We start from the raw sequence: 57,133 nt of genomic DNA, 5'->3' as shown, positions 1-57,133 counted from the left end.
AACACAGAAGTTAAGCCTCTTAACGCCGATGGTACTACGATGGAAACGTCGTGGGAGAGTAGGTAGTCGCCAAACAATTAAGGTCTAACGTGATTTAATCCGTTAGATCTTTTTTTTATTTTAAACAAAAGACCTACGAGCCCACTTGTGGGAGAGCAAGACCTAACAGCAATCTTTGATTTCATCGTAGGTCTGGTGCAACCAGTTGCCACGAATCCTTGATTCGTAGGAACTGACGGCACGTAGGTAGTCGCCAAACAATTAAGATCTAGTGATGACAATGTCCGCTAGGTCTTTTTTTGTGCGTTCTTTTAGATAGAGTAACTTTGAAAATTATTCATAAATTTCGCTGGACAATAGATGCAAGATACACATAGGTTGAGACCATAGCAAACATCTTGCACGAATATCTAGACTACGAAAATAAATAAATTCTAAGCTTGTGAACCTAAAATCGCAAACTCGCTAACGCTCAAACAGTGCGATTTTTTAACGGTTCACTGCACTTGAATTTATGATTATTTTCTCCGTATGATATTCTTAGCTTCGATTGTTTGCTTGAAGCTTTCGTGAATTTGGAGATTGCAGGACAATGACAGAAAATGATTATAAGGTTTCGCTAGACGACGGTTGCAAGATACACATAGGTTGAGACCATAGCAAACATCTTGCACGAATATCTAGACTACGAAAATAAATAAATTCTAAGCTTGTGAACCTAAAATCGCAAACTCGCTAACGCTCAAACAGTGCGATTTTTTAACGGTTCACTGCACTTGAATTTATGATTATTTTCTCCGTATGATATTCTTAGCTTCGATTGTTTGCTCAAAGGTTTCGATGTGTATAGTATTGCAGGATAAACATAGGTAATGAAATAAGCAAACATCTCGCACTAATATCTTTGGTTAAAATTTAATGTTCTCATTCGCTCAGCCTCACTTCAGAAATCTCCTTTTTTAAAAAAGTGAAATGAAGATTTCTTCGTTCGAAGCGTCGCTCATAAGAAGCATTAAATTTTATATGGTGATATTCTTAGCTTCGATTGTTTGCTTTAACGTTTCGCAGTGCTGGGGATTGCAAGATGAGGATAGAAAATTGTAAAAAGAATTTCGATAGAGAACAGTTGTAAGACACACGTAGGTCAAAAAATATGTAAACATCTTGCACGAATATCTTGTGGAAAATTTAATGTTCTCACTCGCTCAGCCTCACAGCTAAAATCTTATATTATGAAAATGAATTGAGGTGTAAATAAGAACGCAAGTTTGATATAATAGTATAGTAAATCAATAGTAATTTGAATATATAATAGATCAGAATTAAAGAAAGGAAATGATTATGAAGAGTAATAAATCAAAATCAATTTTAGTTATTGCATTTATTGCGGTAGCTGTTTTGATTATGTTTTTTATAAAGAATAAACCAGTTATGCCAATTAATAATGATAATAGTGCTAAGCAAACTGAGACTGATGGAAATGTTAAAGAAGATAGTAGTTCTAGTAGTGAGAATACAAGTTCATCAAATTTAAATAATTTCAAGGAAGCTTACAAGGAAGTAGACAAGGAAGATGTTTTATTTGCTGGCAAGGATGCTGGTTTTGAAAAGTTTTTATCTTACGATAAGCCTGTTTTTGTAAATTTTACTTGGACTGAATGTGCTCCTTGTAAGGAAATGGCTCCATATATAGACAATACTTTCAATAAGTTCAAGGGGAAAGCCGTTGTTAAGGATGTTGAAGTTAATGTGAACAATGATTTCGCGTCACAAGCTGGTATTAGAGTTACTCCTACACAAATTTTTATTCCTTTAAAAGAAGATTTTAAATTTTCTGATAAGGCTCAAATCGTGATGGATGAGTATTTCCAAGAGGTTACTGTAAATGGTAAAAAGGGATACATTCACGAAGGTTTGTTGAAGGAAAACGAATTAGAAATATTGATTTCGGATATGATAAATGGATAGTTTATTAGAATTTTTGTCAAAATTAGTCAAGGATTATGTTTATTTGGCTCCTATTATTTCTTTGGTTGCGGGGATTTTGACTAGTTTTCTTCCCTGCTCATTGCCGATGATTCCGATTATAATTGGGTATTTGTCGGGGAATAATTACGATAAGAAAAAATCTTTCAAGGTGGCTTTGGTTTTTAGTTTAGGTAGTATTTTAGTTTTTACAATTTTTGGATTGACGGCTGCCTTAGTAGGAAAAATTTTAAATCAATTTAGTAGAGTTTTTTATATTGTTATTGGAATACTTTTAATTCTTATGGCGTTTCAAAATTGGCATGTTATTAAGATTATTAGCTTAAATAAGTCTAGCAAAATTACAAAAACTGGACTTTTGGGAGCTTTTATAGCTGGTGTTATTCAAGCGGTGTTTGCATCTCCATGTTCAACACCTGTTTTAGTTTCATTGATGGCTATAGCGGCTAATACTAGAAATATTTTATTTTCTATTATTTTGTTTGTATTTTATGGTATTGGGAATTGCTTTTTGGTATTTATGTCTGCTTTGTTGATGGGTAAAGTCGAAGAGATTATTCAAAATGATTCATATACTAAAGTTTCTAAAATAATAGAAATAGTTCTTGGTGCAGTATTGATGTTATTTGGATTATATTTCTTGTACCAAGGTATGTAGGAGGAAATTTATTGGAAAAAAATGTATTAGAATCTAAAAAATTACAAGATTTAAAGATTATTGCTAAAGCTGTAGGTGTTGCAGGTATTAGTAAATACAATAAGCAAGATTTGATAAAAGAGATTATTAGTCAAGTTAATATTAATGAGAGAAATAATTCTGAGGATGATTACGAAGATTCTTCTTCTAATGAAGAAAAAGATTTGAAGGATCCTTTGAAAGTGGAAGGAATCTTGGATTTACACGAAAACGGATATGGATTTTTGAGATCGGAAGGATACGATTCAGGAGATGATGATATTTACGTACCTCCTGTTCAAGTTAGAAGATTTAAACTAAAGACAGGGGATTTTGTAGAGGGATTATCTCGTGAGAAAAAGGATAAAGAAAAATTCAATGCTTTGATTTATGTGAATCGTGTAAATGGAGATACTGTTGAAAATCTTAGAAATAGATCTGATTTTGAGAATTTGACGCCGATTTATCCAAGAGAAAGATTGACTTTAGAAAGAGATTCAAAGAATGTTTCAATGAGAATTATGGATTTGATAAGTCCTGTTGGAAAAGGTCAAAGAGGCTTGATTGTGGCATCACCTAAAACAGGTAAGACGACTTTACTAAAAAATATAGCAAACTCTATAAGAAAAAATTATCCGGAAATTCATGTTATTGTTTTGTTAATTGATGAAAGACCGGAAGAAGTTACAGATATGAAGCGTTCTGTTTTGGGAGCAGATGTTGTAGCATCTACTTTTGATGAAATGCCTCAAAATCATATTAGGGTTGCTGAAATCGTAATAGAGAGGGCCAAGAGGCTTGTAGAACACAAAAAAGATGTCGTAATATTGGTCGATTCAATTACTAGATTATCTCGTGCATATAATGTTACTAGTCCTTATTCAGGTAAGACTTTGTCCGGCGGACTTGATCCTTTAGCATTGAATGGTCCTAAAAGATTTTTCGGTGCGGCAAGAAATATTGAAGAAGGCGGTTCATTGACTATATTGGCGACGGCTTTGATTGAAACAGGATCCAGAATGGATGATGTTATTTTCGAAGAATTCAAGGGAACTGGAAATATGGAAATCAAATTGGATAGGAGCCTGTCGGAACAGAGAGTGTTCCCTGCAATTGATTTGAACAAATCCGGAACTAGGAAAGATGAATTACTTCTTACAAAAGAAGAATTATCAGCAATTAATAAAATAAGAAAACAATTGAATTCACAAGAAAACAAAAATATTGCAGACCAAATTATAAAAATGATCAAAAACACAAAATCAAACCAAGAATTTGTAAAATCAATAAATAATTTGCAAAGTTTGTAAATAAATTTATACTGAAATATTCAAATTTTGTAGACAAGTTCATACTCATGTGTTATAATAGGTAAGTCGAAAATAATTTTGAGAAAAACGAGGTGATAATATGAAAAAAGATTTACATCCAGAATACCACGAAGCTACAGTAACTTGCGCTTCTTGTGGCAATACTTTTAAAGTAGGATCTACTAAAGAAAACATAAACGTCGAAGTTTGTAGTCAATGTCACCCATTTTATACAGGACGTCAAAGATTTGTAGAACATGGTGGTAGAGTAGAAAAATTCAAGAAAAAATACAACATGGATTAGCATTTTTGCCAGTACCTTTTTGGTGCTGGTATTTTTGTGTTAAAAAATAGATAATGAACGATGAAAAGGTAAATTGAAATGAAGAAAACTACAATTGGTGGACAAGCTTTAATCGAAGGAATTCTGATGAGAGGCCCTTCAAAGTACTCCATAGCGGTCAGAAAGCCTGATCAAGAAATTGATTTGGTTGTAAAAGACTTAGAAAACAATAAAATAAATTTGATGAAGATTCCTTTTATAAGAGGAGTTGTTAGTTTGTTTGATTCGATGAAGTTGGGAATGGATGCTTTGATGTATTCAGCAAGTTTTTACGAAGATGATAGCGAAAACTTCTTCGATAAGCATTTTAAAAACAATGCCAGAAAAGTAGAAAATGTGTTTTCTATAATTGCATCAGTGGCATTGGCGTTACTGTTTTTCTTCTTCATTCCAACTTTTCTTACATCATTTGTTAAGCTAAATCATTCATCTTTCAGTTTCAATTTAATCGAAGGATTGATACGAATTATAATATTTTTCACATATCTCTTTATAGTTTCTCATTCAAAAGATATGAAAAGAGTTTTTGAATATCATGGTGCTGAACACAAGAGTATTTATTGCTATGAGCAAGGACTGGATTTGACTGTTGAAAATGTTAGAAAACAAAGTAGACTTCATCCGAGATGTGGTACTAGTTTTTTGTTTACGGTTATGATAATTTCAATTTTGGTGTTAGGTTTAGTTGGATGGCCAAATCAGTTGATGAGAATGTTGTATCGTATAATATTACTTCCAGTGATTGTATCAATTTCGTATGAAATTAACAGATTAATCGGAAAATACGATAATACAATAACGGCACTACTTGTTAAACCTGGATTATGGGTTCAAAAGTATTTTACAGTAAGAGAGCCTGACGACAAGATGATAGAAGTTGCTATATTGGCACTTAAAAGTGTTATTCCAGAAAAAGAAGATGAAGATTTATGGTAATCAAGGATATTTACAGTTTATTCGATAAATCTGATTGTCTGATGATTTTGGAAAAATTATATAACTATAGTTTTTCTGATTCTATTATTCATTCGAATGATGAGATTAACGAGAGTGATGAGAAAATAATTTTAGAATACAAAAGACTTTACGATGAGGATATTCCAATCGAATATATACTTGGGTTTAAGTACTTTTACAATAGAAAGTTTTATACAGATCCTGATGTTTTAATTCCAAGATTTGATACTGAAATTTTAGTAGACGAAATAATCAAGATTAATCGTAAGTTTGACAATATACTTGAAATCGGGATTGGATCTGGAATAATATCCATTACTTTGAATTTGGAATTGAATTCAAATGTTTTGGGTGTGGATATAAACAAAAAGGCTATTGAACTTTCCAAGAAAAATGCAGAAACCTTAAATGCTACTAATGTTGAGTTTATTTATTCTGATCTGTATGAGAATGTGAATTCTAAGTATGATTTGATAGTTTCCAATCCGCCCTATATAGACAAAAAAGATTTCAATTCACTTGAAACAAAAATTTTAAAAGAACCACGATCTGCACTTTTTGGTGGAGATGATGGACTGTATTTTTATAGAAAGATAATAAATCAAGCTAGTGATTATTTAAATGAAGATGGTATGCTTGCTTTTGAAATAGGTTATAATCAAAGAGAGAGCATATTTGAGATTTTAGATGAAAACGGATTTGGAAATCACTATTGCATTAAAGATTTTAACGGTTTTGATAGAGTAATAATTGCGAGGAGGTAATTATGTTTGAAAATTTAGATAGTGTTGTTGATAAGTTCAAAGACTTAGAAGTAAAAGTCGCAGATCCTGAAGTTATCGCTGACATGGAAAATTGGACGAAATTAATGAAAGAACACGCTGATTTAGAACCAGTTGTTAATAAATATTTGTCATACAAAGATAATTTGAAAAATTTACAAGAAGATAAGGAGCTGTTGGGTACTACTGGAGATAGTGAAATGGAAGAACTATTGAAAGATGAAATCTCAACATTGGAAGAACAAATCGAAAACGATCAAGAAGAATTGAAAATTTTGTTGTTGCCAAAAGATCCTAACGATGAAAAGAACGTATTTATTGAAATAAGAGCAGGCGCTGGCGGTGATGAAGCAGGTTTATTTGCTGGTGAACTTTTGAGAATGTACCAAATGTATTCTGATAAAAAACGCTGGACAACTGAAGTTATGGATATTCAACAACAAGGTGTTGGCGGTGTTAAAGAAGCTGTTATGATGGTTAAAGGAAAAGGCGCTTATTCTAGATTAAAATACGAATCAGGAGTTCACAGAGTTCAAAGAGTTCCTCAAACTGAAAGTTCAGGAAGAATTCACACATCTACGGCAACTGTTGCTGTTTTACCGGAAGCCGAAGATGTTGATATTAAGATTGAACAAAAAGATTTGAGAATTGACGTGTTCAGAGCAAGTGGTAACGGTGGACAATGCGTAAACACTACTGACTCTGCTGTTAGAATAACGCACATTCCAACAGGCCTTGTAGTGACTTGTCAAGATGAAAAATCTCAAATAAAAAATAAAGACAAAGCTATGAAAGTTTTGAAATCTAGATTATATGATTTGATGGAAGAAGAAAAGAACAAAGATAGAGCAGATGCTCGTAAATCTCAAGTTGGTACAGGGGATCGTTCTGAAAGAATTAGAACTTACAACTTCCCACAAGGAAGAATAACTGATCACAGAATCAACAAAACTATATTCCAATTACAAAATTTCTTAGATGGAGATATTGAAGAAATGATCGATGATTTGACAAGTTACGATCAAGCTGAAAAATTAAAAATGATGAATTAAAAATTAACTCGAGTTTAAATGCTCGAGTTTTTTATATTATAGCAAGTAATGATATAATTAGATATATATTTAAATTTAGGAGATAAAAATGAATAGTGAATTAATTTATGAATATTTGGATAAAATTGGAAGAGATGGTTACAAGTTGGGACTTGATAGAATGCAAAAAACTTTGAAAATTCTAGGTAATCCCGAAAAAAGTTTTAAAATAATCCACGTTGCAGGAACTAATGGTAAGGGTTCTACATCAACTTTTATATATCAAACACTAAAAGAACATGGTTATAAAACTGGACTTTTTACATCACCTCACATTATTAATTTTTACGATAGAATAAAAATCGACAAAGAAATTTCAGAAGAAGATTTTATGAGAATTTTCGAAATTATCAAGGACACTATTGAAGAAAATGATATAAAGGTGTCTACATTTGAATTTATAACTTTGTGTGCAATTTATTATTTTGCAGAACAAAAATGCGAATATGTGGTTCTTGAAGTCGGAATGGGCGGAAGATTGGATGCTACCAACGCTACAGATGAAACTTTGTTATCTGTAATTACAAAAATTGGATTGGATCACCAAGAATATTTGGGAAATACTTTGGAAGAAATTGCATATGAAAAAGCTTGTATCATGAAACAAAACGGAAGATGTGTCGTTTACAATCAACAAGAAAGTGTATTGGATGTGTTCAGAGAAGTTGCAGAAGAAAGAGATAACAAACTATACATTTGCGATTTTGATGAGGCGAAAAATATTGAAATCAACGCTAATCATAATTCTTTTGATTGGAAAAATTTGCATATTGAAACTAGGTTGGTTGGAAGATATCAATTATTTAACGCACAATTAGCATTAAGTGCTATTGATGTATTAAGAGATGAACTCGATTTGTCTGATGAAGATATCATCAATGGTTTCAAAAACGCATATATTCCTGCAAGATTTGATGTGATTAGACACAACCCAACAGTAATATACGATGGCGGACACAATGCCGATGGGGTTAAAGCTTTGAAATCATCAATAGAATCTGTGTTTGGTGATAAGAAAATCGTATTTGTTTACGGTGTATTGAAAGACAAGGACTATAACGATGAAATAAAATTGATTCATGAAAATGCTAAGGCGTTTGTAACATTTACACCAGATTCTCCAAGAGCATTAAAAGCTGAGGATTTAAAAAAGCAAATCGAAGCTTACAGTGATAATGTTGTTGCAAAATCAAATGTAAATGACGCCGTGGATTATGCTATTGAACATTTCAAAGACGATGTAATTATAATTTTTGGAACGTTGTACAGTGCGGAGCAAGCTTATGAACATTTATAAAAAAGTTTTTGATGGTAAAAATATCGGAGAAATTTTATACGATGAACCAATGAAAAATCACACTACTTTCAAAATTGGAGGTAGTTGTGATGTTATGATATTTCCTCAAAATGAAGAACAAATAATAAATGCCATTCACTTAATAAAACAAAATGACTTTGCTTACAGAATTATAGGTAATGGATCGAATCTGTTAGTTAGCGATGAAGGCTTGAGAGAAGTTGTAATTAAATTGCACGATAATTTCAACGATATGAAAATTGAAGGTGATATTCTAACTGCAAAATCAGGGGCGTTATTGAGCGCTGTCAGTAAATTAGCTATTAATAACTCTTACGCTGGTTTTGAAGCTGTTAGCGGCATACCTGGAGACATTGGAGGAGCTATCACAATGAATGCAGGTGCATATGGAACAGAAATGAAAGATATTGTTCACAGAGTTAAGGTTATTGATACAGATTTGAATGTAAAATATTTTAACTGTGATGAGATGGATTTTTCCTACAGACATTCAAGAGTTCAAGATGAAAAATTAGTCGTTTTGGAAGTTGAATTTTTGCTAAAAAAAGGTGATCAACAAGAAATCCTGAATAATTTTCACGATTACACAGAAAGAAGAACATCAAAGCAACCATTGGAACTTCCTTCATGTGGCTCTGTATTCAAAAGGCCAGAAGGACATTTTGCGGGACAATTGATTGATGAAGCAGGGCTTAGAGGATACAGATACAATGATGCAATGATTAGTGAAAAACACTGTGGATTCATAGTCAATGTTGGAGATGCAAAATGCTCTGACGTTGTAGCGGTTATAGAACATGTGCAAAAAGTTGTGTTTGATAAGTTCAATGTGAAGTTAGAACCAGAAGTGAGAATTATCGGTGGAAGATAAAATAAAATTAACCAGAGAATATCACGTGCATTCAGTTTACAGTCGTAACAATCACGGGAAAAGTACAATCGAAGAAATTGTACAAGAAGCGAGAGCAAAAAAGTTGAAGACTATAAGCATAACTGATCACGGTCCTGGACACTTAATGTACGGAATAAAAAGAAAATTAATTCCTGTACAACGTGAAGAAATTGATAGGCTCAAAGAAAAGTACGACGATATTGAAATTCTGATGGGAGTTGAAGCCAACGTAATTGGCTACGACGGAGAGATAGATATTAGAGAAGAAGAGAAAAAGTATTTTGATTTTATTAATCTTGGATTTCATGATGGAGTTAGATTTGTAGACAACAAATCTTTTTATAATTATCATGTTTTAAAAAGATTGAGCTGGATGGGACAATCGGTCAGGGGAAAAATGATTGATTTGAATACAAATACAATGGTAAAAGCATTGGAGAACAACGATATTTTTATAATAACTCATCCAGGAGATAAAATAGATGTTGATATCGAAAAAATCGCACAAACATGCGAAAAAACAAACACAGTTATGGAGATTAACAACCATCATCCGCACTTATCTGTAGAAGAAATCAAAATTTCTTCACATTATAATGTTAAATTTAGTTTAGGGAGTGATGCTCATCACAGAAAAAATATTGCAAATGTGAATGACAGCATCAAAAGAGTAATTGAATCAGGGTTGGATATTAGTAGAATTATAAACATCGATTAGGAGATTTCATGGAAGTTGTAATTATTACAGGAATGAGTGGAGCTGGCAAAAGTGCCAGTAGCGATATTTTTGAAGATTTAGGTTATTATACATTGGATAATATGCCGCCATCTCTTTTATTAAGTTTTATCGATTTGACTACAAAAAGCAAGAAAAAAATCAACAAAATAGCTTGCGTAGTGGATATTAGAGGTGGAGAATTCTTCGCTGATTTGATGAAGTCCATAACACTTTTGAAAAATCAAAGTATTGATGTTAAAATTTTGTATTTGGATGCATCAGATGAAATTCTAATCAGAAGATACAAAGAACATAGAAGGCCACATCCGTTGGCAGTCAATGGAAATATTTCAGAAGGCATAGCTAATGAAAGAGAACTTCTAAGTGAAGTCAGAAATTCAGCAGATTCAATCATCAACACTTCTAATTTGACACTGGGAGAATTGAGAAGAAAAATATTATCTGCATTTTCACTTAAAGATGTAGACACTAAACTAGCAATATCTGTAGTATCATTTGGATTTAAGCATGGAATTTTGCTGGATGCAGATTTGATATTTGATGTCAGATTTCTTCCGAATCCCTACTATATAGAAGAATTAAAAAAATCTTCTGGATTAAATACAGATATAAAAGAGTATGTATTTGGATTTGAAGAAGCAAATGAATTCTTGGATAAATTGGTGGATATGATGGAATTTTTGATTCCTAAATATTCAAAAGAAGGAAAAACAAACTTGGTTATAGGAATAGGATGCACCGGCGGAAAGCACAGGTCCGTTGCAATAGCACAAGCTTTGACAACAAGGCTTGAGGGAAATGGAGAAAAAGTTTATGTATCCCACAGAGACCAAAAATTTTGGTAAAAAAATAGTAACTATAGGCGGAGGAACAGGCAATTCTATATTGCTAAGAGGCGTCAAAAATTTCACATCAAACATAACGACTATTGTAACTGTAGCTGATGATGGTGGAGGAAGTGGGGTTCTCAGGGAAGATTTGGGAATGTTACCTCCCGGTGATATTAGAAACTGTCTTGTGGCACTTGCTAATACTGAACCTATAATGGAAAAATTAATAAATTATAGATTTTCAAATGGTCAATTAAAAGGTCAGAGCTTAGGGAATTTATTGATAGCTGCGATGAATGATATATGTGGCGATTTCAACGAGGCAATAAAAGAAATAAGTAACGTACTTGCGATTACAGGAAAAGTACTGCCAATGACTTTGGATAATGTCAAATTATTTGCTGAATTAGAAGATGGATCTACTATTGAAGGTGAATCGAACATCACGTTTTTGAATAGAAAAAACGGAGGTAAAATCAAACGAGTATTCACATCACCTAAACTGCTTTTGCCATTAAAAGAATCCATAGATAGCATAATGGATGCAGATATTGTTCTATTAGGACCAGGATCATTATACACATCTATAATTCCCAATCTTTTAGTAACAGACATATCACAAGCACTAAAAGAAACAAAGGCAGAAGTTGTGTACATATTGAATATAATGACACAACCTGGAGAAACTAATGGCTACAGCGTTACAGATCATGTAGTTGCCATTATTGATCACGCAAATTCAAACGTTATCGACAAAATCGTCGTTAATTCCAAGGAAGTAGACAAATACGCGAAATACAGATACAAATCAATTGAAAACTCTACGCCGATTTATATTACAGATGAAGATCGTGAAAATATGGAAAAATTAGGCATAGAAATCATAGAAGCTGATATATGTGATATTAGCTATGATTATATTGTGCATGATTCGAATAAATTGATGAAAACTATATTAGAAAGATATTAGTATGAATACGATTATTGAAAAATTAGACGGACAAAACAAAATACATGCACTTGAAAAAGCTGCAGATTTAATAAAAAATGGAAGTGTAGTTGCATTTCCAACAGAAACAGTATACGGATTAGGAGCAAATGGATTAGATGAAGAAGCTTGCAAAAAAATATTCGATGTCAAGAGAAGAAAAAGAGACAATCCACTAATCTTGCACGTAACTAACGATGAAATGGTCAGAAATTTATCGTCAGAAATCACTGAAGATCAAAAAAAATTGATGGATAATTTGTGGCCAGGTCCATTGACTATAATTTTCAAAAAAAGTGACAAGGTTAATGACGTTGTAAGTTGTGGAGGAAATACAGTTGCAATTAGAAATCCATCGGATGAAATCGCAAGATTTTTGATAGATAAATCAAATTGTCCAATAGCAGCTCCATCTGCTAATAAATCAGGAAGACCATCACCAACTAATGCACAAGATGTGTATAGTGATATGAAAGGTGAGATTGAAATGATTTTGGATGGAGGAAGTTGCAATATTGGAATTGAATCTACCGTTGTTGATTTGACAGAGAAACCTTACACCATACTTAGACCTGGTTTCTACACAAAAGAAGATTTGGAAGAGTATTTGGATGAGGTAGTTTATGATAAATCTTTAATTGATTCTAACACTATTCCAAAATCCCCAGGGCAAAAATACAAGCACTACGCACCTAAAACAAAACTCATAGTAATCAAAGGAAACATGGATAACATACAAAATTATGTTGATAACTTAGGAATAAATACCGATGAAATTGGATTTATACTCAGTGAAGAAACAGCAGAAAATGTAAACTTCAAAAATGTAAAAATTATTTCAAAACGAAATGATTATTTGAATTTTGCGCATAATATTTTCGCTTACCTCAGGGAATTAGACAAATTAAATTACAAATTATTAATTTGCGAAGGGGTAAATGAACAAAAAATGGGTATAAGTATAATGAACAGGCTTAAAAAATCTTGTGCCAATAACATAGAACTAATTTAGTATGTTATAATAAAGAGTATAAAGTTTATTTTATAGGAGGAATTATGAGTAAAGTAACTGTATTTGATCATCCGTTGATTAAACACAAATTAACGATTTTACGTGATAAAAAAACAGGAAGCAATCAATTTAGACAGTTAGTTTCAGAAATAGCAACTTTAATGTGCTATGAAGTTACTAGAGACTTTAAATTAGAAGATTGCGAAGTAGAAACTCCAATAGGAACAACTACCGGTCAAACTCTTAGTGGGAAAAAGTTGGGAGTAGTTCCAATTTTAAGAGCAGGTTTGGGAATGGTTGAAGGATTTTTGAGTGTACTACCAGCAGCAAAAGTTGGACATATAGGATTGTATAGAGATCCTGAAACATTAAAACCTGTTGAATATTATTGTAAATTGCCAAAAGATGTTGAAGAAAGAGATATTATCGTTGTGGATCCAATGCTTGCAACAGGTGGTTCTGCAGAAGCAGCGATTACTTTTTTAAAAGAGCATGGATGTAAGAACATCAAATTGGTTAATATCATAGCGGCTCCAGAAGGAATCAAAATGGTTCAAGAAAAGCATCCAGATGTAGATATATACGTGGCAGGTCTTGATGAAAAATTAAATGAACACGGTTATATCGTACCTGGTTTAGGGGATGCAGGAGACAGATTATTTGGTACTAAATAGCTTTAAGCTTTTAGTTATATACTTATGGTTTTAGAGTATTTTTCATATTCTAAAACCATCTCTAATTAGGAGGTGAAACAATGTCAGATACTGCTATATCAAAAATTAAAGAAGCTGAAGAGAAGGCTAAGCTTATTGTCGATGAAGCTAATGAAAAAAGAAAAAGCATTTTAGAGGATGCAAAATCAGAAGCTGAACAAAAATACAACGACATTATCAACGAAGCGCAAAAAGTTCGAAATGAAAAACTTGAATCTTCAAAAAATAAAGCAATTGAAGAATCAAAAGATTTGGAACAAAAAGCTAAGATGAATAACGAAGGTATTAAAAACATCGACATTGATACAGTTGAAGGACTTGTAGACAAAATCGTTGAAAGGATAGTGAGTTAATGGCTATTGTAAAAATGAGCAAATTTGATTTGTATTCATTTGATTATGATAGGGAAAAATTACTCGAAGATCTTCAAAAGTTTAATTATGTTCATATTGATGAAAAGAAAGTAGAAGACGAAAATCAAGGTGTAAGGAATTTAGATAATTCTGAACAAATTGTTAGCACTAGTGAAAAGCTTACCAAAGTAAAATGGGCTATAGATTTGCTTGAAAAGTATTCAGAAAAGCACAATAAGATAGACGAATTAAAACAAGGTAAGAAAACATTTAGACTAGATGAGCTTACTAAAAAAGCACTTGATTTTGACTTTGATGAACACTACAAAGAACTTTCATCTTTGGATAAACAACTAACTGAACTTGATCAGAACAATCAAACCTTGAACCAAAAAAAATCTGAATTAACTCCATGGGAGGAGTTAGATTTGGATATTTCAAAGATTGATGATTTTGAAAGGGTTAAGGTAGTTACAGGAACTGTAAGTGATAAATTCATCGATCAGTTGAAATTAAACACAAAAGATATTGAAGATATTTATATCGAAGAAATTTCTCGTAATTCAGGCTTTGTTTACTTGCTGGTTATCTCTAAGGATTATGAAAAAGCACAAGATATTCTAAGAGACAATGGATTTGTCAATATTAATATTAAAGCAAATGGACTTGTAAAAGATGAAATCAGAAATATTGACGAACAAATCATTGCAAATAAAAAGCAATACAAAGAAATAGAAAATCAAATTAAATCAAAAACAGATTTGACTGAACAATTTAAGATTTATCATGATTATCTCGAAAACAACAGCTTAAAAGAAGAAGCTACAAGCAAAATTAAGAGGACAGATAAGATTGATATTATCGAAGGATATGTTCCTACCGACAAGGAAAAAGATTTTGAAAATGTACTACAAAACTCATTGAATAATAAGTATTATTTGGAAATGAATCCAGCAGATAAGAATGATCCAAATGTACCAATTATTTTAAAAAACAGAGGATTTGCAAAAGCTTTTGAAAGTATAACGGGAATGTATTCATTGCCAAAATACAACGAAGTTGATCCAACACCATTATTGGCGCCTTTCTATTGTTTCTTCTCAGGAATGATGATTGGTGATTTGGGATATGGATTGATTGTATTTTTAGCAATAATCGTAGCTCTCAAGATTTTTAATCTTGATGAAAAGAAAAAACAATTCTTGAAATTCTTTATGTTCATATCAATTGCCTCAATGTTCTGGGGATACATTTATGGATCGTTCTTCGGTGGAATTATACCAATGACACCTATCATTGACACAAGCAAAAACGCAATGACTTTAATAGTTTTATGCTTAATCTTTGGTTTTATACATTTATTCTTTGCATTGGGAATCAAGGCTTACATGTTGATTAGAGATCACAAGCCTTTAGATGCATTTTACGATGTAGGGCTATGGTATTTAATTATTATTAGTATATTGATATTATTAACTGGTAACCTATTAGGATTACCTGCAATGGCAATGACAGTAGCAAAATGGATTGCAATTGCATCAGCTGTGGGGATAGTTCTAACAGCAGGAAGAGATGCAAAAAGCATTGGTGGTAAGCTTGGCTCAGGATTGTATTCGTTGTACGGAATATCTGGCTGGATTGGAGACTTCGTATCATATATGAGACTAATGGCATTGGGCTTATCAGGAGCATATATTGCTGTAGCAATTAATATGATTGTAAAAATGATGGCTGGATCAAGTATTATAGGATTTATATTTGGACTTATCGTATTTGTGGTATTCCAAGCATTTAACGCATTCTTATCGTACTTGTCAGCATACGTTCACTCTGCAAGATTGATTTTCGTAGAAATGTTCAATAAGTTCTACGAAGGTGGTGGAGTGCCATTCAAGAAACTTATAACAGAATCAGAATATTTTAACATAACAAACAAATAGGAGGATATTATGGAAAAATTCTTTTTAGAAAACGGTGGATTAGTTTTAGGAGTATTATCAGTAGTAATAGCAGTTTTATTCTCAGGTATGGGATCTGCTAAAGGTGTAGGTAGAGCAGGGGAAGCTGCAGCTGGAGTAGTTATTGAAGAACCAGAAAAATTCGGTAAGTCATTAGTACTTCAATTATTACCAGGTACACAAGGTTTGTACGGATTCGTAATTGGTATTTTAATTCTATTCAAACTTGCAGGTGGAAGTATTTCCTTAGCACAAGGATATGTTTACATTGCAGCAGCATTACCAGTAGGAGTTGTAGGATATTTCTCAGCAATTGCTCAAAGTAAAGTAGCAGTTAGTGGTATCAATATCTTAGCAAAGAATGAACCTCAACAAGCAAAAGGTATTATCTATGCAGTAATGGTTGAGTTATATGCCATCTTAGCATTCGCTATTTCATTCTTATTAATGAACCAAATCCAAGCTTAATGGTGATTTAGATGTCTAATTTAGATAATATAATTAATGAAATTCTTGAAGATGCAAAAAAAGAATCTGAACAAATTCTAAATAATGCAAATCAAGAAAAAGAAAAAATCATTGAAACTAAAATAGACCAGGCTAATCAAGAAAAAGATACAATATTAAACAAAGCAGAATCTGAAGCAAAAGGCGTGTACGATAGACACTTATCCCAAGTTGTTTTAAAATCAAGAGATAATGCGCTTTTTGCAAAACAAGAAGTAATCGATAGTGTTTTACAAAAAATTAAAGATAAATTAAAGAATATGTCACTTGAAGATTATAAAAAATACCTAACGAACAGTTTATCCAAAATGGATTTAAATAGTGATGATTTGTTAGTATTACAATCTGATAAGTATGATAGTTTGAAGAATGAAAACTTTAATGTAAAAATATCAGATGAAACTGTTGACAGCGGATTTTGTATTAAAAGAGGTAATGTATTAATCAATAATAATTTTTCTTCACTGGTCGATTCAATGAAAGATGAATTGGAAGTAGAAATTGCAAAAACTCTTTTTAAGAAGTAGGTGATAATATGAAAAAAGAAGATTTCATACATCAATCTGCTATAACTCGTGTCAAAGAAAAGGAATTGTTGAGTAAGAATGATTATGAAAGACTGATAGATGCAAGTAATTTAGAAGAAACTGTAAGATTACTTTCGGATTCAGTGTATCAATCAGAATTTGCAAAGCTTGATAATTATAAGAATTACGATGTTGCTTTGAAAAATGAGTTAAAAAAGACTTATAAATACATGTATGATATGAGTAGTTTCCAATTTCCTGTCGACTTAATGGCATTAAAATACGATTATCATAATTTAAAAGTGTTGATTAAAGAATATCTAAAAGATGAAGATTTTTCTTCAATGTTAAGTGATATAACTAGAATTGAATTCAAAAGCATGAGAGATTCAATTAGAGAAAATACTGAAATTGAAATGGAACATTTTGATAAAGTTATCAAAGATTCAATCGCTGATTACGAAGAAAACAAAGATCCTCAAATGGTAGATATTTATGCTGACAGAGAGTATTTTGTGGAAACTTCAGAAATTGCAAAACAAATTGATTCAGATTTGATAAATGAATACGTCGAAGATTTGATAGATTTTACTAATATTAAAACTTTACTTAGAGTTCAAAACCAAAAGAAAAGTTTAGAATTTTTGAAAAAAGTCATTATTCCAAATGGTAGTATTGAATCTGAAAAGTTTGAAAGTGAATTGCATTCTGAAATTACCGAAGATAGTCCATTATTCAAACAAGCTAGAATTTACTACTATGTAAAAGAAGCTATCAGTGAGTATAAGAAATCAAATAGTTTATCTGTCTTTGAAAAGGCAATGGATGATTATTTGATGGAAAAAATCAAAGAAATCAAAAAGGTTACTTATGGACCTGAGGTTTTGTTTGGATATTTATTTGCAAAAGAAACTGAAATTAAGAATCTTAGGATTATTTTTGTAGGAAAGATTAACTCATTGAAACCTGATTATATCAGGAGTAAGTTGAGGTTAAGTTATGCGTAAAAAAGTAGCTGTAGTAGGTGATAGAGATTCTGTATTGGTCTTCAAAGCTCTGGGAGTAGATGTTTTTGAATCTATTGAGAGCACAGACGCTAGAAAAACAGTTGATAGATTAGCAAAAGAAGACTACGGAGTGATTTTTATTACTGAACAAATAGCAGAAAAAATCAAAGAAACAATAGATAGATATAATGATAAAGTTTCACCAGCTATTATCTTGATACCTTCTAATCAAGGTAGCTTGAACATTGGAATGAACAGAATCAATACCAATGTCGAAAAAGCTGTTGGAGCGAACATTTTGTAAAGGAGAGCTTATATTGAAAGAAGGTAAAGTATTAAAAGTATCCGGACCTTTAGTAGTTGCTGAAGGAATGGAAAACGCAAGCGTATATGACGTTGTTGAGGTTTCAGACGATAAGCTCATTGGAGAGATTATTGAAATGAGAGGCGATAAAGCCTCAATTCAAGTATATGAAGAAACAACAGGAATTGGCCCTGGGGATAAAGTTGTATCTACAGGTCACCCACTATCAATTGAATTGGGACCTGGTATATTAGAGCAAATGTTTGATGGTATTCAAAGACCATTAAAATCATTGCAAGAAAAAGCTGGAGACTTCTTGTTAAGAGGAGTTAGCGCTCCATCATTAAACAGAGAAAAGAAATGGGAATTCAAACCTGTTAAGTCTGTAGGTGATGAAGTAGAAGCTGGAGATATTATAGGTGAAGTTCAAGAAACTGAAGTAATTGTTCACAAGATAATGGTTCCAGCTAATGTATCTGGTAAAATCAAATCAATTGAATCTGGAGAATTCACTGTTGATCAAACAGTTTGCGTTGTAGAACAAGATTCTAAAGATATTGAAATAAATATGATTCAAAGATGGCCTGTAAGAAATGGTAGACCTTACAAAGAAAAGGAAGATCCAATCAGACCATTGATCACAGGTCAAAGAGTTATCGATACATTCTTCCCAGTTGCAAAAGGTGGTACTGCAGCAATTCCAGGACCTTTCGGTAGTGGTAAAACAGTAGTTCAACACCAATTAGCCAAATGGGCAGATGCTGAAATAGTTGTGTATGTAGGTTGTGGAGAACGTGGTAACGAAATGACAGACGTTCTTAATGAATTCCCTGAATTGATTGACCCTAAGACTGGACAATCATTGATGAAGAGAACTGTTTTAATAGCGAACACTTCAAACATGCCAGTAGCAGCCAGAGAAGCAAGTATATACACAGGAATTACAATTGCTGAATACTACAGAGATATGGGCTATTCGGTAGCGATGATGGCTGACTCAACATCAAGATGGGCAGAAGCTCTTCGTGAAATGAGTGGTAGACTTGAAGAAATGCCTGGTGATGAAGGTTATCCTGCATACTTGGCATCAAGAATTGCTGATTTCTACGAACGTGCTGGTAAAGTAAAGTGTTTAGGTAGTGATGGAAGAGACGGATCATTGACAGTTATCGGTGCGGTATCTCCTCCAGGTGGAGATATTTCAGAACCAGTTACACAATCAACACTTAGAATTGTAAAAGTATTTTGGGGATTGGATTACGCATTAAGTTACATGAGACACTTCCCAGCAATAAACTGGATTAACTCTTATTCATTGTATCAAGATAAAATTGACGAATATTTGGATGGTAACGTAGATAGTAATTTCTCAGATTATAGAAAACAAGCTATGAAATTATTACAAGAAGAATCATCTTTATTAGAAATCGTAAGATTGGTTGGACGTGATTCATTAAGTGATGAAGACCAAATCAAACTTGAAACTTCAAAATCATTAAGAGAAGATTTCTTACAACAAAACGCATTCCACGAAACAGATACATTCTGTTCATTGGACAAACAAGCAAAGATGTTGGATTTGATCTTAACATTCCACAAGGAATCTTTGGAAGCTTTGGATGAAGGAGCTTATGTATCTGAAATTTCAAAACTTGCTGTAAGAGAAAAGATTACACGTTCTAAAAATATTCCAGAAGATGAACTACAAAGATTTGAAGAAATTAAACAAGAAATTAAATCACAAATTACCGATTTAGTTAATGGAGGTGAACGTTAATGATTAAAGATTATAATTCAGTAACAGAAGTAGTCGGACCATTAATGGCGGTAGAAGGTGTAGAAGGCGTAAAGTTCGATGAACTTGTTGAAATAGAATTACAAGATGGAGAAAAAAGACGTGGTCGTGTTGTAGAAATTGACCACGATGTAGCAATGGTTCAAGTATTCGAAGGTACATCAGGAATTAACTTACAAGAAACTACAGTAAGATTTTTAGGTAGACCTTTGGAACTGGGAGTATCTGAAGATATGATTGGTAGAGTATTTGATGGTTTAGGTAGACCAATAGATAATGGTCCTAAAATTATTCCAGAAGATAAAGTGGACATCAATGGTTCATCTATCAACCCTGTATCCAGAGATTATCCATCAGAATTTATAGAAACAGGTGTATCTACAATTGATGGTTTGAATACTCTTGTTAGAGGACAAAAACTTCCTATATTCTCAGGATCAGGTCTTCCTCACAACAAATTGGCAGCTCAAATAGCAAGACAAGCAAAAGTTTTGGGTAAAGATGATAAATTCGCCGTAGTATTCGCTGCGATGGGAATAACATTTGAAGAAGCACAATATTTCATCGGAGACTTTAATAAAACAGGCGCTATCGACAGAGCAGTATTGTTCATGAACTTAGCTGATGACCCAGCAATTGAACGTCTTTCAACTCCAAAGATGGCACTAACTTGTGCAGAATTCTTGGCTTTTGAAAAGGGAATGCACGTATTAGTAATCATGACAGACATGACAAACTACGCAGAAGCACTTCGTGAAGTATCTGCTGCCAGAAAAGAAGTTCCAGGTCGTAGAGGATATCCAGGATATTTGTACACTGACCTTGCAACTTTATATGAAAGAGCTGGAAGAATCGTAGGAAGAGAAGGATCTATCACTCAAATTCCTATCTTGACAATGCCAGAAGATGATATTACTCACCCAATACCAGACTTGACAGGATACATTACAGAAGGTCAAATTATACTTTCGCGTGAATTATACAAGAAAGGATATGAACCTCCTATTAATGCTATTCCATCATTATCAAGACTTAAAGATAAAGGTATTGGTAAAGGCAAAACAAGAGAAGACCACGCAGATACAATGAACCAAATCTATGCAGGATATGCGTCTGGACTTGATGCAAAACAATTATCTGCAATTCTTGGGGAATCTGCATTGAGTGATGCTGACAAAGCATTTGCAAAATTTGCTGAAAGATTCGAAAGAGAATATGTAGATCAAGGTTATTATACTGATAGATCAATTGAAGAAACTCTTAATATCGGCTGGGATTTATTAAAAGAAATACCACGTACAGAATTGAAGAGAATTAAAGACGAATTGATAGATAAATATATTGGAAATGGTGAAGGGACTGATGAGTAATGGCAAGACTCAACGTCAATCCTACAAGAATGGCTCTGTCGGAGCTAAAAGCTAGACTCAAAACATCTTCCAGAGGTCATAAGTTATTAAAAGATAAACAAGACGAACTTATGAGACAATTCATCGACATGATAAAAGAGAACAAAGCTCTAAGAGAAAAAGTTGAAGAAAAACTTCAAAACTCATTCAGCGATTTTCTAATGGCAAGTGCAATAATGAGTCCAGAGTTTTTGGATGAAGCAGTATCATTTCCTAAAACAAAGGTAAATGTAGATATTGAAACTAAAAACGTAATGAGTGTAATTATTCCGCAAATGAAATTCTCTCGTGAAGGTGAAGCTGATTCTAGTGAAATATATCCTTATGGATATGCTCAAACATCACAAGATTTGGACTTGGCAATTGACTCATTGAATTCAGTTATGGATGATATGTTGGAATTAGCTCAAATCGAAAAAGCTACACAATTAATGGCGGATGAAATTGAGCAAACTAGAAGAAGAGTAAATGCTTTGGAATATAGAACAATTCCTGATTTGGAAGAAACAATTAAATATATCAGAGCAAAGCTTGATGAAAACGAACGTGCTAATATTACAAGACTTATGAAAGTCAAAGATATTATCGCAAAACAAGAAAACGAAGCATAAAAATAAGACTGGGTAAAATAATCTTAGAATTAGATTACTCAGTCTTTTTTTATGGTAATATAATTAGTAGAATAAAAAATATGTAGAGGACAGTATGAAGATTATAATTTCACCCGCAAAAACATTTAAAATTAGAAAAATTAAAAACAAAAATTGTAGTTGTCTATATGAAAGCAAGAAAAATGAGCTAGTTTCGATTATAAAAGAAAAATCAGCCGAAGAACTTAAAAAATTGTGGAAATGTTCCGACAAAATAGCAGAGGAAAGTTACAACCTTTATCAAAATTTCGATGAGGCACCAAAAGGTTGTGCGATATTAAGCTTTGACGGAATACAATATCAATACATGGATGTTAACTCATTGGATGAAAAGCAATTAGGATATCTGGAAGAAAATCTCAGAATATTATCGGGACTTTACGGAATACTTAGACCATTAGATGAAATATCAAAATATAGATTGGATTTTGAAGACAAATTAATTAATCTGTATGAATTTTGGGAAGATGAAATAAGAAATCACTTTAAAGGTGAGGAAATAATAGATTTGGCATCAAAAGAGTATGGTCAGAATATTTACAAATACTTAGATAAAACGCCAGTTAAGATTGATTTTAAAGAAGAAGTATTTGTAGAAGGAGATATTAAATTAAAGACAAAAGCAACTCCATCTAAAATTCTTAGAGGTAGAATGGTAAATTATATGGCAAGAAATAATGTTGAAGATATTGAACAATTGAAGAAGTTCTCTTGTGATGGATATAATTATTCTGAAGATTACAGTGATACAAATAAACTTGTTTTTGTGAAATCAAAAGTGTCTGATTAATAAAAAAAGACTTTGTTTGTAACATGTGTTAAACAAAGTCTATTTTTTGATTTTTTTGATTTTTGTTTTGTATTTGTTTCTATAATCGTTAGGTGTAACTTTCACCACTCTACGAAATGCCTGATCGAAATAAGATTGTGAATTGAATCCACAGAGTTTTGCTATATCGTTGATTGGCTTGTTTGATGTTTTTAATAACAACATCGCAGATTCCATTCTTCTGTTTAGCAAAAATTGCATTGGAGTTTTACCGTAATGATTTTTGAATTCGTGTATTAAATGTGACTTAGATACCATAAATTTTTCTGAAATAGAATCTAGTGTGATTTCTTGATTGAAATTTTCATAAATATAATCTTCGACATGTTTAGTAAATGAATCTTGTGCAGGATCATCCATTGTGAATTTTAAATCGCCACGTCTTTGAATTTCTGTAATCAAAATACTAATCAAACAAGAGCACACTCTTTGATATCTAAATCTCTTGTACTTGGCTTCTTCCAATATTTTGTTGATATAGTACAAAATTACCATATCACGGTCGTTGATGTGATTGTGTTTGATACTAAGAACTGCTTTATCTTTTTGTTCTGTATCGAAAGATACTTCAGAAATAGCTAGTGTATAGAACTCAAAACTTTCTGATTTAGAAATTTCTGTAATTCTGGAACCTTGATTTACTATTAATACATCAAAAGGAAGAATTTCTATCTTTTTGTCATTTACAATAAAAGTTCCATTTCCTTTAAGACAATAGTACATTTGATAAAAAGGAAGTATTCCTCTTTTCATTTCTTCATTCATTTTAAGTTCTGTTTTAGAAATAAATAATAACTTGATGTACAAATCATCTCTAGGCTCAATCTTGTAAAATTCACTATTCATTTTCTTTTTCCACGCAATCCTTGCATATTCCGTTAATCAAAATATTTGTAGAATTGATTTTGAATCCTTTCAAATCGGAACTTTCAACAGTATTTTCCGTATTAAAATTGTAAATCTTGCCACATTTATCACATTTAAAATGTCCATGAGTTTCAGTCGTTATGTCGTATCTTAGCTCTGAGTTATCGATGTTAAGTTCAGATACAATACCAGCTTTCACGAAGACTTTAACTGTATTATAGATAGTTGTTCTAGATAATGTAGTCAATTTAGGAGCTAAATTTCTGTAAATATCATCTACAGTTGGATGAATATGATGATTTTCCAAATAATCTAAAATTACAATTCTTTGATATGTAGGTTTAATACCATTGTCTAGTAATTTTGTTCTTAAATAATTTCCATTGTTTTCCATAATAATTTCCTTTCAAATAACGCTTTTTATTATATCAGCTAGAAGATATCCAAGTCAAACCACTTGAAATATATTTGACTTCAATGTAGAATATATAGGATAAAAAATCAAAGGAGTGTTTTATGAAAAGAATTATTGGAGTAGACGAAAAAGTATCTCCAAAGATGCTAATACCTCTAAGTATTCAACATACTTTCGCTATGTTTGGAGCGAGTGTATTGGTGCCTATAGTTTTGGGGATTAATCCTAGTATTGTTTTATTGATGAACGGTATAGGTACACTGTTATTTATTTTGATAACAAAAAGAAAAGCACCGGCGTATTTGGGAAGTAGTTTTGCCTTCTTAGGACCAGCAACCATAATAATTGGACAATCGGGATTTCGTTATGCACAGGGAGCTTTCGTTGCAATAGGACTTATTGGATGTATTTTAGCATACATAATTTATAAATTTGGAACGGATTGGATTGATGTTGTTTTGCCACCTGCTGCTATGGGAAGTGTTGTAAGTTTGATAGGATTTGAACTCGCACAAGCAACTGTTTCTGGTGGTAAGATCGGTGCAAATATTATGACGGATACAAGAACTACAAACGATGTTATAGTTTTCTTGGTCACATTATCAGTAGCAATCTTAGGTTCTGTTTTATTCAAAAAATTCTTAGCTACAATACCGATATTAATCGCAATTATAACAGGTTATATTGTAAGTGTAGCATTAAAAATGGTCGATTTTACACCGGTAATGCAAGCATCATTATTTACATTGCCTAAATTTCAACTTCCAATATTTGACCTAAAATCTATAATCACAATGTTGCCTGTAATTTTGGTAATAACAAGTGAACACATTTCACACCAAGTAGTTACAAGTAATATCATAGGAAGAGATTTATTAAAAGAACCCGGCCTTCATAGATCGATTTTTGCAGACAACTTTTCAACTGCAATATCTGGATTTATAGGCGGAGTTCCAACAACAACTTACGGTGAAAATATCGGCGTAATGGCAATTACTAAAGTTTATTCAGTTTATGTAATTGCAGGAGCTGCTTGTATATCAATTTTAATGGCATTTATTGGACCATTATCAGCACTTATTTCATCAATACCAGGAAATGTAATAGGTGGAGTAACATTCTTACTTTACGGCATGATAGGAACAAGTGGTATCAGATTATTAGTAGATCAAAAAGTAGATTACTCACAATCCAAAAACTTAATATTAACTTCTGTAATATTTGTAACTGGACTTTCAGGATTGAAAATAAACTTCTTGGGAGTATCATTATCAGGAATGGTTCTAGCATCAGTTGTTGCAGTAGTATTGAGCTTATTATTCTATGTCTTTGATAGATTGGGAATAATGAACGATTAGTAAGTATAATTAGTGGACTTTTATTAGTTCACTAATTTTTTTTATTGAAAAATAGCATTAGTATCATTTTTTCGCAAGTTTATGTATAATTTTAGTATGAAGGTTTTAATTATAGAAGACGATAAAATAATTTTAAATTCACTTAAAAAATATTTAGAAAATTGGGAATATGAAGTGTTCACAAATTCTGGAATAGATATTATGGAGGATGTCAAGAATATAAAGCCAGATATAATATTGATGGATATTATACTTCCTAGTTTTAACGGATATTTTTGGTGCGAAAAAATACGAAAAACAACTGATATTCCAATAATTTTCATATCTTCAAAATCAGAGGATTTGGATATAATAATGGGAATGCAGATGGGAGCTGACGATTATATTACTAAGCCATTTAATTTTGATGTACTTATGGTAAAAATCAACGCCGTAATGAAAAGATATTACGGAAACAACATCATCAAAAGCGTTTTGGAGTTTAATGAAGTCATGCTTTTTGTGAATGAATTCAGATTAGAATTCAATGACAAAGAAATTAACCTCACAAAAACAGAAATGCTAATTTTAAAATCGCTATTTGAAGCTAAAGGTGAAATAGTCACTAGGGAAAAATTGATGGATAAGTGTTGGCAAAATGATTTTTTCATAGATGATAATACTTTAGCTGTGAATATCAATAGAATAAGAAAAAAATTAAACAAACTTGGCTTGGACGATTTCTTGTTGACTAAGAAATATTCAGGCTACTATTTAAATGATGGAAGAAATTAAAATGGATAAATTAATGTGTTTTTTAAAGAAAAATATCAATTCTATTTTGTTTTTTGTGTCAATAAATGCTATTTATTTTATTGTTGTTTATTTGAACAATGTAGACCTAAAAGTGTTTTTACAAGGTTTTGAAATCTGTTTGATAGTATTTTTAATTTATTTGGTGATTAAATACTTAGATTTTCAAAAGGAATTGTCAAAAGATGAGAAAATAGAAGATTTGGAAATGCAAATTGAAAATATTAGAAATCAGTATATTTCTTGGCAAAAAGATATCCAAGAATATTTCTCTATGTGGGTACATCAGATTAAAACACCGATAACTTGCTTGGAAATTCTGACAGATGATAATAAAGAAATGAAAATGCAACTAAAATCAATCGACAATTACACGAATATGGCTATAAATTATTTGAAGTTAAATTTGCACGAAAAAGACATGGATATAAGCGTTGTAAATGTGGATAATTTACTGAATATTTTGGTCAAAAAATACTCACTTTTGTTTATAAACTCACATATTAGCTTGGATTTTAGAAAACACGACATAAAATGCATTACAGATAGCAAATGGTTAAGTGTTTTATTGGAACAAATCCTCTCTAATGCGATTAAATATTCTGAAAATTCACAAATTATCATAGATTCATTCAAAAAAGATAATTCAGTAGTGATTTTAATTGAAGACAAGGGAATAGGGATTCCAGAAGAAGATATCAATAGAATTTTTGATAAAGGATATTCGGGATTTAATGGAAGATTGAAACAAAAATCAAGTGGTTTGGGATTGTATTTGGCGAAATCTATCGCAGATAAACTAGATATTACATTGAAAGTCGACTCTGTTGTAGGTCAAGGTAGTAAATTTTATATTATTGTGAATAACTAATCTTACAATTTTGTAAGATTGAATGATTTTTGTTAGTTTAGATAAATGCTACTTTTTCTAAATTCATTTAACATATAGTTATGGAGGGTGTTATGAATATTTTAGAATTAAACAACGTAAGAAAAGTATACAAAACGAAAAATGTTGAAACAGTAGCATTAAAAGATGTGAATTTTTCTGTAGAAAAGAATGAATTTATAGCGATAATGGGAGAATCAGGCTCAGGTAAAACAACTTTACTTAATGTAATATCAACATTAGATAAGCAAACTAATGGAAAGGTAGTGTTAAATGGCAAGGATATATCCACTTTAAAAGAATCGGAAGTTGCAAAGTTCAGAAGGGAAAAGCTGGGATTTGTATTTCAAGATTTTAATTTATTGGATATTTTCTCAAACAAAGACAATATATTTTTGCCGATGGTGCTTTCAGATTATAAGCCAAAAGAAATGGAGAAAAGATTATCTGAAATTCAAGGTTTGTTAGGAATTGAATCTTTTGTGGACAAATATCCTTATGAAGTTAGTGGTGGACAAAAACAAAGAATTGCTATTGCAAGAGCTTTGATTACAAAACCAGATTTGATATTGGCAGATGAGCCAACAGGTGCATTGGATTCAAAATCATCTGAAATGATACTTGATTTATTCACAAAAATTAATAAATTAGGACAAACTATATTGATGGTAACTCATTCTGTGAAGGCAGCTTCTTTTTCTAACAGAGTAATTTTCATAAAAGATGGTGTTGTGTTCCATGAAATTTACAAGGGAAATAGCGACAACAATGAATTTATGCAAAGAATTAATGAGTCATTATCTGTGATAAATAATAGAGGTGTAGATAATGAATTCTAAATTATCTACAAAATTTGCTCTCAAAAACTTAAAAGCAAACAAGATTGTAAATATTCCATATATCTTGTCAACAAGTATTATGGTGGCGATTTTGTTCATAATGATATCTTTATTAGATAACAAATATGTTATGCAACAAGACGAATTTGGAACGATAATAGTATTCGGATCGATTATAATATCGATATTTACATTTGCGATTATTATGTATGCGAATAGGTTTTTGATAAAAAGAAGATTTCAAGAATTTGGATTGTATCGTGTTTTTGGATTGGAGAACAAACACATCAATAGAATTTTGCTAAAAGAAAAGTCGATATTTTTTGTTCTTATTTCAACGCTAACAATTGTATTCGGTATTACATTGGGAAAAGTATTGTTTTTGGCAGTTGGAAAATTGATGCAAGAAAATTTCAGCATAATGCAGTTTGGAATCTCAACCAAAGCAATTATATTATCACTTACATTTAATCTTGTAATTAGCGTTTTAACATTCATCTTCGATATATTGAATATAAAATCTGCTACAACTAGGGATTTATTTGCAAAAGGACAAAAATCGGAATCTGAACCAAAAGTCAAAGTAGTATTTTTCATTTTAGCAATAATTTTAACTGCAATTGGTTATTACATTGCGTTGACAATCGAAGGAAGCTTAGAAAGTTTATTGATGTTTTTCGTGGCAAGTCTACTTGTATTGTTTGGAACGTATTTTGGTTTTGTTGCAGTAACTATTTTTGTACTAAAAATGATGAAGAAAAACAAGAATTTCTTCTACAAATCGAAAAATTTTATTACAGTTTCTGGAATGCTTTACAGAATGAAATCAAATGCAGTAGGATTAGCTAGTATTGCAATTTTGTGCACAGGAGTTGTAGTATCGTTGTCGACTACAATGGCAATCTACAACAGTGCAGAAAAAGTTGTCGATTCAACTGTAAACAGAGATTATAAATTGACTGGAACGATTACACCAGATAAGAATTTTTCTAAAAATATCGAAAAAGAAAAAACAAGATTAAAAAGTTTAGTCACAGAAAAAACAAATCCTAAAAATGATTATTATCAAGTTAGTACAATGATGTTTGCAAACCTTGATGGCAATAAATTTTCTAAAATGGGAAAGAATAATACCAAGTCTGTCTATATTATGATTCAAACTTTAGATTCATTTAACAATAAGTTTTCAAAAAATTATTCATTGAACGATGGAGAAATTTTATTGAATTCAAATTATATGAAATATATAACATCAGATAAGATAACTTTAGGAAGTGCTGATTATAAATTCAAAAAAATTGATGAGCTTGAAGGAAGAAATATTGCTGTGGATATGTTCTACGTCGTTGTAAAAAACGATGAGGATTTGGTAAGATTTTGCAATGATTTCAGAATGCCTACGGACAATGAAGTGGAAAGTAAACCTTTGGAAGTGGAGGTATCTTACTTTTTAGATTCGGAAAAAAAATTAGATGGAAAAGAATTTATATCTAAAGACAGTTCTCTTCAATTTGTATCTAGACAAGAAACAAAAACTGGAGTGTACAGTTTGTTTGGAGCGTTCTTGTACATTGGCTTTGTAATCAGCTTTGTTTTATTAGTAGGAACTTCAATCATAGCATATTACAAACATTTATCAGAAGGAATTGAAGATAGAAAAAACATTCAAACAATGAAAAAAGTTGGACTGTCAAACAAAATGATAAAAAAGACATCATCACAACAAATATATTGGATGTTCTTCTTACCGCTTTTTGTGGCAGTAATTCACTCTGCAGTTGCATCAAAAATGTTGTATCAATTGTGTGGAGTTTTCGGACTCAGAAATATATCTGAGTTTGCAATTCCATTTGCAATTTCTGTATCGATAATAATTGTAGTGTATTTCATAATATTTAAAATAACAAGTAACGTCTACTATAATTTGGTAAGCGAAGAAGAATAAACTGGGGGAAACTCCAGTTTTTTCGTTGTGTGTTTTAAAAAATAATGGTTTCGTGATAAAATAGGAATATCAACTAAGAGGGGTTTTAAAATGAAAGTAGTTAGAACTGAAGATGCGGTAGGTCACATTTTACCGCACGATATGACTAGAATTGTAAAGGACGTGGTCAAAGAGAGAGCTTTTAAAAAAGGTCACGTTATTACAGAAGGAGATATTCCTGTTCTTCTAAGTATGGGCAAGGAACATATTTATGTTATGGAATTGGAAGATGATGATTTACACGAAAATGATTGTGCAATTATTTTGAAAGATATTTGTATTAATCAACATATGCATTCATCTGATATAAAAGAAGGCAAGATAGAAATAGTTTCTGATGTGGATGGATTTTTGAAAGTCGACAGAGATAGGTTATTCAAGTTAAATTCAATTGATGACATATCCATTGCAACTGTTCTTGGCAATCAACCAGTAAGAAAAGGACAAAAAATTGCTGGAATGAGAATTATCCCGCTTTTCACAAAAGAAAAAATAATGGATGAAGCTAAGACAATAATGAATGGTGTTCCTATTTTGGAAATCATTCCATTTGATAAGACAAAAAAATGTTCAATCATTACGACAGGATCTGAAGTGTACAAAGGTCTAATCAAAGATCAATTTGGACCTGTGTTAAAACAAAAAATGAAGGATTACAATTGTGAAGTAATAAATCACGTCATAGTCGACGATAATAGTGAAAATATTACACGAGAAATTAATAAGGCACTAGAAAACAAATCCGATATAATTTTGGTTTCAGGTGGAATGAGCGTCGATCCAGATGATATGACACCAAAAGCTATAAAAGATTCCAAGGCAGAAGTGATAACTTACGGTTCGCCTGTACTTCCAGGTGCGATGTTCATGCTAGCTTACAAAAACAATACTGCAATTATGGGACTTCCAGGTTGTGTAATGTTCAACAAATCTACAGTTTTCGACATTATTTTGCCTTATATTTTTGCAAATATTAAAGTTACAAAAGATATGATTAATAGTTTGGGTTATGGTGGATTTTGTATGCAATGTTCAGAGTGTCACTTCCCAAATTGTGAATTTGGTAAAGGGTTATGATTGGAAAAGTAATAAACGAGAAAAAAATATATTTTTCTGCGGCAATTCTTGTAGCTTCGTTGATTTTTGGGGTTTTCATTAGAAAGCAATCTGGTCTTTCATTCGAACCGAAAATAATGAATTTTGCACAAAATCTTACAGATAATTTTACTTTTTATATTTTCAAATCATTCACAATACTTGGAAATTTCAGTACGTATTTTTTGATATTAGCTATTAGCTTATATTATTCAAAACGTATTGGCAAGAATTCATTTTTTTCAATAACATTAATGTCTTGTTTAATTGGCCTTGTAGTTATGAATGTGTACAAATATAGTTTTGTGAGAGTAAGACCGTTAGATTTTTTTAAAATAGAACAAGGTGGTTACAGTTATGTTAGCGGTCATAGTTTGGTAAGTACAAGCTTTTATTTTACTTTGAGTTATTTGTTATGCAGCTTAAAAAATTACAAATTCATTTATTTAAGAATAATTCCATTTGTAATTGCTTTTAGTAGGTTGGTTGTGGGAGTGCATTGGCCAACTGATGTGTTTTTTGGAATGCTAGTGGGATATGTGTGTTATCTAGCTACGATTTTTGTGGCAGAAAAATATATAATAAAATCAAATAAAAATCTTGATGAACTATAAATTTATTTTTATGGTTCATTTTTTATTGGAAGTTTCCTACTATACATTTGAACTTGGTTGGTATAAAATTTAATATGAAGTATTAAAGGAAGGATTAAAAATGAATAAATACGATTGGTTTGTAATAATAAGTAGCATTGTTCTGTTATCGATTACTTTTTTTCTTGGATTTGTTGTATTAAAAGACAATGAAACAAATTTGGATAGAAGATTAAAGGAACATTTTACTAAAATGGGACACAATTCCCTTATTGCGATGATGGCAAAAATTACGAAGTTTGGAAATGTAGAAACACTTATGATTATAAGTATTCCAATAGTTTTTTTCACTGTAAGTCAGCATAACTATGTATCAGCATCAGCTATAATTATGAGCGTTATGCTAAGTGTAATAGCGGTTCACACTTTAAAATTTATATTTAGAAGAAAAAGACCAAAAGTTACAACCGGTATCAATTATATGGGATATTCTTTTCCGAGTGGACATTCATGTGTTAGTATGAGCTTTTATTTGACGATTGCTTATGTGCTAAGTTATGGATATAAATTTTTCTTCGTGACGATGTTGATTGCCATTGTGTTTGCGTTTATGATTGCCATTTCCAGGATTATTTTGGGGGTACATTGGTTTACGGATGTCGTAATAGGTAGTTTTATTGGGCTAATATGTGCATATTGGTCTATATATATGTTCAGAATGAATTATTATTTTACATTTATTTTTGGTTAGGAGTGAAATTATGAGTACAATTGAAAAATTAAGAAAAGACAAAATGTTAGCTATGAAGAACAAGGATAAAGTTAAATCGGGAGTTATTTCTTTGATTATGAGCAACATTTTATTGGAACAAAAAGAAAAGAAAAGAGATTTGACAGACGAAGAACAATTAGCTTTTGTAAAAAAAGAATTGAAGCAAACAATGGATACATTGGAACAAACTCCAGAAGACAGAGTTGAAGCGATTGAAGAAACAAAACAAAAAATAGAAATTATCAAATCATATCTTCCAGAGCAATTATCTGAAGATAAATTAAAAGAAATCATAGAAAAATTTATGGAAGAAAACTCCCTTGAAAAATCAAATAAATCAAGAGGACAAATAATGAAATACATTATGGGAGAATATGGTAAATACACTGATGGTAAGACAGTTAACAAAGTAGTTGAAGAAATTATAGGTGCATAGTGGATAAGAATACTGTATTAAATTATTTTAGAGATTTTTCTAAAATCAATAGATGTTCAAAGCATGAACAAGAAATCGCAGATTACTTGGAAAAGTTTGCTCATGACAATGATTTGGAATGCAAAAGAGATAAGTTCAACAATATCTACATTAAAAGAGAATCAGACAAAAGTTTGGAAGATAAACCAGGAATAATTCTTCAAGCACACATGGATATGGTTTGCGTTTCCGATGAAGGGTATGATTTTGACAATGGAATTAAAATCATAGAAAAAGATGGATTCATGTTTGCTGACAAGACAAGCCTTGGCGCAGACAATGGAATTGGACTTGCCATAGCTATGGCTACATTGACATCCAATCACAAACTTCCTCAAATAGAAGCTGTGGTGACTACAAGTGAAGAAGTTGATATGAGTGGTGCGATGAATTTCGATTTTGATTTGTCTGGAAAATATTTCATTAACATAGATTCAGAAGATGAAAATGAATTGATTGTAGGCAGCAGTGGTGGAGAAAATGTCAATGTTGAAGTAGACAAGCATTACGTTTCAGATAGTTTGTCCAATTTTTACAAAATTTCTGTAAAAGGACTTAAAGGCGGACACTCTGGAATGGAAATTGACAAGAACCACCAAAATGCAATCAAGGTTTTGTTTGAATTTTTGAAATCACTGGATGATTATTATATCTGTGATTTTAAGGGTGGTACAAAAGACAATGCAATTCCTACAAATGCAGAATTAATTTTATCTACAGATGAATCTGTTGATTCACTTAGCAGAAAGTCAGAAGAATTTATCTCTAAGATTGATTTGGAAGATTTTGATAAGGATTTGAAGCTAGTAATTGAACAAGTAAATGCACAAAAATGTTTAGATAAAAGAACAACAGAAAATTTATCTGATATAATTGGAGAATTAAACTCTGGTGTGATTTCTTACATTGAAGGACTTGATGAAACAGTCGAAACATCTTGTAACTTGGCGATTGTAAATTCTTTGGACGATAAATTCGAAATCATATTATCTACGCGATCTTCAAATCATGACAAATTAGTAGCGCTACGAGAAGATATAGTTTCAAAAGCGAACAAACACAATGCAACTGCCTTCGATTACAATTATTATCCTACTTGGGAATTCAATGAAAAATCAGAGTTGATGGAAGTTGCAAAGAATGCTTTCTCAAAAGTAAACGACAAAGAAGTAGATGTTAAAGTAATCCACGCTGGACTTGAATGTGGAGTGTTTGCAGAAAAATATAAAAAAATTGACTGCATTTCAATTGGCCCTACAATGTACGATGTACACACAACAAAAGAAAGATTAGATATTGAATCTTTAGAGAGATTTATTAAATTCTACAATGTAATTTTGAATATGTTGACTAATTAGTTACGCTGTATTATAATAGTATTACAGAGATACAATTAGGAGGTCGTATGAAAAATAATAAAAAGTTTGCAATTATTTTAGCTATAATTGCTTTAGCCTGTGTTGGAGGATTGGTCTTTAAATTAGTTAAAGCCAATAAGAAAAACGAAACTAAGTATAGCTTGTATACAGTATCCGCAGGAAGTGATTTGGTGTTCAGTGCAATATCAAAAACAGGCGATGTACAACAAGTTTACAACAATCAAGCTTATGGTGAGGTTGAAAAAGTTCATGTGAAAACTGGTCAATCTGTTAAAAAAGGAGATTTATTGATTACTTTTGTAAACAAAGAAGTTGAAAAACAAATTGATCAAATGGAAATGCAAATAGAGCAAGCCAAAAGCCAAGCAAATTATGCATTAGAAGATAGAAATAGCGCATACAAATCCTACAATAAATTGGTAGAAAAATACAACGAAACTTTTTCTCCAGAACTAGAAATGCAAATCGATCAAATGGAACCTACACTCAATCAATCAAATAGAGCTTACAAACAAGCACTTGATCAAGTAGAGTTGCAAAAGAAACAGCTTAATGATTTAAAAGGAAGTTCAAGAAAAACAATCAAGGCTACAATTGCTGGGACTTGCAAAGTTAATGACAAAAACATCGATAATCCGATGAGTCAAGGAACATTGGTTGAAGTTACTAGCGATGAAAATATTATTGAAGGAAATATTTCTGAATACGACTACAATAAATTAAAAGAAAATGATGAGGTTGAAGTAATTCCTATTAATGGGTATGAAAAAACAAAAGGAACTGTAGTAGAGATTTCCAATACTCCAGACAGTCAAGCTGGATCATTTGAAGCTAATCAAATGCAAAACATGACAGAACAATCTGGAAGTAATTCTTCAAATTTTGTATTTAAAATAAAAACACAAAAACCTATACACATTGGATTCAACGTTCAAGTAAGAAAAAAATCAGATAAGATTGAACTTGCAAAAGACATGGTAAAAGAAGAAGGTTCTAAATACTATGTGTTTGAATACAAGGATTCAAAAGCTGTGAAAAAAGAAGTTCAACTAGAAAAAAATACTAATTCTTATACTGTGATTTCTGGATTGAAATCTGGTGACAAAATTATTTCTAAAGTAAAAGATTTGAAAGATAATCAAGAAATAAAGGTTGAAGATTAGTCATGATAGATTTAATTAAAATCAATAAGTTTTACAATTCAGGTGAAAACAAGCTTCACGTTCTAAAAGATGTTAGCTTGAACATTAATAGTGGTGATTTTGTCGCAATAATGGGTGAGTCTGGTTCTGGAAAGTCTACGTTGATAAATATCCTTGGCTTTTTGGATAAAAAATTTTCAGGAATATATAAGTTTGAAAATGTTGAGATAGGCAAATTTACAGATAATAAATTGTCCGATCTTCGCAACAAATCCGTGGGATTTATCTTCCAACAATTTCAACTTATCCAAAATTACACCATAGCTGAAAATGTAGAACTACCTTTATTGTATCAAGGTAAATCCTATAAATACGCAAGAGAAAAAGCATTGGAAGCTTTGGATTTGGTAGGAATTAAAAATCAAGCAGACAAAAGACCGAAACAGCTTTCAGGTGGACAACAACAAAGAGCAGCTATAGCACGTGCCATTGTTCACAATCCGAAATTTATTATAGCAGATGAGCCAACAGGTGCGCTTGATTCAGAAACCAGCAAGGAAATAATGGCGCTTTTTAATGAATTGAATCAAAAACTCAAAATCACAATAATAATGGTTACTCACGATAAAAATATTACACATAATTGCAACCGAAAATATTTTATGTTAGATGGTGTTTTAAAAGAAAGGGATAGTTATGAAGTTTAATATTTTATTAAATACTGCCTTCAAAGATATCATCAAAAACAAAAAGCGATCTTTACTGACTATGCTTGGAATTATTATAGGGATTGCAGCAGTAATAACTATTATCGCAATTGGGAGAGGTTTCCAAGATTACGTTGTTGATAGTTTAATGGGTGGAGAAGGAAAGGAACTTAGCGTTGCGTTTTATTTCCAGCCTGAAAATCCAACAAATTCAGTGGGAAGCAATACATCTGTCTTCACAGAGAAAAATATTCGAGATATTTCGCAAATGACAGATGTAGTAAAAGTTGAATCCGATCCAGAACAATTTCAAAATAATCTTTTAAATGTTTCGATACGAAAAAATGATGGAAAATTGGAAAGTGGATTTGCAAAACCTGTCGAAGAAACTGAAAGCAAAATTGTAAATGGTAGAGCTATTACGAAATTAGACGGAGATACTAATCAAAAAGTCGCTGTAATATCAAAAAAATTAGCAGATGATTTATTTGAAAATGAAGATCCGATAAATAAAACAGTGATTTTAAAAAATGATAATTATGTTATTGTCGGTATTAAGGAAAATAATGCTGCTACAAATTTATTTGTCATGGGAAATGATGTAGACCTGCCGAAAGGTACGGTTGAATCTCGTAAACCTAAAAATAATAATTCAATATCGATGATTAATGTTATTCTGAAAAATGGTACAAAAGTTCAAGACAAAGCAAAAGAAATCCAAGAATATCTTGAAAAAAATGGTCCAATGAAAGCTGCAGGATCATATAACTTCGTTGATATTGCGCAACAAATTGAAGGTATTAGTAATGTGTTAGGTTCGGTCACTATTTTTATATCTTTAATAGCTGCTATTTCTCTTCTAATTGCAGGAATTGGGATGATGAATATGATGTACATTTCAGTAGCTGAAAGAATCAAAGAAATAGGAATTAGAAGGGCAATTGGAGCAAAGAAAAAAGAAATTTTGTATCAATTTATGTTAGAAGGGATTATTGTAACCGTTATTGGTGGAATAATTGGATACATTATTGGAATGATAGCTGCATTTATTGCATCGAAATTCTTGCCATTTCCAATCAAACTAGAACTGATGCCGGTTTTGATATCTTTAGGAATATCTTTGGGCATAGGAATTGTGTTCACTTATTCTCCGGCAAATACAGCGGCAAACAAAAATGTAATAGATATTATTTAAGATTAGAAAATGAGTTTATTAATCAATAAGCTCATTTTTTATTTGATTTTTAGCATAAAATCCTATATATTTTTAGTGGGTGATTAAATGATATTAATGATAGATAATTACGATTCATTCACATATAACATTGTTTCTTATTTGAGAATTTTGAAAGAAGAAGTTATTGTGAAAAAGAATGATGAGATAAATTTGGAAGAAATCAAACAATTAAATCCGGAAATTGTAGTGATTTCTCCAGGGCCTAAAACTCCTAAAGAATCAAAAATTTCTCTTGAGATATTTGAAAAATTAAAAGGAAAATATCCGATTCTTGGAATTTGTTTGGGCCATCAAGCATTGGCTTACTCAATGGGGCTTGACATTATAAAAGGGCCACGTCCAATGCATGGAAAAATGACAGAGATTAAACATGACGGCAAAGGAATATTTACTGAAATTCCAAATCCTGTAAAGGTTATGCGTTACCATTCGTTAATCGTTGATGATAGCAAATTTGAGAATGGAATGTATGAAGATATCGTTATAACATCAAAGACTTCTGATGGAATAATTATGGGATTTAGAGATTCTAAAAATATGATAGAAACTGTTCAATTTCATCCTGAAAGCGTGGGAACTGATTTTGGCTTGAAAATGATTGAGAACTTCTTAAAGGAGGTAAGAAATGATTCATTCTAAAAAAATCAAATCAGATGTAACCGTTCTAGATATTTTATATAACATTAAAGATAAGAGTTTACCTTTTTTATTAGATAGTGCAAAGGGAAGTTACAATCAAGGTAACAAATCATATATCGGATTTGATCCGGAAATTGTTTTAAAATCAAAGGATAACAACGTTGAAATCAGTGGTCTTGTAAACAAAAAAGTTAGTGAAAATCCGCTTAATCAACTCAAAATATTGATGGATGATTATTTTGAAGAAGATGAAAATCAATTTATTGGTGGAGCGGTTGGACTTTTATCTTATGATTTTACAAGTTCTAATTGTAATGTAGTTTTAAATTCTGAAAAAAACACCGAAGTATACGATGCTTATTTTGGAATTTACTTCAAAATAATAGAGTTTGACAATAATACACAAGAATACACGATTTATTACTTGGATGATACAGATATTAGAGATGTTGAAGCAGCATTTGTCAAACCAGATTATGTAGATAAGGAATATAAAACATCTGAACTTATAAAAACTGTAACAAAAGAAGAATATGCGAAAAGCTTTGATGACATAAAAACTATGATTGAAAATGGTGATGTGTACGAAGTTAACTTAACACAGCAATTCATTGTAGATACGACTAAAGATAAGTTCGATATTTACAAGAAACTTCGCGAAGTTAACAAGGCAGACTTTATGGCTTATATGGACTTTGGGGAATACTGCGTTTTATCTTCATCTCCAGAGAGGTTTTTCGACTGCCAAAATGGACTTGTTCAAGCCAGACCTATTAAGGGAACCATTCGAAGATCTGATGATAAAGATGAAGATGAAAAATTGAAAAAAGAATTACTAAATAGTGACAAAGATATTTCAGAATTATTGATGATAGTGGACTTGATGAGAAATGATTTGGGAATGAGTTGTGATGCTGAAACTATAAAAGCTATTAGCAATTATTCGTTGGAAACTTATGAAAATGTTCATCATTTAGTAGCTACAATTGTTGGTAAATTGAGAGAAGATGAAGATGTGTTTAGCTTAATCAAAAATATTTTTCCAGGAGGATCAATCACGGGTGCTCCAAAACTTGCATCAATTGAAGCTATTGATAAGGTTGAAAAATACAACAGAAATATTTACACAGGATCTGTTGGCTACATTTCATTTAATCAAAATTGCGATTTCAATATTTTAATCAGAACGATTTTAAAAATAAAAGATTTCTGTTATTTTTCAGGTGGTGGTGCTATAACTTGGGATTCTGAAATGAATAGCGAATACGATGAAACAATTCAAAAATCAAAAAAAGTATATGAGGCTTTGATATGAACGATGGAATAAAATACGGTAAAGGACTTTTTGAAACGATAAAAGTAGTTGATTCCAAGCCAATTTATTTGGAAGATCATATTGAAAGACTTGAAAATTCAATGAATTTTCTGGGAATAAATACGGATGATTTAAGAGACAATATCTACGAAAAAATACAAAATATTGATTTGAATGCAGATTGTTTGAGGATAATGGTGTTGGATAATAATGGCGATTATGATTTATACATTAACACTAGAAACACAGATTATTCGGACTTAAAGTACACACAAGGATTGAAATTAAAAGTTCTCAATCAGTTAAGAGACAAAAATAATCCTCTTGTTTATCACAAAACCAATAATTACTTACTGAATGATTATTTGCACAAAGAATTATTGAAAGAAGGGTTTGATGAGGGGGTTTTTCTAAATCAAGACGGAAATGTAACAGAAGGAACGTACACAAATTTGTTTTTTATTCAGGAAAACACAATCATCACACCACCTGTAACTGATGGCATGTTGCCAGGAATTTTTCGCAAAAAACTTATAGAATTTTTGGAGACAAATGGTTATAATATACTTGAAAAGTCAATTAAGCTAAACAATTTGCAAGATATGGATTGTTGTTTTGTAACGAATTCTTTAATGGAAATGAGATTTGTTAAACAAATTGGTGAGATAATGTTTTCAAAAAACAATCTGTTTTGCGAAATATCGGAAAAACTTATGAAAGAAAAGTAATTTACAATTTTAAAATGACGTATTTTTGAAATCGGAGGAGTTTATGGATCAAGACTACAAAACCTATATGAAGTTGGAAAATCAACTTTGTTTTCCACTTTATGCTGCTTCTAGAATGATAACAAGTACTTACACACAATTTTTGAAACCTTTAGGGTTGACCTACACTCAGTACATTGTGTTATTAGTTCTCTGGGAAAAAGATGGAATTACTGTAGGAAAGTTGTGTGAAAAGTTATATTTAGATAACGGTACTATCACGCCTGTTATCAAAAAGATGCAATCACAAGGTTATCTTGAAAGAGTACGTAGCTCAAAAGACGATCGAATTGTAATAATTTATCTAACAGACGAAGGGAAAAAATTACAAGAAAAAGTAAAAGAAGTTCCAAAATTAATGAATGGTTGCTTGGAATTACCTGATGAGAAAAAAGCTCAATTATATGATTTACTACAAGATTTTTTGAATAATAACAAGACAAAATAAAGACTAAAAAACGATCCAATATTGATATTGACATTAATATTAGATCGTTTTTTTTAATTAACTCTAGATAATAATAATTTTACGATTTCGCTGTTATCATCTAGTTTTATAGCTGGTATAGTTCCAACTTCTTCATTAGTTGTGCCATCTTCATTAAGACCTTGTCCAAGAGGGTACTCCACGATTAATCCTGTGTTAGGAAGTGACTTGTAAGTGTGAACTATATTCAGACCATTTCCAGAAGTTGTTTCTCCTACAGTAGTTGCAAACTTCGTTCTGTTGGCTATTTGACACACCAAATCAGCACTGTTTCTGGTATTTTTGTTTTGTAATATATACACATCGCATTTTTGGTCTTCTGATTTTTTTATTGCTAGTTTAAAATTAGTAATGTATTTTATACTTTTTTGATTATCGTTTATTTTGATATTCGCCACATTTTCTGTAGTTTTAAAGCTTATACCATTTCTATCTAGAATGTTTTTCGAGATAATAGGTTGAGTTTTATTTGCGACATTGAACTCAACATTTATGTCTGATTTTAGTAGAGGTTTGATTATCACGTTAATAGCGTAATCTAAATTATCAGAATCATTATCTCTCAAATCTATTATGATTTTATTTTTATTTTTATTAGTTTTCAAAATATTGCTGAAAATTTGTGCGTCTTGTTGAATGTTTACAGAATCAAAGTCTGATACTTTTACATATAATGCATCTTTGTAATTGTCGATAGAATACGCTCTGAAAGTTTTTTCAGGAATTTCTTCAGTCAAATTAGAATATCTCTTCATTGATAAATTATTTAATATTTGATTGTGATTATCTTGTTGTAGAATTTCATTAAAAGTGTGTTTATCTGCTATTCTAACATTTGAATCGTAGAGCTTTTTCAAAATATTATTGTACAAATCAACTACTTCTTGTGTCGACATTTTGTCTTTCTTCTTGCCTGATTCCAATTTTATTTTAGATTTGAAATTGGGTTTTAAAGATAAAAAATCAGTGTCTTTGTATTTTTTTGTTTGTGGTAAATTCATATATGAACTTTCAATTTGATTACATAACTCATCAAAATCTCTGAGTATGTATTTTTTGGGAATCATTTGACTGTACTCAGCTGGTCTAAAATTTATGTATTTGTAACCGAAAAAGCCAAAGATAAGTAATAAAACCAATAAAAATATTTTATTCGCAATTTTATTTCTTTTTCTTTGTTTATTCGCTCTATTATGTGATGTTTTCATTTCTCACCTCTTTTTAATCAGTATAATATAAAAAAAAGAAAGGGTCAATTGAATAAAATAATAGAAACTGGGTATATAAATATAGAAAGAGAAAAAGAGGTTAGTTATGAATAATGTTTTACTGATAAATAGAATAATTCCAACAATTGATGACGATAGAATTTGCAACATTACTTTTGTAATTGCAGACATGCATTTACAAGAAGTTCACGACAAAATAATTAAGGTTATTGACTCATCAGAATATATGGATTTAAATAACACCGAAATAAATTACAATGGATTTACTACCAAACAAAAAGCAAAATTGATTCCTGAAATCATGAAGCTATTGGTAGAAAATAATCTTAAAGTTTACGGTGTTTATGATTTGTATTCTTAAATTTTAAGTAAAATGATTAACTAACAGTCACATAAATTAAATTATAAGGAGTATGATAAAATGAACAGAGAAGAATTATTAAAAAAAATTGACGAACAATTAGTTTTTGAATTACAATCAGGCTATGAATACAAACAAATGGCTTCTGAATTCAATGATATGGATTGGGATGGATTTGAACACTTTATGGAAATGCAAGCCCATGAAGAATATGAACATGCTGAATACTTCAGAAAATGGTTACAACAAGTTGGACATAAGATTGAATACAAAACAATCGAAGCTCCAAAAGCTGACTACGACAAAGATGTATTAAGTATTTTTAAAGCTGCTTTAGAACACGAAAAAGAAGTTACAAGAAGAATCAGAGAATTATTTGATGCAGCTCACGAAATTAATTTTTATGAAGTTTACACTCTTCTACAAAAATTCATCGACGAACAAATCGAAGAAGAAGATACTTTTGGAACTATCATAGCAAAACTTGAAAGAACTGAAAACAGTAATGCAGGTCTTGCAATATTAGATAAAGAATTAGGACAAAGATAATAATTTAGATTAATCAAAGCGACTTTTTGAAGTCGCTTTTTTAGTGCAAATAAATTAAAGTTTTGTTATAATATGTGTTATATTTCTTAAATATTTAGTGGAGGTGAATATGAAAATAATTAATTCTGATTTGGAAAAAATTGCTTTTTTGAAAGAACAATATCCGGATGAATCTCTACCAGAAATTGCTTTTTGTGGAAGAAGTAACGTTGGTAAATCATCTTTTATTAATTCTATTTTGGATAGAAAAAATCTAGCTAGGACTTCTTCTAAACCAGGAAAAACGCGTACGGTAAATTTTTACAATGCAAATAATGAGTTTAGATTAGTAGATTTACCAGGGTATGGGTATGCGCAAACATCAAAATCTGAAAAGAAAAAATGGGCTCAAGTTATAGAAACTTATTTAAATAATAGAAGAAACTTGTACGAAGTGTTTTTGATTGTGGATATTAGACACAAACCAACCGTTCAAGACAAGGAAATGTATAATTGGATTATTCAAAGTGGATTTTGTGGATTTGTAATAGCTACAAAATTAGACAAAATCGGCAAAACAATGATCAAAAAGAATTTGAACATAATAAAAAAAGAACTCAACATAGATGATGATAACCTCATCTACGAATACAGTTCAACTTCCAAAACAAATAAAAAAGCTGTTATGGAACAGCTTGAAATGATTTTAAAATACGGTAGTGGAATTGAAGAATAAAAGTAAGTAAACCCCAAGTAATTGGGGTTTTGTTTTTAAATATTTTGTGTGTGACAATAATTTTATGTCATGTATGAATTATTATTGCCAATCATATAATTTTGTTGGATTATTCAACAACAGAGAAGTCGTCTTTTCCAGCGCCACAAATTGGGCAAACCCAATCTTCAGCTAAATCTTCGAAAGCTGTTTGTGGTTGAACACCTGCGTCTGGATCTCCTTCAGCTGGATCATAAATATATCCACATACGTCACATACATATTTTTTCATGTTTAATTTCCCCCTTTAAGATAATTACCTGTTATCAGGTACAAATTATATATACCCACTGTAAAAATTTCTAATCATTTTTCGGTTTTTATTTAAAATTTAAATATTTAATGACAAATTGTTAAATTTATTGAACATATGGGTATATACATATTGGGTGATAATATGTATATGTTTAAGAGGCAATTTGTCAGCGATAGGACAATTGCTACTAAAAATATTCATACTATGCTCAGACTATTAAGAAAAGTTGTGCCAGATGAAGAACTACTTTATGATATACGATTAATAATTAATGAATTGATTTTTAATGGACTAGAACATGGTAACCAGTTTGATATAAATAAGAAAATAACTTTCAAAATAAAATTGAATGATGATTCGATAAGAATATGCGTTCAGGACGAAGGGACAGGGATTGATTATTGTTCAAACAGTTATTTTAATAATGATATTTATGTCAGAGGTAGAGGATTATTTATAGTAAGTAAATTAGCTGACGAATTAAAAATTAAAGAAAATTGTGTTGAAGCAAAGCTATTAGTGAGACCTAATTAATTAGTGATCTAATAGCTTGTTTTATTGCAAAAAATTACTAAATGTGATTTTACACAAATTTTTCTTTTATTTTTTTCAATTTATGATATAATGAAGTGTCACAAATTAGAGGGAAGTGGAATTTTGAAAAGAGAAGATGTAAGAAACGTAGCAATTATTGCCCATGTTGACCATGGCAAGACAACTTTGGTAGATGGGTTATTAAAAACAAGTGGTATTTTTAGAGAAAACCAAGATGTCCAAGAGCGTGTAATGGATAGTAATGATATAGAACGTGAAAGAGGAATTACTATACTTTCTAAAAACACTGCAATTGACTACAAAAATCATAAAATTAATATTATAGATACTCCGGGTCACGCTGACTTCGGAGGAGAAGTAGAACGTGTATTGAAAATGACGAGTGGAGTTGTGTTGGTAGTAGATGCTTTTGAAGGACCTATGCCACAAACAAAATTTGTATTGAAAAAAGCTTTTGAATTAAATTTACCTACAATTATTTGTATCAATAAAATTGACAGAAAAGAAGCTAGGGTAGATGAAGTAGTAGATGAAATTTTGGATTTATTTATTCAATTAGATGCAGATGAATCCTATTTGGATTCTCCATTTGTATTTGCTTCTGCTAGGGAAGGATTTGCAACTGACGATTTGGAAGAAAGACCAGAAGATATGACTGCTTTATTGGACAAAATCATAGACTACATTCCAGCTCCAGAAGGAGAAGAAGATGCACCGTTCAAGCTTTTGATTTCTACAACTGATTTTAGCGATTACGTTGGTAGAATTGGAATTGGTAAGATTGAACAAGGTAAAGTAAAAGTTAATGATAGCTGTTTTATAGTAAATTACAATAATCCAGATAAGAAAAAGAAGATTAAAGTAACTAAGATTTACGAATTCGATGGATTAAACAGAGTCGAAGTTAATGAATCAAAGTTCGGTTCTATCGTAGCCTTAACTGGTGTAGAGGGAATAGAAATTGGAGACACATTAGCAAATGAAGAAGATTGTGAACCTATTGAATTTGTAAGCATTTCAAGTCCTACGTTGGCGATGAATTTCTCAGTTAACAATTCTCCATTCGCTGGCAGAGATGGAAAGTTTGTAACAAGTAGACAAGTTCGTGCTAGATTGTACAAAGAATTAGAAACGGATGTAAGTCTAAAAGTTGAAGATACTGATTCTACAGATACTTTTAGAGTTAGTGGTAGAGGAGAACTTCACTTATCTGTTTTAATAGAAAATATGAGGCGTGAAGGATTTGAATTCCAAGTTTCAAAACCAGAAGTTTTATTCAAAAAAGACGAAAATGGAAAAGTTCTTGAACCAATTGAAATAGTTACAATTGATGTTGAAGAAGGATTTGTCGGTACTGTAATTGAGAAATTGGGAAGAAGAAAAGGTGAGTTGCAAGATATTTCAAATACTTCTAGCGGATATACAAGGCTTACTTTTGAAATTCCTTCTAGAGGTCTTATTGGATATCGTCAAGAGTTTTTGAGCGATACAAAGGGTAATGGCGTTATCAACACAGAACTTAAAGGATATGAGCCTTATAAAGGTGAAATTCCAAAACGTCAATTAGGTTCATTGATTTCATTTGATACAGGAGTTGCTACAGCTTATGGATTAAATTCAGCACAAGACAGGGGAATTTTATTCGTGCAACCTCAAGATGAAGTATATGAAGGAATGGTTGTAGGGTCTAATGCAAAAGGATTAGACATTGAAGTAAATATATGTAAGAAAAAAGCGCAAACAAATATCAGATCTTCTGCAGCAGATGAAGCATTAAAACTATCTCCTCCAAAAATCATGAGTTTAGAAGAAATGATGGAATTTGTTGAGGAAGATGAATTGATTGAAATTACTCCTCATCATTTGAGATTGAGAAAGAAGATTTTGGATACTCAATTAAGATACAAATCAAAAAAATATAATAAATAATTTTAGCGGGAATTTATCAGTTGATAAGTTCCCTTTTTTAATTTAAAATTTTTAAAATAAAATTAACAATAAAATTGAATTGTCGAGAATAAACACTAACATTAATGGGTATATAATGTATATAAAAATATAAAGTATCATAATTTTTCTATTTAATTAGTATAGGGATATGTATTAGAAGTTTAATTAAAAAAAACATTTGCTTTAGTTAGAAAAAGCGTGTATACTTAAATTATCAAATGCATTATATTATATTTTATTGATGGGTAAAGGTTACCCAAAAAAATTTTAAGGAGTAAAACTATGGCGGAAATTAATATCAAGGATAACACATTAAATGAGTTTTTCGATGCAATTATGATGTTAAACGGAAAAGAGGAGTTACAACGTTTTTTTGAAGACGTTTGCACAATGAGAGAGTTACATTCAATTTCACAAAGATTAGAAGTAGCAAAATTACTCAAAATAAGAAAAACTTATAGCGAAATTGAAAAAGATACTGGCGCGTCTACTGCGACCATTAGTAGAGTTAATAGATCTTTACAAAACGGTGCTCAAGGTTATGAACTTGTACTAGATACTTTAATAGCAAGAAATTTGGAAGAAAAAAGAAAAAGAAAACAAAAATAACTTTTTATCCGCAAACTTTATTTTGCGGATATTTTACTATGATATAACATTTTGGGTATATAGTAAATAAGGGGTGATTTAATGAAAATTACATTTTTAGGAGCTGCACAAGAGGTAACAGGATCTTGTTATCTTGTGGAGACTGAAAAACACAAATTTATGGTTGACTGCGGATTGTTCCAAGGAAGTAAAGAGTTAGAACAAAAAAACCATGATGAAATAGACTTTAATGAAGTGGAATTTATGCTTTTGACTCATGCACATATTGATCATACGGGAAGAATTCCTCTTTTATATAAAAATGGATTCAGAAAACCAATTTATTGCACAAAAGCTACAAAAGATTTGGCAGAAATAATGTTAATGGATAGTGCGAAGATTCAAGAGAGTGATGTAGAATGGGAAAATAGAAAAAGACAAAGATCTGGGAAAACACTTCTGACTCCTTTATACACCACGATTGATGCAATGAGTTGTATTTCATTGTTTAAAGGACGTTTCTATGATGAGGTTGTAAAAATAAACGAAGACATAAGAGTTGTGTTCAGAGATGCCGGTCACATGCTTGGCTCATCAAGTCTTGAAATATTTATCATTGAAAATGGCAAAACTACTAAAATTATATTCTCTGGAGATATAGGAACTTCAAATAATCCGATTTTAAACAATCCAGAAATTTTATCTGGCTGCGATTATTTAGTTATGGAATCCACTTACGGTAATAGAATTCACGAACCTTACAAAGAAAGTGTACATTCTTTAATAGAGATAATTGAAAAAGTATCATCAAGAGGTGGAACTGTAATCATTCCTAGCTTTGCGGTTGGAAGAACTCAGGAAATTATTTATGAACTAAACAGTTATTATGATTATCAAATAAAAAATCATTATGAAAAGAAAGTCCCAGTATATGTAGACAGTCCGATGGCACTTGAAGCGACAAAAGCATTTATGAAAAATACTGATTTGTTTAATCAAAAAGCAAAGGATTATATTTCAAGTGGGGATAATGTATTCGAATTCGAAAACTTACATTACGTTAAAAATGTAGACGAATCAAAAATGCTTAATAGCGTAAAATTCCCTAGGGTAATTATTTCTTCTAGCGGAATGGCTACAGCTGGACGTGTTCGTCACCATTTGAAACACAACTTGTGGGATGAAAAAAACGCAGTTGTTTTTGTTGGATATCAAGCTCAAGGATCACTTGGAAGAATTTTATTAGATGGTATAGATGAAGTTAAACTTTTTGGCGAAACAATAAAAGTCAACGCTGAAATATATAATTTGGGCGGATTTTCAGGTCATGCCGATCAAAACAATCTTATGGATTTTGTAGACAATATGAAAGTAAAGCCTAAGAAAATCTTCATAACACATGGTGAAAATGAAGGAGCAGAAACTTTATCTAATTTGTTAAAAGAAAAGTATAATGTTGAGGCTGTTATCCCAAAAATTTATTCAACAGAAGAATTTGAAGCGGGAAATTACAATATAGAACAAGAAATATCTACAAACCGAGAAAATAATGATTTGTATGCCGAATTAGAAAAGATAAAGAAAAAAATCGATCGATTGTATGAAAATAAAGAATTATTCGACCATAATAATATGGATTCTGAAGAATATAATCAACTTAACAATCAAATTTTAGATTTGAAGAATAAAATCATGACAATAAACATGATAACTGGAGAATAAGTCTATATAAAAGGCTAATTAAATAGCTGGGAGAAAATATGGAAAAATATTTTTATCAGGGAAATAATGAAACGGATGTATATTTGTTTCATGAAGGAAACAATAATAATTTGTACAAATTTTTAGGATCTCATATTTACTCAGATGGATTTGGAACCTACACCAGATTTTTGGTGTGGGCTCCTAATGCTAAGCACGTAAATTTGGTTGGAGATTTCAATGATTGGGACGATTATTCTCTTCCGCTTCAAAAATTACACGACGAACAAATCTGGGAGATTTGTATTAGAGATGTTAAAATCTTTGACTCATATAAGTACAGAATAGTAACACAAGATTCAGAAGTTTTATATAAAGCGGATCCATTTGCATTTCATAGCGAATTAAAACCTAAAACAGCAAGCAAGGTTTATGACATTGATGGCTATAAATGGAATGATAAAAAATGGCTCACAAAAAGAGAAAAAACTGATATATTTCACAGTCCTATGAGTATCTACGAAATAAATCTTTCTTCATGGAGAAAACATGATGATAATTACCTGTCCTACTTTCAATTAGCAGATGAACTTGTATCTTATCTCAAAGAAATGAATTACACACATGTTGAATTTATGCCCTTAATGGAACATCCATTTGATGGATCATGGGGATATCAACTTACGGGGTTTTTTGCAGCGACATCTAGATTTGGTTGTCCAAAAGATTTGATGTATTTGATTGACAAATTACACCAGAATGATATTGGAGTTATCATGGATTGGGTGCCGGCTCATTTTTGTAGAGATGATTTTGGACTTAGAAAATTTGACGGAAGTAATTTATTCGAAAAATCTGACCAATACTTAGCTGATAATGATCAATGGGGAACGTTGAACTTTGACTTTTCAAAAAAAGAAGTGGTGAATTTTCTTATATCTTCTGCATTATTTTGGCTCAAATACTATCATTTGGATGGAATAAGGGTTGATGCAGTTGCTTATATGATTTATTTGAACTTTGCTGGAAAAGATATCAAAAACGAAGATGGAGGATATGAGAACAAGGAAGCTATCGAATTTATTAAAAAATTAAATCAAACAATCAAAAAAGAATTTCCAAGTGCTTTTGTCATTGCAGAAGAATCAACTTCATGGCCAAATGTTACGAAGTCTGTAGAAGAAAATGGACTTGGTTTTGATTTTAAGTGGAATATGGGTTGGATGAATGACATAATCAAATACATGAAGATGGATCCAATCTTCAGGAAAGACCATCATAATTTATTAACTTTTTCGATAATGTACGCCTTTAATGAAAATTACATCCTTCCATTTAGTCACGACGAAGTAGTTCATATGAAAAATTCAATGATTGGTAAAATGCATGGAACTTACGATGAAAAATTCGATCAAATAAGACTTTTGTATTCGTTTATGTTTGCTCATCCTGGAAAAAAACTTTTGTTTATGGGTAATGACATAGGACAATTTGATGAGTGGAATGAATACAAAGATATCACATGGGAAGTTTTGGAATACGAGAAACATCAACAATTAAAACATTTCATGAAAGATTTGAATAAATTTTACAGAGATAATAACGAGTTTTGTGATTTGGATACTAGTTATTCAGGTTTTCAATGGGAAGATGTGAACAATGCAAATGAATCTTTAATTATTTTCGAGAGAATAAATTCTAAAAACGAAAAAATTATTTGTATTTTTAATTTCACACCTGTAAAAAGAGAGAAATATCCTGTAGGTGTCGATTGTTATGCGCTTTATTCAGTTGTACTTAACTCTTCAATGAAAAAATATGGTGGTAATTTGCTAAGGAATAAACCTTATTATTCCAAAAATAACGGACACAACGACAGAAAATTTTCTATCAAAGTTGATATAGAACCATTTTCTGCGATGTTTATAAAATTAAATAAACTTAGAAATATCAATATAAAATAGGAGGACGTATGAAGGCGCGAAATAGAGTTGTCGCTATGCTCTTAGCGGGAGGACAAGGTTCAAGACTAAAAGCATTGACAAAAAATGTTGCAAAACCAGCAGTGTCATTTGGTGGAAAATATAAAATAATTGATTTTGCTTTGAGTAATGCTGCAAATTCAGATATAAGAGATGTAGGTATTTTAACACAATACAAACCATTCAAATTAAATTCACATTTAGGAAATGGATCCAGCTGGGACTTATCCAGAAATTCTGGCGGTTTAAGAATTTTATCTCCATTTGCCACAGAAAGTGGTGGTAATTGGTATGAAGGTACAGCCAATTCTATTTACGAAAATATGAATTACTTGGATGAATTAGATGCAGAATATGTTGTGATTTTATCTGGTGATCATATTTACAAAATGGATTACAATAAAATTTTAAAATATCACAAGGATAAGAATAGCGAACTTACAATTGCAGTAATGGAAGTAGATTGGAGTGAAGCTAGTAGATTCGGTATTATGAATACTGATGAAGACGGAAGAATTGTTGAATTTGAAGAAAAACCAAAAAATCCAAAAAGTAATTTGGCTTCTATGGGAATATATATTTTCAATTGGCATACTTTAAAAAATTATTTGATTGAAGACAATGAAGATAAGAATTCGAAACACGATTTTGGAATGAATATAATTCCTAAGATTATAAATGATGGACTAAATGTTTTTGCATGGAAATTTGATGGCTACTGGAAAGATGTGGGAACTGTAAGAAGTTATTGGCAGGCCAATTTGGATTTATTAAATCCTGATAATAGACTTGACTTGTACGATACTAATTGGAGAATTTACACAAAAAACAGAAATCTTCCCCCTCATTATGTTGATGAAGTTGCAGAGGTCAAAAAATCTTTAATTAATGAAAATTGTTTGATTTACGGAAATGTGAACAATTCCGTTTTGTTTTCTTCGATAACTGTAGAAAAGAACGCAGAAGTTCATGATTCTGTTATTTTAAGCGATACCGTTATCAAAAAAGGTGCAAAACTTTACAACTGTGTAGTCGCAGAGTCCATGACTATTGAAGAAAATCAAGTAATTGGTGAAAAAAACTCCGACAAAATCTTCTTGGTTAGCGAAGATGGAATTGAAGAGTGTTAGGAGGAATTTATGCAAAATTGTATCGGAATTATATACGGTGGAAAAAGTAGACAAGATTTTGGATATTTAACAGATTCCAGACCAGAATATATGCTTCCTTATGGAGCAAGATATAGAATTATAGATATTGCTTTAAGTAACTTTGCAAACAATGAATTTTCAAATGTTGTTTTGTATGGTGGCAAAATTATGAGGTCAACTCTTGATCACTTGGGAAATGGTGAAAGTTACGAATTGAACAGAAGACGAAATGGACTTGTTATATTTCCTCCAACTTTTGAAAATGCAGGTAAGGAAATTATAGCTTATAATGAAACTAAAGATTTTTATTTGAAATCAAAAGAAGATGAGTTGTACTTCTACGATCCAATGGTTATTTTTAGAGAAGATTTTTCGGCTTCTCATGATAGATTTATAAAAGAAGATTTGGACATATTATTGTTCTGCAAAAAGATGGACAATGCAACGGGATTATTCATCGGTGAGACTAGATTAAACTTGGATGATGAAGGCAATTTAATCAGCATAGGAACGAATCAAGGAGTCGATGATGAATTTAATTTGATGACTAACATTGGTTACATGAAAAAAGAAGTCTTTTTGAATTTGATTCACGATGCAGCTAAAAATTCTAATTCTAATGAATTAATTGATGTTATTATTTCCAATTTGGATAAATTAAAAATCGGTGTGTACATGATTGACGGATATGTTGAGGTAATCAGAAATTTGACTCAATTTTACGATGCGAATTTAAAATTATTGAATGCCGATATTTACAATAATGTATTTTTCAAAAATGGATTGTTGTTAACAAAATCAAAAGACGAGCCGTCAGCATTGTATGGTGATTCTGCTTGTGTGAAAAATTCATTGATAGCAAACGGAGTCAAAATAGATGGTAAAGTAGAAAACTCAATTATTTTTAGAGGCGTAGAAATTCAAGAGGGTTCTGTTATCAAAAATTCCGTTATTTTCGAGAGAACTGTTATAGAAAAAAATGCAGTAGTTGTAAATACTATTACTGATAAAGGAGTTTTGATAAAAGAAAATGTAACTGCGGTTGGCAATCCAAATTATCCGTACGAATTAAAAAAGAATGCAATACTAGAAGATAAATAGGGGAATGTAAATGAAGATATTATATTGTGCAGCAGAGGCTGATCCATTTATAAAAACTGGTGGACTTGCAGATGTAGCAGGGACACTTCCACTTGAGATGAAAAAGCAAGGTCATGATGTAAAAGTGGTCATCCCTTTGTACAAATTGATAAATGAAGAATACAGAAAAAAATTTGAATTTGAAGGAAGCTTTTATGTAGATTTAGATTTTAAACATCATTATGTTGGTGTGTTCAAATACATTCATAGAGGCGTGGAATTTTATTTTTTAGATAATGAAGATTATTTTAACAGAGATAATGTGTATGGAGAAAATGACGATTGTGAAAGATTCGTATTTTTCTCTAAAGCTTGTGTTCAATTGTTAAGATATATCGATTTTGATTGTGACATTATCCATTCCAATGATTGGCACACAGCAATGGTAAATGTTTATGCTAGAGATTTTGCTAAAGGTGATCCATTCTACGAATCTATCAAAACTGTTTTTACAATTCACAACCTAAAATATCAAGGTGTATTCAGTTCAAATTCACTTAGACAAACAGATTTATCACCTATGTATTTTTCTGAAGATGCATTGAAATTTTACGATGCAATTAACTTTATGAAAGGTGCGATAGTTTTTAGCGATAAAGTTACAACTGTTTCTAAAACTTATGCCGATGAGATAAAATACTCATTTTTTGGAGAGGGTTTGGATGGTGTTATCAGACAATATCACTACAAAATATCTGGAATTACAAATGGAATTGATACAACTATTTGGAACCCAGAAAAAGACAAATATTTATTTAAAAATTACTCACTGAAAAATATCAAAGATAAATCCGTGAACAAAAAAGCATTACAAAGAATGTACGGTTTGGAAGAAAAAGATGTGCCTATATTCGCCATGGTTACTAGATTAGTTGAAAATAAGGGGCTTGAACTTGTAAGATACATTATGGATGAGTTTTTGACGACGGAAGATGTACAAGTGATAATTTTGGGTACAGGCGATTATTCTTATGAAGAAATGTTCAAATATTATGAGTGGAAATTCCCAGATAAATTAAAAGCAAATATTTATTATAATAATGAAGAATCACACAAGATTTATGCAGGAGCAGATTTCTTGATGATGCCATCAATATTTGAACCTTGCGGAATATCTCAATTAATTGCTATGAGGTATGGGACAATACCAGTAGTGCGTGAAACTGGAGGATTGAGGGATACTGTTCAATCATTTAACGAATTTAGCAAAGAAGGAAATGGATTCTCCTTTACAAATATCAACGCGCATGACTTCTTGTACACACTGAGACGTGCAATATCTTTTTATTACAATGATGATTTCAAAATAATTCAAGAAAATGCTATGAAGTCAAAAAATGATTGGGAAAAATCTGCAAAAGAATACATCCAACTTTATGAGGAGATCATTAAATGATTGATATTTCCGAAGATCGATTAAGAAAGCTATTGCAGATAAAATTATCGTATAACTCATTAGTCGATCTTCAAGATGCGGATGTCTATGAAATTAGAATAGCATTAAATGAAGTAATTAAAGAAATTATTTCTGAACAATACACAAATATGACTACTAACAAATCTTATAGAACATATATAGTGTCGTTTGAACTAATGGTAGAAAATTTGTTTGAAGATTATATTGAAAAACTCAATTTAAAAACTCCATTACAAAAAATTTTAAAAGAAAAATATGAAGATATTGTAAATATGGACAATGATCTGCACTTAGGACAAAGTTATATAGGAAGATTCTCAGTAGATTTGTTTGAGAAACTTTCAAAACAAGGAAAGTTTTGTAAAGTGTATTCTATTTTTTACAAAAATTCACAGTTTAAACAACAAATAGTCGATGAAAATCAAATTGAGACAATATTTAATAATCCAAAAACAAGCGTCGTTTTTAAAAGATCTAATGAATACGACATAGAATTAGATAATAATAAAATTAAATCACGAATATACGATATTCCTTATATAAATAGGAATACGAATTTTATCAGATTATTTGCACCGAAAGCTAGCCCCAATCTTAATTACGAAAATTTTATTCGCGGAAAAATTGAGGAGATTTATTCTGAGGAAAACAAACTAGACTCAATTTGCCAATTTGTTTACACACCTCAGATTGATGAATTTGGAAAGTATATTAAATTCTTGCAACAAAAATTTCTTGCAGATTCAATAGTGGAAGACATATTTAATGACGAAATCAAATTTTTCAAAAATCCAGATAATATCGAAGACCATATTCAAATTAATATCGTTGAAACAAATGTTGTACTGGTAATAATCGCATTCTTGCAAAAATTATTGGATTTTGGATATGATTTTGAAAAAGCTTTGGAAAAATCTAATAAAATTTTCATGTATTATAATATTAATTTGCACAGAGAGTCATTTGAATTAATGGATTTGAGATTTTTGTATCAGTTTGATTATATTAAAAATATTATCTGTTTGCTAAATGAAAATGCACAAAAAAATGGGTATGCACAAATTATCAAAGACAATTTTCTAGATTGCTTTAATCTTATTGCTTTCGTAACAAATTCTATAATGGTTGGGTCTGATTATCAGAAAAAATATCTATTAAATAGCAAATATGTGGATATCACCAAACACGTTGAAGTTAAAATTGTGACGGAAACCTATGGGTTTAACGACGATTTATTCTATAAAAGTCTGGAATGTGATAATTTGTATTCTAGCAAACTAAAATATAAGAAAAAACTTGTAGAAAAGTACAGTTTAGAAAATATAAATGATAAGAGCATTTTTAATATGCAATTATCAGATTTTCACGAGGGTAAGAGACAAGCTCTAAATGTTTTTTATATTTTGTATTTGTACTTAAAACTAAAAGATAATGTGAATACGATAATTACTCCTACGACGTTTTTTATTGGAGGGATGAGTTCGTTTGATTATTTGTTTTGTAAAAAAACAATTAGTTTGTGTCTTGGTTTATCTAAGATAATTAATTCGGATAAGCTAATTCAAGAAAAAATAAAATTAGTGTTTGTCGAAAATATTATGCTAGATCAATTGCCAGATTTCGCCAAAGCTTGTGATGTTTTCAATTATATACCATACAAAAACTTCGATATTTCAAACACATATCCTTACGCATTTATGAATAACGGTTCAATTATTTTGACAAGTAATTCCAATGTTTATGAAAATATGAGTCGATTAAAAGATATTGGAGTAATCAAGTTTGATGAAGAAAATTTCGCAAATACAGAATCCAGTTGTATGGATTTTATATTAAAAAATATCGAATTATTAGAAAACAAAAAATTCATAGATGAATTTTATGAGATTTATAATTTGATTTATAAATATAACGATAGTTTTAACGTGATAAATTCTCTTGATAATTTTGTGGAAGTTAATGAAAAAATTCAAAAATCGTATTTGAATGAAAATTTGTGGAACGATTTAATGATTAAAAATATGGAAATATCCAAAAAATTCGGAATTAACTATTTAAAGGATGTTTAGGAGTTATAAATGTATGATTTAGGGTTTAATTATAACAAAGAATATACAGTTTTTAAGATTTATGCTCCGCAAATAACTAGTGTAAAATTATTGTTGTACGAAAATTACGATGATGTCAGATACAAATCTGTTGATATGAAAAAAAGTGGTGGATATTTTGAAGTTAAGGTTGAGGGAGATTTGGAAGGAGTTTATTACAAATATCAGCTTGATCAAAAGTTTGAAATTGTAGATCCATTTTGCAAAGCTTCATCAATTAATAGCCTGAAGTCATGTGTCGTAGATTTGAATTCCACAAATCCAGTAGGGTTCATCGATGAACAATACAAAATAGCAAATAGGAATGAAGCTATAATTTATGAATTGTCGATAAAAGATTATTCTTCAGATATTTCTAGCAAAGTTGATGAAAAGTATCGCGGAAAATTTTTGGGACTGGTAGAAGAAAATCATGTTTCAGGAATAAATCATTTAAAAAATTTGGGCATTACACATGTTCATTTAATGCCTGTATTTGATTTTGTGGGGGTTGATGAGAGAAATTCAGAAAAATTTTCTGAAGATAATTACAATTGGGGTTACAATCCTGAAAATTATAACTGTATTGAAGGTAGCTTTGCTACAGAACCAGAAAATCCAAAGAATCGAATTTTTGAATTGAAAAAAATGATTCAAACTTTACACGCTAATAATATCGGTGTGA

General features: G+C 30.9%; 58 protein-coding genes and 1 rRNA gene (1 of these 59 running past the window's edge). 55 read left to right on the top strand and 4 right to left on the bottom strand.

The genetic code is table 11. The features are described 5' to 3' along the window. The 25 genes from rrf to yaaA all read left to right on the top strand — a co-directional run. A 5S ribosomal RNA gene (gene rrf / locus GKF99_RS05430) occupies window positions 1-75 on the top strand; the annotation flags it as partial. 1,266 nt (window positions 76-1,341) lie between these two features. Then, on the top strand, window positions 1,342-1,968 hold the full coding sequence (locus GKF99_RS05425; protein ID WP_094207351.1) for a thioredoxin family protein: 627 nt from the start codon (window positions 1,342-1,344) through the stop codon (window positions 1,966-1,968). Continuing rightward, window positions 1,961-2,644, top strand: coding sequence for a cytochrome c biogenesis protein CcdA (locus tag GKF99_RS05420; RefSeq protein ID WP_154272819.1), 684 nt, complete (start codon window positions 1,961-1,963; stop codon window positions 2,642-2,644). Before GKF99_RS05425 ends, GKF99_RS05420 begins: the two co-directional genes overlap by 8 nt. An 11-nt stretch (window positions 2,645-2,655) precedes the next feature. Then, on the top strand, window positions 2,656-3,972 hold the full coding sequence (rho, locus tag GKF99_RS05415; protein WP_094207349.1) for a transcription termination factor Rho: 1,317 nt from the start codon (window positions 2,656-2,658) through the stop codon (window positions 3,970-3,972). Between the two features lie 100 nt (window positions 3,973-4,072). After that, on the top strand, window positions 4,073-4,276 hold the full coding sequence (gene rpmE, locus GKF99_RS05410) for a 50S ribosomal protein L31 (protein ID WP_002836835.1): 204 nt from the start codon (window positions 4,073-4,075) through the stop codon (window positions 4,274-4,276). 78 nt (window positions 4,277-4,354) lie between these two features. Next, window positions 4,355-5,251 (top strand): DUF1385 domain-containing protein, encoded by an 897-nt coding sequence (locus GKF99_RS05405; RefSeq protein WP_094207348.1) that lies wholly within the window; start codon window positions 4,355-4,357, stop codon window positions 5,249-5,251. After that, complete coding sequence (prmC, locus tag GKF99_RS05400) at window positions 5,245-6,036, top strand: peptide chain release factor N(5)-glutamine methyltransferase (RefSeq protein ID WP_094207347.1); 792 nt, start codon at window positions 5,245-5,247, stop codon at window positions 6,034-6,036. The genes GKF99_RS05405 and prmC overlap by 7 nt, the downstream gene beginning before the upstream one ends. A gap of 2 nt (window positions 6,037-6,038) precedes the next feature. Continuing rightward, on the top strand, window positions 6,039-7,106 hold the full coding sequence (gene prfA, locus GKF99_RS05395; protein ID WP_094207346.1) for a peptide chain release factor 1: 1,068 nt from the start codon (window positions 6,039-6,041) through the stop codon (window positions 7,104-7,106). An 88-nt stretch (window positions 7,107-7,194) separates the two neighbouring features. After that, complete coding sequence (locus GKF99_RS05390; protein ID WP_154272818.1) at window positions 7,195-8,442, top strand: folylpolyglutamate synthase/dihydrofolate synthase family protein; 1,248 nt, start codon at window positions 7,195-7,197, stop codon at window positions 8,440-8,442. Beyond that, the gene (murB, locus tag GKF99_RS05385) at window positions 8,429-9,334 is read left to right on the top strand and encodes a UDP-N-acetylmuramate dehydrogenase (protein ID WP_154272817.1); all 906 of its coding nucleotides are present in this window, start codon (window positions 8,429-8,431) and stop codon (window positions 9,332-9,334) included. Before GKF99_RS05390 ends, murB begins: the two co-directional genes overlap by 14 nt. Beyond that, window positions 9,324-10,073, top strand: a complete 750-nt coding sequence (locus GKF99_RS05380) for a PHP domain-containing protein (protein WP_172976411.1) — start codon at window positions 9,324-9,326, stop codon at window positions 10,071-10,073. Before murB ends, GKF99_RS05380 begins: the two co-directional genes overlap by 11 nt. 8 nt (window positions 10,074-10,081) lie before the next feature. Next, window positions 10,082-10,939, top strand: coding sequence for an RNase adapter RapZ (gene rapZ / locus GKF99_RS05375; RefSeq protein WP_094207342.1), 858 nt, complete (start codon window positions 10,082-10,084; stop codon window positions 10,937-10,939). After that, window positions 10,908-11,894: a YvcK family protein gene (locus tag GKF99_RS05370; protein WP_094207341.1), complete on the top strand. Its 987-nt coding sequence runs from the start codon at window positions 10,908-10,910 to the stop codon at window positions 11,892-11,894. The genes rapZ and GKF99_RS05370 overlap by 32 nt, the downstream gene beginning before the upstream one ends. A 1-nt stretch (window position 11,895) precedes the next feature. After that, on the top strand, window positions 11,896-12,924 hold the full coding sequence (locus tag GKF99_RS05365; RefSeq protein ID WP_094207340.1) for an L-threonylcarbamoyladenylate synthase: 1,029 nt from the start codon (window positions 11,896-11,898) through the stop codon (window positions 12,922-12,924). Window positions 12,925-12,968: 44 nt separating this feature from the next. Further along, window positions 12,969-13,598 carry a uracil phosphoribosyltransferase gene (upp, locus tag GKF99_RS05360; protein ID WP_094207339.1) on the top strand — a complete coding sequence of 210 codons (630 nt, stop codon included), beginning with the start codon at window positions 12,969-12,971 and terminating at the stop codon, window positions 13,596-13,598. Between the two features lie 80 nt (window positions 13,599-13,678). Continuing rightward, a complete protein-coding gene (locus GKF99_RS05355; protein WP_094207338.1) occupies window positions 13,679-13,990 on the top strand; it encodes a hypothetical protein in 312 nt (103 codons plus the stop codon). Next, window positions 13,990-15,930 carry a V-type ATP synthase subunit I gene (locus GKF99_RS05350; protein WP_154272816.1) on the top strand — a complete coding sequence of 647 codons (1,941 nt, stop codon included), beginning with the start codon at window positions 13,990-13,992 and terminating at the stop codon, window positions 15,928-15,930. Before GKF99_RS05355 ends, GKF99_RS05350 begins: the two co-directional genes overlap by 1 nt. A gap of 9 nt (window positions 15,931-15,939) precedes the next feature. Beyond that, the gene (locus GKF99_RS05345; RefSeq protein WP_002836815.1) at window positions 15,940-16,416 is read left to right on the top strand and encodes a V-type ATP synthase subunit K; all 477 of its coding nucleotides are present in this window, start codon (window positions 15,940-15,942) and stop codon (window positions 16,414-16,416) included. 11 nt (window positions 16,417-16,427) lie between these two features. Then, window positions 16,428-16,982: a V-type ATP synthase subunit E gene (locus GKF99_RS05340; RefSeq protein WP_094205952.1), complete on the top strand. Its 555-nt coding sequence runs from the start codon at window positions 16,428-16,430 to the stop codon at window positions 16,980-16,982. Window positions 16,983-16,990: 8 nt separating this feature from the next. After that, window positions 16,991-17,989 (top strand): V-type ATP synthase subunit C, encoded by a 999-nt coding sequence (locus GKF99_RS05335; RefSeq protein ID WP_094224888.1) that lies wholly within the window; start codon window positions 16,991-16,993, stop codon window positions 17,987-17,989. Then, window positions 17,982-18,293 carry a V-type ATP synthase subunit F gene (locus GKF99_RS05330; protein WP_002836812.1) on the top strand — a complete coding sequence of 104 codons (312 nt, stop codon included), beginning with the start codon at window positions 17,982-17,984 and terminating at the stop codon, window positions 18,291-18,293. Before GKF99_RS05335 ends, GKF99_RS05330 begins: the two co-directional genes overlap by 8 nt. A gap of 13 nt (window positions 18,294-18,306) precedes the next feature. Beyond that, window positions 18,307-20,070, top strand: a complete 1,764-nt coding sequence (locus GKF99_RS05325; protein WP_154272815.1) for a V-type ATP synthase subunit A — start codon at window positions 18,307-18,309, stop codon at window positions 20,068-20,070. Then, complete coding sequence (locus tag GKF99_RS05320; RefSeq protein WP_094205950.1) at window positions 20,070-21,458, top strand: V-type ATP synthase subunit B; 1,389 nt, start codon at window positions 20,070-20,072, stop codon at window positions 21,456-21,458. Before GKF99_RS05325 ends, GKF99_RS05320 begins: the two co-directional genes overlap by 1 nt. Further along, a complete protein-coding gene (locus GKF99_RS05315) occupies window positions 21,458-22,108 on the top strand; it encodes a V-type ATP synthase subunit D (RefSeq protein WP_094209964.1) in 651 nt (216 codons plus the stop codon). The genes GKF99_RS05320 and GKF99_RS05315 overlap by 1 nt, the downstream gene beginning before the upstream one ends. 94 nt (window positions 22,109-22,202) lie before the next feature. Then, complete coding sequence (gene yaaA, locus GKF99_RS05310; protein ID WP_154272814.1) at window positions 22,203-22,937, top strand: peroxide stress protein YaaA; 735 nt, start codon at window positions 22,203-22,205, stop codon at window positions 22,935-22,937. Window positions 22,938-22,976: 39 nt separating this feature from the next. On the opposite strand, the gene GKF99_RS05305 is transcribed toward yaaA, so the two are convergent. Together GKF99_RS05305 and GKF99_RS05300 are read right to left on the bottom strand one after the other, a co-directional pair. Then, complete coding sequence (locus GKF99_RS05305) at window positions 22,977-23,822, bottom strand: AraC family transcriptional regulator (RefSeq protein WP_154254541.1); 846 nt, start codon at window positions 23,820-23,822, stop codon at window positions 22,977-22,979. After that, a complete protein-coding gene (locus GKF99_RS05300; protein WP_154272813.1) occupies window positions 23,815-24,237 on the bottom strand; it encodes a Fur family transcriptional regulator in 423 nt (140 codons plus the stop codon). Before GKF99_RS05300 ends, GKF99_RS05305 begins: the two co-directional genes overlap by 8 nt. A 122-nt stretch (window positions 24,238-24,359) precedes the next feature. Here GKF99_RS05300 and uraA point away from each other — a divergent pair, with 122 nt between their 5' ends. The 17 genes from uraA to GKF99_RS05215 all read left to right on the top strand — a co-directional run bounded on the left by uraA (window position 24,360) and on the right by GKF99_RS05215 (window position 40,689). Then, complete coding sequence (uraA, locus tag GKF99_RS05295) at window positions 24,360-25,616, top strand: uracil permease (protein ID WP_094207330.1); 1,257 nt, start codon at window positions 24,360-24,362, stop codon at window positions 25,614-25,616. 81 nt (window positions 25,617-25,697) lie between these two features. Beyond that, window positions 25,698-26,390, top strand: a complete 693-nt coding sequence (locus GKF99_RS05290) for a response regulator transcription factor (protein WP_154272812.1) — start codon at window positions 25,698-25,700, stop codon at window positions 26,388-26,390. 1 nt (window position 26,391) lies between these two features. Next, window positions 26,392-27,279 (top strand): sensor histidine kinase, encoded by an 888-nt coding sequence (locus GKF99_RS05285; RefSeq protein WP_241673572.1) that lies wholly within the window; start codon window positions 26,392-26,394, stop codon window positions 27,277-27,279. Window positions 27,280-27,371: 92 nt separating this feature from the next. After that, window positions 27,372-28,136 carry an ABC transporter ATP-binding protein gene (locus GKF99_RS05280; RefSeq protein ID WP_154272810.1) on the top strand — a complete coding sequence of 255 codons (765 nt, stop codon included), beginning with the start codon at window positions 27,372-27,374 and terminating at the stop codon, window positions 28,134-28,136. Further along, window positions 28,126-30,081, top strand: coding sequence for an ABC transporter permease (locus tag GKF99_RS05275; RefSeq protein ID WP_154272809.1), 1,956 nt, complete (start codon window positions 28,126-28,128; stop codon window positions 30,079-30,081). The genes GKF99_RS05280 and GKF99_RS05275 overlap by 11 nt, the downstream gene beginning before the upstream one ends. A gap of 90 nt (window positions 30,082-30,171) precedes the next feature. After that, window positions 30,172-31,197: a molybdopterin-binding protein gene (locus GKF99_RS05270; RefSeq protein WP_154272808.1), complete on the top strand. Its 1,026-nt coding sequence runs from the start codon at window positions 30,172-30,174 to the stop codon at window positions 31,195-31,197. Next, window positions 31,194-31,829 carry a phosphatase PAP2 family protein gene (locus GKF99_RS05265; RefSeq protein ID WP_154272807.1) on the top strand — a complete coding sequence of 212 codons (636 nt, stop codon included), beginning with the start codon at window positions 31,194-31,196 and terminating at the stop codon, window positions 31,827-31,829. Before GKF99_RS05270 ends, GKF99_RS05265 begins: the two co-directional genes overlap by 4 nt. Before the next feature lie 100 nt (window positions 31,830-31,929). Next, window positions 31,930-32,559 carry a phosphatase PAP2 family protein gene (locus tag GKF99_RS05260; RefSeq protein ID WP_094224876.1) on the top strand — a complete coding sequence of 210 codons (630 nt, stop codon included), beginning with the start codon at window positions 31,930-31,932 and terminating at the stop codon, window positions 32,557-32,559. A 10-nt stretch (window positions 32,560-32,569) separates the two neighbouring features. After that, window positions 32,570-33,016, top strand: a complete 447-nt coding sequence (locus GKF99_RS05255; RefSeq protein ID WP_094203855.1) for a GatB/YqeY domain-containing protein — start codon at window positions 32,570-32,572, stop codon at window positions 33,014-33,016. Then, on the top strand, window positions 33,016-34,413 hold the full coding sequence (pepD, locus tag GKF99_RS05250; protein WP_172976410.1) for a beta-Ala-His dipeptidase: 1,398 nt from the start codon (window positions 33,016-33,018) through the stop codon (window positions 34,411-34,413). Before GKF99_RS05255 ends, pepD begins: the two co-directional genes overlap by 1 nt. A 47-nt stretch (window positions 34,414-34,460) precedes the next feature. Next, window positions 34,461-35,597 (top strand): biotin/lipoyl-binding protein, encoded by a 1,137-nt coding sequence (locus tag GKF99_RS05245; RefSeq protein ID WP_154272806.1) that lies wholly within the window; start codon window positions 34,461-34,463, stop codon window positions 35,595-35,597. A gap of 2 nt (window positions 35,598-35,599) precedes the next feature. After that, window positions 35,600-36,283: an ABC transporter ATP-binding protein gene (locus GKF99_RS05240; RefSeq protein WP_154272805.1), complete on the top strand. Its 684-nt coding sequence runs from the start codon at window positions 35,600-35,602 to the stop codon at window positions 36,281-36,283. Beyond that, window positions 36,273-37,478, top strand: a complete 1,206-nt coding sequence (locus GKF99_RS05235; protein ID WP_154272804.1) for an ABC transporter permease — start codon at window positions 36,273-36,275, stop codon at window positions 37,476-37,478. The genes GKF99_RS05240 and GKF99_RS05235 overlap by 11 nt, the downstream gene beginning before the upstream one ends. A gap of 87 nt (window positions 37,479-37,565) precedes the next feature. Continuing rightward, window positions 37,566-38,159: an aminodeoxychorismate/anthranilate synthase component II gene (locus GKF99_RS05230; RefSeq protein ID WP_154272803.1), complete on the top strand. Its 594-nt coding sequence runs from the start codon at window positions 37,566-37,568 to the stop codon at window positions 38,157-38,159. Then, the gene (locus GKF99_RS05225; RefSeq protein WP_154272802.1) at window positions 38,146-39,474 is read left to right on the top strand and encodes an anthranilate synthase component I family protein; all 1,329 of its coding nucleotides are present in this window, start codon (window positions 38,146-38,148) and stop codon (window positions 39,472-39,474) included. Before GKF99_RS05230 ends, GKF99_RS05225 begins: the two co-directional genes overlap by 14 nt. Next, window positions 39,471-40,202: an aminotransferase class IV gene (locus GKF99_RS05220; protein WP_154272801.1), complete on the top strand. Its 732-nt coding sequence runs from the start codon at window positions 39,471-39,473 to the stop codon at window positions 40,200-40,202. Before GKF99_RS05225 ends, GKF99_RS05220 begins: the two co-directional genes overlap by 4 nt. A gap of 43 nt (window positions 40,203-40,245) precedes the next feature. Then, window positions 40,246-40,689, top strand: a complete 444-nt coding sequence (locus GKF99_RS05215; RefSeq protein ID WP_094207316.1) for a MarR family transcriptional regulator — start codon at window positions 40,246-40,248, stop codon at window positions 40,687-40,689. A 53-nt stretch (window positions 40,690-40,742) separates the two neighbouring features. On the opposite strand, the gene GKF99_RS05210 is transcribed toward GKF99_RS05215, so the two are convergent. Then, window positions 40,743-41,936: a S41 family peptidase gene (locus tag GKF99_RS05210; protein WP_154272800.1), complete on the bottom strand. Its 1,194-nt coding sequence runs from the start codon at window positions 41,934-41,936 to the stop codon at window positions 40,743-40,745. Between the two features lie 106 nt (window positions 41,937-42,042). On the opposite strand from GKF99_RS05210, the gene GKF99_RS05205 reads away from it, so the two are divergent. The 3 genes from GKF99_RS05205 to yihA all read left to right on the top strand — a co-directional run bounded on the left by GKF99_RS05205 (window position 42,043) and on the right by yihA (window position 43,582). Continuing rightward, on the top strand, window positions 42,043-42,318 hold the full coding sequence (locus GKF99_RS05205; protein ID WP_094203845.1) for a hypothetical protein: 276 nt from the start codon (window positions 42,043-42,045) through the stop codon (window positions 42,316-42,318). A gap of 60 nt (window positions 42,319-42,378) precedes the next feature. After that, a complete protein-coding gene (locus GKF99_RS05200; protein ID WP_154271806.1) occupies window positions 42,379-42,867 on the top strand; it encodes a ferritin in 489 nt (162 codons plus the stop codon). Between the two features lie 109 nt (window positions 42,868-42,976). Then, window positions 42,977-43,582, top strand: a complete 606-nt coding sequence (gene yihA / locus GKF99_RS05195; protein WP_094205921.1) for a ribosome biogenesis GTP-binding protein YihA/YsxC — start codon at window positions 42,977-42,979, stop codon at window positions 43,580-43,582. A 109-nt stretch (window positions 43,583-43,691) separates the two neighbouring features. Here the strand turns inward: yihA and rd are convergent, their stop codons facing one another. Beyond that, complete coding sequence (gene rd / locus GKF99_RS05190) at window positions 43,692-43,853, bottom strand: rubredoxin (RefSeq protein WP_002836766.1); 162 nt, start codon at window positions 43,851-43,853, stop codon at window positions 43,692-43,694. Between the two features lie 165 nt (window positions 43,854-44,018). Between rd and GKF99_RS05185 the strand changes: the two genes are divergently transcribed. The 10 genes from GKF99_RS05185 to pulA all read left to right on the top strand — a co-directional run. Beyond that, window positions 44,019-44,411, top strand: coding sequence for an ATP-binding protein (locus tag GKF99_RS05185; RefSeq protein ID WP_154272799.1), 393 nt, complete (start codon window positions 44,019-44,021; stop codon window positions 44,409-44,411). 90 nt (window positions 44,412-44,501) lie between these two features. Next, on the top strand, window positions 44,502-46,361 hold the full coding sequence (gene typA / locus GKF99_RS05180; protein ID WP_154272798.1) for a translational GTPase TypA: 1,860 nt from the start codon (window positions 44,502-44,504) through the stop codon (window positions 46,359-46,361). A 303-nt stretch (window positions 46,362-46,664) separates the two neighbouring features. Further along, on the top strand, window positions 46,665-46,991 hold the full coding sequence (locus tag GKF99_RS05175) for a YerC/YecD family TrpR-related protein (RefSeq protein ID WP_094207313.1): 327 nt from the start codon (window positions 46,665-46,667) through the stop codon (window positions 46,989-46,991). Between the two features lie 81 nt (window positions 46,992-47,072). Beyond that, window positions 47,073-48,692, top strand: coding sequence for an MBL fold metallo-hydrolase (locus tag GKF99_RS05170; protein WP_094207312.1), 1,620 nt, complete (start codon window positions 47,073-47,075; stop codon window positions 48,690-48,692). Between the two features lie 38 nt (window positions 48,693-48,730). Continuing rightward, window positions 48,731-50,635 (top strand): 1,4-alpha-glucan branching protein GlgB, encoded by a 1,905-nt coding sequence (gene glgB / locus GKF99_RS05165; RefSeq protein WP_154272797.1) that lies wholly within the window; start codon window positions 48,731-48,733, stop codon window positions 50,633-50,635. Between the two features lie 8 nt (window positions 50,636-50,643). Next, the gene (locus tag GKF99_RS05160) at window positions 50,644-51,783 is read left to right on the top strand and encodes a glucose-1-phosphate adenylyltransferase (RefSeq protein WP_154272796.1); all 1,140 of its coding nucleotides are present in this window, start codon (window positions 50,644-50,646) and stop codon (window positions 51,781-51,783) included. A 9-nt stretch (window positions 51,784-51,792) separates the two neighbouring features. After that, the gene (gene glgD / locus GKF99_RS05155) at window positions 51,793-52,905 is read left to right on the top strand and encodes a glucose-1-phosphate adenylyltransferase subunit GlgD (protein WP_154272795.1); all 1,113 of its coding nucleotides are present in this window, start codon (window positions 51,793-51,795) and stop codon (window positions 52,903-52,905) included. 10 nt (window positions 52,906-52,915) lie between these two features. Continuing rightward, the gene (gene glgA, locus GKF99_RS05150; protein ID WP_094207308.1) at window positions 52,916-54,340 is read left to right on the top strand and encodes a glycogen synthase GlgA; all 1,425 of its coding nucleotides are present in this window, start codon (window positions 52,916-52,918) and stop codon (window positions 54,338-54,340) included. Continuing rightward, a complete protein-coding gene (locus GKF99_RS05145) occupies window positions 54,337-56,430 on the top strand; it encodes a glycogen/starch/alpha-glucan phosphorylase (protein WP_154272794.1) in 2,094 nt (697 codons plus the stop codon). Before glgA ends, GKF99_RS05145 begins: the two co-directional genes overlap by 4 nt. A gap of 9 nt (window positions 56,431-56,439) precedes the next feature. Continuing rightward, on the top strand, window positions 56,440-57,133 hold the beginning of the coding sequence (gene pulA, locus GKF99_RS05140) for a type I pullulanase (RefSeq protein ID WP_154272793.1). Its footprint extends 1,115 nt past the window's final position; only the first 694 of its 1,809 coding nucleotides appear in the window; its start codon is at window positions 56,440-56,442; the stop codon falls past the right edge of the window.

It is taken from the genome of Finegoldia sp. BIOML-A2 (assembly GCF_009678315.1).
Classification (GTDB): Bacteria; Bacillota; Clostridia; order Tissierellales; family Peptoniphilaceae; genus Finegoldia; species Finegoldia magna.
Note: the sequence above shows the minus strand (reverse complement) of the source record. Positions and strands in the feature narration are given on the sequence as shown.

Bases quoted from the DNA above. Each gene is read 5' to 3' on its own strand.
- GKF99_RS05425 (WP_094207351.1), top strand. From the start codon at position 1,342: ATGAAGAGTAATAAATCAAAATCAATTTTAGTTATTGCATTTATTGCG.
- GKF99_RS05420 (WP_154272819.1), top strand. From the start codon at position 1,961: ATGGATAGTTTATTAGAATTTTTGTCAAAATTAGTCAAGGATTATGTT.
- rpmE (WP_002836835.1), top strand. From the start codon at position 4,073: ATGAAAAAAGATTTACATCCAGAATACCACGAAGCTACAGTAACTTGC.
- GKF99_RS05405 (WP_094207348.1), top strand. From the start codon at position 4,355: ATGAAGAAAACTACAATTGGTGGACAAGCTTTAATCGAAGGAATTCTG.
- prmC (WP_094207347.1), top strand. From the start codon at position 5,245: ATGGTAATCAAGGATATTTACAGTTTATTCGATAAATCTGATTGTCTG.
- prfA (WP_094207346.1), top strand. From the start codon at position 6,039: ATGTTTGAAAATTTAGATAGTGTTGTTGATAAGTTCAAAGACTTAGAA.
- GKF99_RS05390 (WP_154272818.1), top strand. From the start codon at position 7,195: ATGAATAGTGAATTAATTTATGAATATTTGGATAAAATTGGAAGAGAT.
- murB (WP_154272817.1), top strand. From the start codon at position 8,429: ATGAACATTTATAAAAAAGTTTTTGATGGTAAAAATATCGGAGAAATT.
- rapZ (WP_094207342.1), top strand. From the start codon at position 10,082: ATGGAAGTTGTAATTATTACAGGAATGAGTGGAGCTGGCAAAAGTGCC.
- GKF99_RS05370 (WP_094207341.1), top strand. From the start codon at position 10,908: ATGTATCCCACAGAGACCAAAAATTTTGGTAAAAAAATAGTAACTATA.
- GKF99_RS05365 (WP_094207340.1), top strand. From the start codon at position 11,896: ATGAATACGATTATTGAAAAATTAGACGGACAAAACAAAATACATGCA.
- upp (WP_094207339.1), top strand. From the start codon at position 12,969: ATGAGTAAAGTAACTGTATTTGATCATCCGTTGATTAAACACAAATTA.
- GKF99_RS05355 (WP_094207338.1), top strand. From the start codon at position 13,679: ATGTCAGATACTGCTATATCAAAAATTAAAGAAGCTGAAGAGAAGGCT.
- GKF99_RS05350 (WP_154272816.1), top strand. From the start codon at position 13,990: ATGGCTATTGTAAAAATGAGCAAATTTGATTTGTATTCATTTGATTAT.
- GKF99_RS05345 (WP_002836815.1), top strand. From the start codon at position 15,940: ATGGAAAAATTCTTTTTAGAAAACGGTGGATTAGTTTTAGGAGTATTA.
- GKF99_RS05340 (WP_094205952.1), top strand. From the start codon at position 16,428: ATGTCTAATTTAGATAATATAATTAATGAAATTCTTGAAGATGCAAAA.
- GKF99_RS05335 (WP_094224888.1), top strand. From the start codon at position 16,991: ATGAAAAAAGAAGATTTCATACATCAATCTGCTATAACTCGTGTCAAA.
- GKF99_RS05330 (WP_002836812.1), top strand. From the start codon at position 17,982: ATGCGTAAAAAAGTAGCTGTAGTAGGTGATAGAGATTCTGTATTGGTC.
- GKF99_RS05320 (WP_094205950.1), top strand. From the start codon at position 20,070: ATGATTAAAGATTATAATTCAGTAACAGAAGTAGTCGGACCATTAATG.
- GKF99_RS05315 (WP_094209964.1), top strand. From the start codon at position 21,458: ATGGCAAGACTCAACGTCAATCCTACAAGAATGGCTCTGTCGGAGCTA.
- yaaA (WP_154272814.1), top strand. From the start codon at position 22,203: ATGAAGATTATAATTTCACCCGCAAAAACATTTAAAATTAGAAAAATT.
- GKF99_RS05305 (WP_154254541.1), bottom strand. From the start codon at position 23,822: ATGAATAGTGAATTTTACAAGATTGAGCCTAGAGATGATTTGTACATC.
- GKF99_RS05300 (WP_154272813.1), bottom strand. From the start codon at position 24,237: ATGGAAAACAATGGAAATTATTTAAGAACAAAATTACTAGACAATGGT.
- uraA (WP_094207330.1), top strand. From the start codon at position 24,360: ATGAAAAGAATTATTGGAGTAGACGAAAAAGTATCTCCAAAGATGCTA.
- GKF99_RS05290 (WP_154272812.1), top strand. From the start codon at position 25,698: ATGTATAATTTTAGTATGAAGGTTTTAATTATAGAAGACGATAAAATA.
- GKF99_RS05285 (WP_241673572.1), top strand. From the start codon at position 26,392: ATGGATAAATTAATGTGTTTTTTAAAGAAAAATATCAATTCTATTTTG.
- GKF99_RS05280 (WP_154272810.1), top strand. From the start codon at position 27,372: ATGAATATTTTAGAATTAAACAACGTAAGAAAAGTATACAAAACGAAA.
- GKF99_RS05275 (WP_154272809.1), top strand. From the start codon at position 28,126: ATGAATTCTAAATTATCTACAAAATTTGCTCTCAAAAACTTAAAAGCA.
- GKF99_RS05270 (WP_154272808.1), top strand. From the start codon at position 30,172: ATGAAAGTAGTTAGAACTGAAGATGCGGTAGGTCACATTTTACCGCAC.
- GKF99_RS05265 (WP_154272807.1), top strand. From the start codon at position 31,194: ATGATTGGAAAAGTAATAAACGAGAAAAAAATATATTTTTCTGCGGCA.
- GKF99_RS05260 (WP_094224876.1), top strand. From the start codon at position 31,930: ATGAATAAATACGATTGGTTTGTAATAATAAGTAGCATTGTTCTGTTA.
- GKF99_RS05255 (WP_094203855.1), top strand. From the start codon at position 32,570: ATGAGTACAATTGAAAAATTAAGAAAAGACAAAATGTTAGCTATGAAG.
- GKF99_RS05245 (WP_154272806.1), top strand. From the start codon at position 34,461: ATGAAAAATAATAAAAAGTTTGCAATTATTTTAGCTATAATTGCTTTA.
- GKF99_RS05240 (WP_154272805.1), top strand. From the start codon at position 35,600: ATGATAGATTTAATTAAAATCAATAAGTTTTACAATTCAGGTGAAAAC.
- GKF99_RS05235 (WP_154272804.1), top strand. From the start codon at position 36,273: ATGAAGTTTAATATTTTATTAAATACTGCCTTCAAAGATATCATCAAA.
- GKF99_RS05230 (WP_154272803.1), top strand. From the start codon at position 37,566: ATGATATTAATGATAGATAATTACGATTCATTCACATATAACATTGTT.
- GKF99_RS05225 (WP_154272802.1), top strand. From the start codon at position 38,146: ATGATTCATTCTAAAAAAATCAAATCAGATGTAACCGTTCTAGATATT.
- GKF99_RS05220 (WP_154272801.1), top strand. From the start codon at position 39,471: ATGAACGATGGAATAAAATACGGTAAAGGACTTTTTGAAACGATAAAA.
- GKF99_RS05215 (WP_094207316.1), top strand. From the start codon at position 40,246: ATGGATCAAGACTACAAAACCTATATGAAGTTGGAAAATCAACTTTGT.
- GKF99_RS05210 (WP_154272800.1), bottom strand. From the start codon at position 41,936: ATGAAAACATCACATAATAGAGCGAATAAACAAAGAAAAAGAAATAAA.
- GKF99_RS05205 (WP_094203845.1), top strand. From the start codon at position 42,043: ATGAATAATGTTTTACTGATAAATAGAATAATTCCAACAATTGATGAC.
- GKF99_RS05200 (WP_154271806.1), top strand. From the start codon at position 42,379: ATGAACAGAGAAGAATTATTAAAAAAAATTGACGAACAATTAGTTTTT.
- yihA (WP_094205921.1), top strand. From the start codon at position 42,977: ATGAAAATAATTAATTCTGATTTGGAAAAAATTGCTTTTTTGAAAGAA.
- rd (WP_002836766.1), bottom strand. From the start codon at position 43,853: ATGAAAAAATATGTATGTGACGTATGTGGATATATTTATGATCCAGCT.
- GKF99_RS05185 (WP_154272799.1), top strand. From the start codon at position 44,019: ATGTATATGTTTAAGAGGCAATTTGTCAGCGATAGGACAATTGCTACT.
- typA (WP_154272798.1), top strand. From the start codon at position 44,502: ATGAAGTGTCACAAATTAGAGGGAAGTGGAATTTTGAAAAGAGAAGAT.
- GKF99_RS05175 (WP_094207313.1), top strand. From the start codon at position 46,665: ATGGCGGAAATTAATATCAAGGATAACACATTAAATGAGTTTTTCGAT.
- GKF99_RS05170 (WP_094207312.1), top strand. From the start codon at position 47,073: ATGAAAATTACATTTTTAGGAGCTGCACAAGAGGTAACAGGATCTTGT.
- glgB (WP_154272797.1), top strand. From the start codon at position 48,731: ATGGAAAAATATTTTTATCAGGGAAATAATGAAACGGATGTATATTTG.
- GKF99_RS05160 (WP_154272796.1), top strand. From the start codon at position 50,644: ATGAAGGCGCGAAATAGAGTTGTCGCTATGCTCTTAGCGGGAGGACAA.
- glgD (WP_154272795.1), top strand. From the start codon at position 51,793: ATGCAAAATTGTATCGGAATTATATACGGTGGAAAAAGTAGACAAGAT.
- glgA (WP_094207308.1), top strand. From the start codon at position 52,916: ATGAAGATATTATATTGTGCAGCAGAGGCTGATCCATTTATAAAAACT.
- GKF99_RS05145 (WP_154272794.1), top strand. From the start codon at position 54,337: ATGATTGATATTTCCGAAGATCGATTAAGAAAGCTATTGCAGATAAAA.